The 40,639-nt window shown below is 62.9% G+C and carries 32 protein-coding genes; 16 read left to right on the top strand and 16 right to left on the bottom strand.

Annotated features, from left to right (window positions below; translation table 11 throughout):
- The coding region (locus C493_RS23185; RefSeq protein ID WP_206537605.1) for a hypothetical protein at nucleotides 1–750 on the top strand (750 nt) is incomplete at its 5' end.
- A gap of 623 nt (nucleotides 751–1,373) precedes the next feature.
- On the opposite strand, the gene C493_RS20950 is transcribed toward C493_RS23185, so the two are convergent.
- Nucleotides 1,374–1,619 carry a hypothetical protein gene (locus C493_RS20950; protein ID WP_007261500.1) on the bottom strand — a complete coding sequence of 82 codons (246 nt, stop codon included), beginning with the start codon at nucleotides 1,617–1,619 and terminating at the stop codon, nucleotides 1,374–1,376.
- Between the two features lie 303 nt (nucleotides 1,620–1,922).
- Between C493_RS20950 and C493_RS20945 the strand changes: the two genes are divergently transcribed.
- The 3 genes from C493_RS20945 to C493_RS20935 all read left to right on the top strand — a co-directional run bounded on the left by C493_RS20945 (nucleotide 1,923) and on the right by C493_RS20935 (nucleotide 3,965).
- Nucleotides 1,923–2,249, top strand: coding sequence for a hypothetical protein (locus C493_RS20945; protein WP_007261499.1), 327 nt, complete (start codon nucleotides 1,923–1,925; stop codon nucleotides 2,247–2,249).
- Nucleotides 2,246–2,716 (top strand): hypothetical protein, encoded by a 471-nt coding sequence (locus tag C493_RS23970; protein WP_007261498.1) that lies wholly within the window; start codon nucleotides 2,246–2,248, stop codon nucleotides 2,714–2,716. Before C493_RS20945 ends, C493_RS23970 begins: the two co-directional genes overlap by 4 nt.
- Before the next feature lie 178 nt (nucleotides 2,717–2,894).
- Nucleotides 2,895–3,965, top strand: coding sequence for a hypothetical protein (locus tag C493_RS20935; RefSeq protein WP_007261497.1), 1,071 nt, complete (start codon nucleotides 2,895–2,897; stop codon nucleotides 3,963–3,965).
- 410 nt (nucleotides 3,966–4,375) lie between these two features.
- Here the strand turns inward: C493_RS20935 and C493_RS20930 are convergent, their stop codons facing one another.
- The 3 genes from C493_RS20930 to tnpA all read right to left on the bottom strand — a co-directional run bounded on the left by C493_RS20930 (nucleotide 4,376) and on the right by tnpA (nucleotide 7,813).
- Nucleotides 4,376–5,689: an orc1/cdc6 family replication initiation protein gene (locus C493_RS20930; RefSeq protein WP_007261496.1), complete on the bottom strand. Its 1,314-nt coding sequence runs from the start codon at nucleotides 5,687–5,689 to the stop codon at nucleotides 4,376–4,378.
- Between the two features lie 502 nt (nucleotides 5,690–6,191).
- Nucleotides 6,192–7,427: an RNA-guided endonuclease InsQ/TnpB family protein gene (locus tag C493_RS20925; protein ID WP_007261495.1), complete on the bottom strand. Its 1,236-nt coding sequence runs from the start codon at nucleotides 7,425–7,427 to the stop codon at nucleotides 6,192–6,194.
- The gene (tnpA, locus tag C493_RS20920; protein WP_007261494.1) at nucleotides 7,424–7,813 is read right to left on the bottom strand and encodes an IS200/IS605 family transposase; all 390 of its coding nucleotides are present in this window, start codon (nucleotides 7,811–7,813) and stop codon (nucleotides 7,424–7,426) included. Before tnpA ends, C493_RS20925 begins: the two co-directional genes overlap by 4 nt.
- 665 nt (nucleotides 7,814–8,478) lie before the next feature.
- Here tnpA and C493_RS23550 point away from each other — a divergent pair.
- Nucleotides 8,479–8,655, top strand: a complete 177-nt coding sequence (locus C493_RS23550; protein WP_007261493.1) for a hypothetical protein — start codon at nucleotides 8,479–8,481, stop codon at nucleotides 8,653–8,655.
- A gap of 98 nt (nucleotides 8,656–8,753) precedes the next feature.
- On the opposite strand, the gene C493_RS20915 is transcribed toward C493_RS23550, so the two are convergent.
- On the bottom strand, nucleotides 8,754–9,704 hold the full coding sequence (locus C493_RS20915) for a transcription initiation factor IIB (RefSeq protein WP_007261492.1): 951 nt from the start codon (nucleotides 9,702–9,704) through the stop codon (nucleotides 8,754–8,756).
- Nucleotides 9,705–10,451: 747 nt separating this feature from the next.
- Here C493_RS20915 and C493_RS20910 point away from each other — a divergent pair.
- The 4 genes from C493_RS20910 to C493_RS20895 all read left to right on the top strand — a co-directional run bounded on the left by C493_RS20910 (nucleotide 10,452) and on the right by C493_RS20895 (nucleotide 17,583).
- Nucleotides 10,452–11,048 carry a DUF7344 domain-containing protein gene (locus C493_RS20910; RefSeq protein ID WP_007261491.1) on the top strand — a complete coding sequence of 199 codons (597 nt, stop codon included), beginning with the start codon at nucleotides 10,452–10,454 and terminating at the stop codon, nucleotides 11,046–11,048.
- Nucleotides 11,049–11,458: 410 nt separating this feature from the next.
- Entirely contained in the window at nucleotides 11,459–12,922 is a 1,464-nt protein-coding gene (locus C493_RS20905) for a flippase (RefSeq protein ID WP_007261490.1), read from the top strand.
- 6 nt (nucleotides 12,923–12,928) lie between these two features.
- Complete coding sequence (locus tag C493_RS20900; protein ID WP_007261489.1) at nucleotides 12,929–14,872, top strand: methyltransferase domain-containing protein; 1,944 nt, start codon at nucleotides 12,929–12,931, stop codon at nucleotides 14,870–14,872.
- A 245-nt stretch (nucleotides 14,873–15,117) separates the two neighbouring features.
- Complete coding sequence (locus C493_RS20895; protein ID WP_193787918.1) at nucleotides 15,118–17,583, top strand: hypothetical protein; 2,466 nt, start codon at nucleotides 15,118–15,120, stop codon at nucleotides 17,581–17,583.
- Nucleotides 17,584–17,880: 297 nt separating this feature from the next.
- Here the strand turns inward: C493_RS20895 and C493_RS22395 are convergent, their stop codons facing one another.
- From C493_RS22395 to C493_RS20870, 4 genes are all read right to left on the bottom strand, one after another.
- Nucleotides 17,881–18,483, bottom strand: a complete 603-nt coding sequence (locus C493_RS22395; protein ID WP_241430930.1) for a glycosyltransferase family 4 protein — start codon at nucleotides 18,481–18,483, stop codon at nucleotides 17,881–17,883.
- Between the two features lie 145 nt (nucleotides 18,484–18,628).
- Nucleotides 18,629–20,407, bottom strand: a complete 1,779-nt coding sequence (locus tag C493_RS20880; RefSeq protein WP_007261485.1) for a hypothetical protein — start codon at nucleotides 20,405–20,407, stop codon at nucleotides 18,629–18,631.
- Nucleotides 20,408–21,010: 603 nt separating this feature from the next.
- Nucleotides 21,011–21,952 (bottom strand): hypothetical protein, encoded by a 942-nt coding sequence (locus C493_RS20875; protein WP_049889554.1) that lies wholly within the window; start codon nucleotides 21,950–21,952, stop codon nucleotides 21,011–21,013.
- 699 nt (nucleotides 21,953–22,651) lie between these two features.
- A complete protein-coding gene (locus tag C493_RS20870) occupies nucleotides 22,652–24,442 on the bottom strand; it encodes a hypothetical protein (RefSeq protein WP_007261483.1) in 1,791 nt (596 codons plus the stop codon).
- A gap of 544 nt (nucleotides 24,443–24,986) precedes the next feature.
- Between C493_RS20870 and C493_RS20865 the strand changes: the two genes are divergently transcribed.
- Nucleotides 24,987–26,288, top strand: a complete 1,302-nt coding sequence (locus tag C493_RS20865; protein WP_007261482.1) for a hypothetical protein — start codon at nucleotides 24,987–24,989, stop codon at nucleotides 26,286–26,288.
- A gap of 118 nt (nucleotides 26,289–26,406) precedes the next feature.
- On the opposite strand, the gene C493_RS20860 is transcribed toward C493_RS20865, so the two are convergent.
- The 4 genes from C493_RS20860 to C493_RS20845 all read right to left on the bottom strand — a co-directional run bounded on the left by C493_RS20860 (nucleotide 26,407) and on the right by C493_RS20845 (nucleotide 31,233).
- On the bottom strand, nucleotides 26,407–26,736 hold the full coding sequence (locus C493_RS20860; protein ID WP_007261481.1) for a hypothetical protein: 330 nt from the start codon (nucleotides 26,734–26,736) through the stop codon (nucleotides 26,407–26,409).
- A gap of 149 nt (nucleotides 26,737–26,885) precedes the next feature.
- Nucleotides 26,886–28,091, bottom strand: coding sequence for a carboxylate--amine ligase (locus C493_RS20855; protein ID WP_007261480.1), 1,206 nt, complete (start codon nucleotides 28,089–28,091; stop codon nucleotides 26,886–26,888).
- Between the two features lie 147 nt (nucleotides 28,092–28,238).
- Complete coding sequence (locus C493_RS20850; protein ID WP_007261479.1) at nucleotides 28,239–29,486, bottom strand: GNAT family N-acetyltransferase; 1,248 nt, start codon at nucleotides 29,484–29,486, stop codon at nucleotides 28,239–28,241.
- Between the two features lie 154 nt (nucleotides 29,487–29,640).
- A complete protein-coding gene (locus C493_RS20845) occupies nucleotides 29,641–31,233 on the bottom strand; it encodes an alkaline phosphatase family protein (protein WP_049889553.1) in 1,593 nt (530 codons plus the stop codon).
- Between the two features lie 299 nt (nucleotides 31,234–31,532).
- Here C493_RS20845 and C493_RS20840 point away from each other — a divergent pair, with 299 nt between their 5' ends.
- From C493_RS20840 to C493_RS20825, 4 genes are all read left to right on the top strand, one after another.
- Nucleotides 31,533–32,480 carry a polysaccharide deacetylase family protein gene (locus C493_RS20840; protein WP_049889556.1) on the top strand — a complete coding sequence of 316 codons (948 nt, stop codon included), beginning with the start codon at nucleotides 31,533–31,535 and terminating at the stop codon, nucleotides 32,478–32,480.
- Between the two features lie 187 nt (nucleotides 32,481–32,667).
- Nucleotides 32,668–33,810, top strand: a complete 1,143-nt coding sequence (locus tag C493_RS20835) for a Gfo/Idh/MocA family protein (RefSeq protein WP_007261476.1) — start codon at nucleotides 32,668–32,670, stop codon at nucleotides 33,808–33,810.
- Nucleotides 33,807–34,745: a DUF362 domain-containing protein gene (locus C493_RS20830; RefSeq protein WP_007261475.1), complete on the top strand. Its 939-nt coding sequence runs from the start codon at nucleotides 33,807–33,809 to the stop codon at nucleotides 34,743–34,745. The genes C493_RS20835 and C493_RS20830 overlap by 4 nt, the downstream gene beginning before the upstream one ends.
- The gene (locus tag C493_RS20825; protein WP_007261474.1) at nucleotides 34,742–35,716 is read left to right on the top strand and encodes an NAD-dependent epimerase/dehydratase family protein; all 975 of its coding nucleotides are present in this window, start codon (nucleotides 34,742–34,744) and stop codon (nucleotides 35,714–35,716) included. The genes C493_RS20830 and C493_RS20825 overlap by 4 nt, the downstream gene beginning before the upstream one ends.
- Before the next feature lie 87 nt (nucleotides 35,717–35,803).
- On the opposite strand, the gene C493_RS20820 is transcribed toward C493_RS20825, so the two are convergent.
- The 3 genes from C493_RS20820 to C493_RS20810 form a co-directional block, all read right to left on the bottom strand.
- Nucleotides 35,804–36,253, bottom strand: a complete 450-nt coding sequence (locus C493_RS20820; protein ID WP_007261473.1) for a hypothetical protein — start codon at nucleotides 36,251–36,253, stop codon at nucleotides 35,804–35,806.
- Nucleotides 36,246–36,839, bottom strand: coding sequence for a DUF7342 family protein (locus C493_RS20815; protein ID WP_007261472.1), 594 nt, complete (start codon nucleotides 36,837–36,839; stop codon nucleotides 36,246–36,248). The genes C493_RS20820 and C493_RS20815 overlap by 8 nt, the downstream gene beginning before the upstream one ends.
- A gap of 99 nt (nucleotides 36,840–36,938) precedes the next feature.
- Nucleotides 36,939–37,904, bottom strand: coding sequence for a glycosyltransferase (locus tag C493_RS20810; RefSeq protein WP_007261471.1), 966 nt, complete (start codon nucleotides 37,902–37,904; stop codon nucleotides 36,939–36,941).
- A 443-nt stretch (nucleotides 37,905–38,347) separates the two neighbouring features.
- Here C493_RS20810 and C493_RS20805 point away from each other — a divergent pair, with 443 nt between their 5' ends.
- Nucleotides 38,348–39,454, top strand: coding sequence for a DUF354 domain-containing protein (locus C493_RS20805; protein ID WP_007261470.1), 1,107 nt, complete (start codon nucleotides 38,348–38,350; stop codon nucleotides 39,452–39,454).
- Between the two features lie 170 nt (nucleotides 39,455–39,624).
- Nucleotides 39,625–40,639: DUF354 domain-containing protein (locus tag C493_RS20800; RefSeq protein WP_007261469.1), on the top strand; the 1,015-nt coding region annotated here is incomplete at its 3' end.

Here is a 40,639-nt window from a genome sequence, read left to right as displayed (position 1 = left end):
AAAGTTACTGCGAAAACCAGGGAGAGAAGCGCTCAAACACGCTGTCAAAGCAACGCTGTGAAATCAACAAAGTGCTACACAAGAGCGAAGGAGGAATATCCTGATGTTCAATTTCGACATCTTCAGCATGGTGCACCCAATGAATATGCCATCTGCACAGTAGATGATGACTATGAACCAGATGATGACGAGGATTCAGAGAAAGAATATGTACTCAAATACGAAGATGGAACAATTGAGCACGGGAAACTCCATGGTCCGCTAGTTGATGGTATAGACTACAAAGATTCAAAGAACCGAGATGTCTACTTATCATTGAACGCTCCTCCGATGATTTCACTCCAAGAGACACTAATGTCTCTGTTGACAGAACAACATGGTGAAGTTGATGAACCCCGAGAATTCAACAGGGAGAATTTCGTGGGTCGCTTTAAAGACTTGTGTTTAGTTGGATCCTCGGGAGAAGAGAAGGAGACTGTGTTTGATAAACGGGCTGATGAGTTGCTAGAAATTGCCAAAGACGCTGGAATTCTCAAATATGGCGATTCAGACGATATACATGAAAACCGTGATTTCAGAGCTATGTATAAGCAAGGTAATACTACAGCCGGTTTAAAACAAAGTGTTAAATCAAAGATTTTCAATAATAGGGTGCCGGACAAAAAATCCGAAATGGCTTTTGAAACAGTTGAGAATCAATTTGAGCCACAAGGTGGCTATGGGTCAGAAATGGATGACTTTCCGTCATAGGAATATTTAGCTAAGTGAGTTTGAGAGGGCAATATCTCATTCCTTTTCTTCTCCCTCTGGCGGTTGATCGTCGACAGATCTGCTTTCTCTAATATGCACACGAGACCTCGATACTTGTGTGAACCAACCTATATTCCAAATCAGTAGGCTTAATCATCCTTGTTCAAAAGCGACAGTTAGCGGGGATGGGAGTACTGTCATGCTTGACAGGTTCCGTCGAACTGAGACATTCGTAAACCCCCGCTACTGATCGGGATCATTCCAACGTTGATAGGCGCTTGATCTCCGATCAACCTGTCCGATTGACACACCACCATTGGATGGGAGCTCCGACATCGGTCTACCCGATGTCTTCCGGACAACTGAGTCAGAGGCACGACTATTGTCCCTTCTCCCGCCGGTTGCACGTTGTGAGGAATTATTTCTCGGATATGAACACGAGAGCGGACTTTCTGTGTTCATATCTTTCTTTGCCGTGTACCGCCGACAATTCGACCTCTCTATCTATATTCTGCTCTCAATATTACAGAACTAACGAACAGACCGTTCGGATGGAGCTGGTTCGTGTTCACAAGCGCGCTTTGGAGTGCAGCGACAGTAGCGCAATCACTGTTCGGTAAGTCCTATGAAGTCTCGGAAGTCGCCTTGAGTTCGCTCGCATCTAACTCCTCATCGAGATACGCCTCACCCTCCTCGGTGATCGTATAGAGACCAGTCACGATCTGCTCGAGAAGGCCGTACCGGGCTAACTGCTTGCACCTGCGGCTGGCGTGGCTGCTCGAGGGACCACCGAATTCCTCGACTGCCGCAGGAGTGAGATTTCCGTGCTCGCGGAAGAGTTCGAGGATTCGGTCGTCGACGGGCTGCATCCACTCCGCAGGTTGTCGAACCACGCTCGCAGTATTGCTGACCGTATTCATATTCCCTGCGATGTGTGAGGATTCGATCATTATCTCTTATCTTACAGACAATATAGATGCGCTATCACTCAGAGATAGTGAGTAAAGTATTTACTACCGTGGGTTAATGTATCGTACGGAAGCCGCCCCATCGGGCACTCGTCGAGAACTGCCCGACGTGTTGGCGCACGTCGGACGCGGCTTCCGTTCCCAGCCAGGGATTCAGAAGCCATGCGACAAGATTGCCTACGGACCCATAACTGTAGGGTTCACGTGCCAGACGTAGCGTCGGCCCAGTACCGCGATGGCGAGGCGAACGACGCACAGCAACCGTTGTTCTATTACGGGCGCACGCGCGAGCGCCCGTTCCTCGAGCGACCGCCCAACAGCGACTCGAGTTTCCACGTTCTTCCAGCCGAGAGGAGTCCGCTGCTGGGCGCCGACTCGAGCGACGACCCCGAAGGCCCGTTGTCCAGCGGCCACACCGCCGAGCCGCGGGCCGTGCGGGTTGCGTCCGATTCGCCACGCGGTCGGAAACTCGATCGCGATCGGTCCGACGGTCCGCGTCCCAACCCCATCCCCACCGAGGGATCGCGATGAACGACGAGCCCGCCGATTCCGATTCGGACGCGAGCGAGTCGGATTGCGACCGGGATGCGACTGCGTCGGATCGCGACCGGGACGCGAGCGAGTCGGATTGCGACCGGGATGCGACTGCGTCGGATCGCGACCGGGACGCGAGCGAGTCGGATGCCGTCGCCGACTCGAGTCGAACTGATTCGTCCGCCTCAGACTCGAGTCCACCCAGCTCACCCACCACAGCCGAATCCGACTCGAGCCGGGCCGACCTCGAGATCCTGCTCGCCAGGCAGTACGTCGCCCGACTCGAGGCCATCGACGCCGAAACCGAACGGCTCCTCGAGTCCCTCGCCGAGACCGAGCCCTTCGACGAGCGGACGCGAGCGCTGGCCAGGCGACACCTCCGCGAGGTCCGCGCCCAGCTTCACCCGGTGATGCTCGCGCTGCGCTATCGCGTCATCGCCGACGAGTCCGGGGACTCGAGCTAAGCTACGTCAAGCGGCACCGCTCGAGTTCCTGCGCTCGACCGGGGCTACTCGAGTCCCTGCATCCAACGCGACGACTCGAGTCCCTGCGTCCAACTCACCCACTCGAGTTCCCACACTCGAGCCACCTCGTCACCCCGCCCTCGTCGCACCGTTTTCCGACCACGCCACACCACTACCAATGCCATCCCCACGATCCACCCCGACCGAATCGTCCGCTGACCGCACCCTCGCCGAGCAGTTCCACGACCTTCGCGAGCGCCTCGAGTCCCTCGAGGCCGACCTCGAGCGCAAGGACGAACGCATCGCCGACCTCGAGCGCGACCGCGATCGACTGCGCGAGACCGTCGCCCGGCTCGCCGAGCGCACCGACGACCTCGAGGGCCGCGCCACCGACTGCGAGCGGACGACCGAGCGACTCGAGGGCCTCGCCGACGCCATCTGCAACAAGGCCGGCGCGAACAAGGACCGCGTCGCGGAGCTCCAGTCGCGCGAACTCGAGAAAGGCGCCCACCTCCGGGCCGAGCACGTCGACGAACACGCGGTCGCCGTCGCCGACGGCCGACTCGAGCGCATCACGAAAGACGACGGCCGCGCGTACTACCGCCTCCCGGAGAGTGCGGACCCGCTTGAGCGCGGCGGCGACGTCTCGCTTTCGTTCGGCGATCTGCTCCCGATCCAGCAACTCGCTCGGATGGACGAGGATCGACGCCGCGCCGCGGCGAACTCCCTGCCGACCAGACTCGCCGCGAAGCTCTGGCAGGCCCGCGCCGATCCGAGCGTCGGCGACGATCCCTGGGATCGGGGCTGCAAGGACGTCGCCGAGTACGTGAAAGCGAGCGACCTGCGCCACTGGATCCGCCGCCAGGAACCGGGAGTCAGCGAGAGCTACGCGAAGAAGCTCGTTTCCCGGACGATCGACGCCGCCCTGGACCTCTCGAAGAACCGCCTCGCGGTGCGCCGGAAGACTGAGCGCAAGAACGGCCTCGAGTACACCGAGCGCCGGCTCGTCCTGCCGGCGGACGCCTCGATCCCCGGGGAGACGCCTCGGAACGAGACGACTCAGAACGAGACGACCCGAGGGGAGACGGACCGGTCCGAGACGATGCGGAACGAAACGAACCGATCCGAGACGAGTCGAACCGAGACGAACCAGAACGCGACGACTCGGAACGAGACAACCCGAGGCGAGACGACCGACACGGGCGACCCGGACCCGTCGGATCCGGAGACGGGTGGCGTCCACGGCTAGACCCGTCCACGCAACCGCCGACCCCGCGAGCGGGCGCTGATCACCCACTCACCAACCGACGCCGTCCCCGCTCGCGGCTGTTCGCCTCGGTTCGGTAGTCTCGAGTCCGTCGCTCGAGCGGTCGTCGGCGGTCACCCTCGAGGACGGCCGAGCGAGTGCTGGTCGGGGACGACGGCTGTCCACGGAGGCGGATCTGACCGGGACACGTGAGTCCAGGGACGGTCGACACTTCGATAGAGGGGTGTAGTATATTGCGTTGAGGCGACATAATTTGGACTAGGTTATTTTTTCTGTAACCATCAAAACTATGAATTGGTGGGCAGAAGAGCTGTATTCCGTGAGAACACATCGATAGAGGTGTGTGATCAAAGCGTACTAATTGGCGTGTGAGACACGGCTTCGGTTGACTACTACGTTTTGTGACGAAGTTGTGCTCGCACGACTGACTGTACTTCGTCTGGCGAGACTGAGCCAATCCGGGAATCCTCTCGAAGCGTCTCGAGTATCGTTTCGGGCCGTTCACCGAACTGGAATTCGAGAAACATGCCCGAACTCGGCCCGTGACTTCGGCGTTCGAAGTCGACCAGCGAATACGTCGTTAGCTCTTTCATTTTATTCACGTAGGTTTCTTGATGATACTGATCGGAGCCGATTGCGTCAGTGAGGAATTCGTAGACTCGGTAGCCGATCGGACTGCGAGCCGTTTCAGCGTCGGTTTCGGCGGCTACGGCTGCAGTCGCATAGAGACAGAATTTCTTCTGCGTGCTGATTCCTCGAACGACCTCGAGGACGCGGTTCTTCTCGACTTTGTTCTGTGCCCGCCGGACGTGGTCTTCTCGAATATGGGCGTCACCCTCGCGCTCGGCGAGTTCGCCGGCGACTCGCATTAGATCGATTGCTTTCCGTGCATCACCGTGTGTTTGAGCAGCGAACGCAGCGGCCAGTGGAATAACGTCGTCGTCCAAGACGCCCTCGTAAAATGCGTCCGTTCGTCTCCGGAGGATTGCCTGCAGTTGATTCGCATCGTAATCGTCGAAGTGTACGTCCTCGGGCGTGAGCGAACTCAGTGCACGACTGCCGACGGATTCCATCAGCTTCGTGTCGTTCGAGATCGCGACGACGGAAATATAGGCGGTCAGATCGTTGTTGCTGCCAGCCCGAGAGAGTTGATACAGGAGTCGTGAGAATGCAGGTTCCTTTTTGTCCCGTCGCCCTACGAGCATATCGAGTTCGTCGAGCACGAACACTACAGAGTCGAAGTTCTCGTTGACGATCCGATACAGTTCGTCCCATTTCTCCTTAGTTGCGACACCATGTTTGGGGACCTCGACACTAACGCCGCCTTCGTTCGCAGTACGACTCGCTAATTCATATACAGCAATTCCGAGAGTGTCTAAGTCTTGGCAATTCAGCTCGATTGTGCCGAAGCGAATGTTTCGGGATTCGCAGATTCGACTGAGATTCTTACAGACTGCTTTCGTGATGAGCGACTTTCCAGTTCCGGACGGTCCGTACAGAAAGAGGTTCGGTGGGCGATTATCGCCGAGTGCAACTCGGAGCATCTTCGTTACTTCCTGCAACTGTGAGTCCCGACCGACGATTCGATCCTCCGCAACGATATAGTTCGGATCGAGAAGCGATCGGTCCCGGATGAGGCCTTTTTGATCGTCGAACTCCAACAGCATGTCCTCGATCGATTGTTCTGGCTCGGAATCGTCGCTCATATCGATGAAGGCTCAAGACAGCTATAAAAATATATATGGCCTTTATCGGAGTGAAATAATAGGGAACAGGCGCCAAAGGCAGTTTGTTTCACTGGTTAATTGGGGATGGTACGTCTCTTCCGATAACCTCTAGCGAAGTGTTCCCTCGTCCATTGCGACAGACACCCCTCTATCGAAGTGTTCGATGTGTTCTAGCGCGGTGGTCCAGTGGACGGGTCCGAATCTCGGTCCGATAATTCCGGAACTATGGTGGTTCGTATCTTTGACAGACAGCGTAGAACGTTTACAGACGCTATTGTAGTAACACCGCAACGCTTCGTCTGGTGCACATCGAACACTTCGATAAAGGGGTGTGAGTGTACTTTCTAGAAAGCTAGAAGAAGAGCAGTACTCAAGGAGGATATTACACACAGCTCTCGGTCTTCTATTGACCTCCTCCCGCGCCTCAAGTCGCGGGAATCCCACCATGGGATTTCAGGCCGAGCGATTCGACCCTAAGGTTTCAAGACGCATACGCTCCAAGCGTCAATTGCTGGGCTTCAGCATCGACTTGGCTGTCTTGTGGGCCGGTCAAACGGCCCCCTTCCTCAGCCGAGTCATCGCCATCCGTGTATTCTCTTGAATGACTCTCTCCGCCGAGGTAGCGGTCTGCAATATTGAGCGCGGCGTTGATGTCCGCGTGGTACTCCGAAACCCAACACTCCGAATTGGAACACTTGAACGTTGCTTGATCGGGGCGGTACCCCTGTTCTCCGCAACAGTGGCACGTCTTCGAGGTGTACGCGGGATTCACCGTCTCCACACGAATCCCTTTCTCGGCGGCTTTGTAGCGGAGTTGGGCGTGCATCTTCGCAAAGCCCCATCCGTGCAAGCGCCGGTTCATGAACGCGCCGTAGTCCATGTTCTCGCGGATATGCGTGAGGTCTTCCAGAACCAACACGGGATTCTCGAATTGGTCGGCGTAGGCGACGACCCCCGACGTGACCGTATGGAGAATGTCGTCTATCTGCCGCCAAAGCGAATCCCCGTAGGACTCTGCGATACGTTCACTTCCGCGTTGCTGAAGGCGTCGAGTCGCCGTGAAGTACGTCTCACGGAACCGTCGAACCTGTTTGCCTTCGTCGTTCCAAAGGTTGGGTGTAGCCGGGGAGCCGCGCTCGTCACGGTGACACACCGTTAACAAAGAGGCCTCCCCGATGTCTACCCCAATCGGCGTTTCGTCCGCCGAACTGGGTCGTTCCTCCACGTCCCGCGTTGCGACGATGTGGGAATACCACTCACCGTCCCGATCGAACAGCCGACACTCACCCATTGTCGCGTCCCCCGCGTGCAACGCTTCGAGCCACTCTCGCTGTTCGGGGTTCGGTTGCGCGGGCAACCAGAGGTGGTAGTCGTCGTGGTGGGGGATTTTGACGTACCACTCGATCCCGTTCTGTGGCTTGTGGTCGAGCTTCGGGCCTTCGTTCGTGAACCGAACCGGGTGGTCGTCGTCAATCTCTTTCGCGACGTAGCTCCCTCCGCAGAGTTGCGGGACGTACTTCTTGAGAGCGTTTTTCGCGTAACCGCTCAGGTCGTAGTTGACTACCACGTCGTTCGCTTCGGTCTGAGTGGTGCAGTTTGTGTTGAACGCGGCTTCGAGGGCGTCTTGGTACGCCCGTTTCGTCTCACAGAGTTTGCGGTGCTTGTGGGCGTTTGGCTCCACAAGCTTGAGTTCCAGCGTCTCGGTGAGTTCGGTCACTGTTCGTCCTCCTCGTGACGCTGGATGTAGTCTTGAACCGTTTCGTTTGAGACGTGTCCTGCTGTTCCGGCGTAGTAGCCGCGCGCCCACTTGATTTTCTCGCCGTCGTGGTCGGCGTAGCGGTGGTTGTATTTCCGCGAACTGATGCCTTTGAACCAGTTGGCGAGAAGTGACGGGGCGTGTTTCGGTGGACTACTCACGAACAAGTGAACGTGGTCGGATTGGATGGTGAGGTCGACGATCTCCAATCCCTTTTCGTCGGCGATTTCTTGGAGGATTCGGCGCACACGGTCTTCTACCTCGTTAACCAGCACCGAGTTGCGGTACTTCGGCAACCACACTATGTGGTAGTTGAGGTTGTAGGTCGCGTGCCGTGTGGTCTTCATCCGTACGACACACTATGGTGAGCAACGGTCTTAAAACTACCGAGTGAAGTGGGAAATACGGCCGATTGTAGCAACGTGGGCCGGACGCACTATGCCTACCGCTCGACCCGCGCCTGAAGACGCGGGTATGCGCTCGCACTATGTATCACCGGTATATGTCTTCTAACGGGTTCAATGGTGGAGAAGAACTGTTATAGCTGAGTCTGGTAGTCGGACAGACAGTCTCTCCCTTCCCCCTCCGAAAGAGATTGAACACTTCGATAGAGGGGTGTCTGTCTCATCTCGATTCGCGATCATCCTCTTGAGGGGTGCATATTATAAAACCGTATTTCGTTTGTTTCGTGTGTTTTGACCGATTCCGATAGCACGTCTCTATCGGCTCCCTCGACCTTCAACACGGTATTCGTGAATACGAACACACGAAATGTACTCTCCCCCGGAACACATCGATAGAGGGGTGTCTGGCGACACTGGTTCGCAGGAATCGGCTTTCCGTTCGAGTGAGCGGTGGTCGAAGTCCTCCTCTTCGTCTGTTACTCCACTACGGATATCGATATCACTCGTCTCAGAATTTCCCCGCGGACTCGAGTCTCGAGAACACACGAAATCCACTCTCCCTCGAGTCACCGCCCAGCTATATTTGCCTGGATACCGTCTAGCCGGGTATGTATCGCGCGATCCTTCCCGAAGGTCAGATCCAGTGCGAACGGTACGAGCGAGAAGACGAGGGCCTCGAGCTGTACGACGAAGACGACGAGTTCCTCGCGTTCGTGCCGTACGCAAACCTTCACGCGCTGGCAAACGAGGAACTCTACAGAAGCGACGAGCGGTCGATCATGTAGCCGGGCGGAACGAACGGGGTGCTGTTCCGACGATCCGGTGCAATCGCGACCAGTTGTCGTTGCGATTGCGCCGACACTGACGACGGAGCCCAGTCCGATCAGGCGGGCTGCTGGTCGATCGCGTCCAGTTGCTCGCGGTAGCGATTCCGAACGGTGACGACGGTCGTCTGTGCGGTATCGGCGACGGCTCGCTGCGGAATCGTCTCCTCGCAGAGCAGGCCGGCGGCGTAGATCGCGGCGGCGGCGAAGCCGGTCGGAGACTTCCCGGAGTGAAGCCCCTGGTCGGTCGTCCGGTCGATGATCTCGACGGCCTTGGTTTCCACGTCCTTACTGACGTCGAGTTCCGAACAGAATCGGGGTACGAACTGCCGCGGGTTCGTCGGCTCGAGGTTGATGTCGAGTTCGTCGGCGATGTACCGATAGGTGCGCCCGATCTCTCGCTGATCGACGCGCGAGACGGCGGTTACTTCTTCTAAACTTCGCGGAATGTCTTCCTTACGACAGGCCGTATAGAGCGAACTCGTTGCGACGCCTTCGATCGATCGGCCGCGGATGAGATCCTGCTCGAGTGCGCGGCGGTAGATGACGCTTGCGGTCTCTTTGACCGGCTTCGGAACGCCGAGCGCGCTCACCATGCGATCGATCTCCGAGAGGGCGTACTTCAGGTTGCGTTCGCCGGCGTTTTTCGTCCGGATCCGTTCCTGCCAGACCCGAAGCCGGTGGAGTTGGCCGTGTTTCTCGGACGACATCGAGCGGCCGTTGGCGTCTTTGTTGCGCCAGTCGATGGTCGTCGTCAGCCCGCGATCGTGCATCGACTGGGTGAGCGGCGCGCCGACGCGGGAGAGTTGGTCGTGTTCTTGGGCGTTGAACGCGCGCCACTCGGGGCCGTAGTCGATGGGGTCCTCGGTGAGGACGAGTCCACACTCCTCGCAGACGCGCTCGCCGCGGTCCGGGTCGTGGATGATCGTCGCGGTGTCACAATCCGGACACAGGCCCGCTTCTGTCTCTGCTGACTCGTTCGTGGTCTGATCAATGATGGACCGCGTCATCAGTGTCCCCTACAAATCCTGCAGGCACTGTAAGGGGTTAACATGGTTTCGCGAGAAACACCGACTTACGCAGCGGCCACTCGCGGTAAGAGCCAAACGAGCGGAAGACGACGCGCGCCGTCGTCCCCGACTCGAGGCTGCCGACTGAACCGTGCCGAGACCGTGTCCCATCGGTCCGTGTTGGGCGAAGCGGTGGCGCAGGTCTTCGCCCTACGCCGGTGTATGGGACGTTATCTCATGAAATGCGGCTATTGTTTCGACGCGGCGGCGATGTAAACCGTCTATTCATCGCGTAAATGCAGCTTTCAGCGGCGAACTGTCGCTCGCCTTTATGTCGCTGGGAGCAAACGTTCCGTAGCAGTGTCGTGTCGTAATGCTGTCCTCGGGTTGCGCTCGCCGTCCTGTACGCGTACTAGCCGCCGGTGTACGCGGTCAATACGAACGAACAATCGGTCGATACCGCTGCCGTCTATCGATTTCGATCCTCGGCCGGTGGAATGCCGACGTTACTCGGCGCGAGACGCGCCGAGAAGTCGTTCCATACCCGCTTTGCAGCCGGTGCGAAACGTGGCCGTCCTTAAGACTGTCAGTATTGGTGTACAACTTGGTGTGTCAACCGTGACTGCGACTTGCCGACCGACTGAACGGCGGTACCTGTCGATTCGAGAGTTTGGCAGCCCTTTCGCGTATCGTACTCGGTACCGATCGGGTCGGAACACAACCCCCCTGTCCGGAGGCCAAGCATAAATGTCGTCAATCGATACCTCACTCCCAGACGAAATTGCATCGGTCGCCGACGAGGACGAAGAACAGCGGCTCTCGAAGGACGTCATCTTCGAGCTCCTGAAAAACCGCCGGCGACGAGAAGTACTCGCGTACTTACTCGAGTCGGACGATACGGTAACCCTCGGTGAACTGGCCGAACAGATCGCGGCCTGGGAGAACGACACCGAAGTCAGCGCGCTGAGCTCCGATCAGCGCAAGCGCGTCTACGTCGCGCTCTACCAGACCCATCTGCCGAAGATGGACGACGCCGGAATCGTCGAGTACGATCAGGACCGCGGCCTGATCTCGCTGTCGGACAACGCCGACCTGCTGATGATGTACCTCGATACGGACAGCCATCAGCAGGATCGGTGGGACCGCTGGTACGCCGGGATGAGCGTCGTTGGTGCCGCTGTCGTCGCCGGCGCCTTCCTCGGCGTTCCGGGGCTGGCGGCCGTCCCGACGCTCGGCCTCGCTGGAGTCGTCGTCGTCGCGTTCTTCCTTCTCTCGGTCGCGCATCTCGTTTCGAATCGCCAGCAAGAACAGAACGTCGACGGCAAACTCTCTCGTATCGAGTAACCGTCCGGCGGGCAGGGATTGTCGCTGTGAATTCTCGAGTTCCGTTCGATAGCGCGAGTTAGGGCTGTCAGCGAACCGGAGCCGACGGTCGGCCGTCGCCAGTGAACAGCCGTCCGAATCGAGTTCCGGCGGAACGTCGATGTGATCCGTTGCTACTGTTTTCGCCGTCGAATACGCCGAACGAGTCGCGGGTGTCGTCGCCGTCGACCGCCTCCCGACGACTACGGTTTACTGGTTAGCTCTACTGACTTACGGTTAGGCCTGAAATAACCAACTAGGAAACTGTGAATCGTCTCTGATGGTCAGTGTTTATGTCCCGACGACCCTCCCTCCCGTCGCGTTCTGACAGCCAGTCCGCCGAAGAAACGACCGCTGTTTCGGTCGTCGCGTAAGCGCACGTCTACGTATTCATGGATCTCACACAGCAACTCGCCGATCGATTCAAAGTCGAGTTCCTCGGTCGGATCATCGCGATCGTCTCGAGCGGTCTGTTGATGGTCCTGCTCGCTCGATTGCTCGGACCCGACGAGTACGGTCTGTTGTTTCTCGCCATCTCGGTGTTTTCGACGCTCGGCATCTTCAGCAAGCTCGGCATCGCCAAGTCCGGAGCACGGTACGTCTCCGAGTACAAAGAACAGAATCCGGAACAGTTGCCCCACATCTTCCGGACGGTACTGGCGTTTAACGTCGCCGCGATCCTGGTCGTCGCGGCCGTCGTGACGATCGGCTACGAGCAGATCGCCGCCGTCCTCGACGAACCCGGACTGACGCCGTTTTTGCTGCTCGGGGCGCTGTATCTTGCCTTCGAGGCGCTGGCGACGTACGTTCGATTGATGCTACAGGGCCTCGAGGCGATCAAATTCAGCGCGACGCTACACGCGGTCGACCGGGGGTGTCGGTTCGTTTTCGCGGTCGGCTTCGTCGTCCTCGGATTCGGCGCGGTCGGCGCGCTCGTCGGGTACATTCTGGCGTTCGCGCTCGTCACGGTCGTCGGCCTCGGGACGATTTACGTCCGGTACGTCCGGAACCACGATCGAGCGTCGTCGGTGGAAGAGGGGCTCCCGCGGCGGATCGGCGAGTACTCCGTTCCGCTCACCGCGACGAGTACGGCGAACGTCCTGGACAAGGAGGTCGACACCGTCCTCGTCGGGTTCTTCCTGAACCCGGTCGCGGTCTCGTACTACGTTATCAGCAAGCAGGTCGTCGAGTTCGTCGAGACGCCGGCGTCGGCGCTCGGGTTCACCCTGTCGCCGACCTACGGCTCCCAGAAGGCCGACGGCAACGTCGACCAGGCCGCTCGGATCTACGAGACGGCTCTTTCACACACGCTCTTGCTCTACATCCCCATCGCCGCGGGCCTGGCGCTGGTCGCCGAACCGGCCCTCGAGTTGCTGTTCGGCAACGAGTATCTGAACGCCGTTCCCGTGTTGCAGGTGCTCGCGATCTACGCAATCTTGCGTTCGATTACGAAACTCACCAGCAACGGGCTCGACTTTCTCGGCCGGGCTCGCGAGCGGGCGATCGTGAAGGGGGTGACGGCGCTCATGAACGTCGTTCTCAACATCATCCTGATCCCGACGATCGGCGTCGTCGGGGCCGCGGTCGCGACGGTTATCACGTACTCGCTGTACACGCTCGCGAACGTCTACATCATCCACCAGGAGTTCGACCTTCGGGTCGGCTTCCTCCTGCGACGGATTGCGCTCATCGCGGCCGTTACGAGCGCGATGGCCGCCGTCGTCTTCGTCGCCGTCTCCCACGTCACCGGCTTCCTCTCGCTCGTCTTCGTCATCGCGCTGGGCGTCGCCGTCTGGGGCGTGCTCTCCGTTCTCACCGGACTGCTCGACGTCGACCAATTCGCGAACGCACTGTAACTAAAAATGTCATTACACAAAGATAACGAGACGATCGAACCGTCGCTGCTCGACAGCGTTCGCTCACGCTGTCCGGACTGTGAACAGCCGCTCTCGCTCGAGTCGCTTCACTGTCGACACTGTGGTTTCGACGGCGAGTTCAAACACGGAATCCCGTCGCTGACTCCGGCCGCCGGCACACGGCCGACCGCCGGTGACGAACCGGATGCGACCGGTCTCGAGCCGGACGAACTGCGGCTGCTCGCCGAGCGCGCCGAAACGGGCTCGATTCGCGAAGCGACGACGACCGTCCTCGAGGATCACCCCGCCAGAGGGGACGCCCTGAGCACGATATACGACGTCAACCGCGAGTCGTGGACCGCGCTCGTCGGCGGAACGATTACTGGCCGGTGTCTCGACGTCGACGCCGGGTTCGGCCGCCGGGCGCACGTCTTGAGTGAACTTGCCGACTCGGTCGTCGCTGTCGATTCGAACCTCGAGAAGCTACGCGTCGCGGCGACGCGAACCGACTACGACGGGACCGAGCGCGTGCTTCCGCTCCACACGACGGAGGACCGACTCCCCTTCGGGCCGAACTCGTTCGATACCATCGTCGCGGATTTCACGGGCTCGAGTACGGGTGAGATGCGAACGCGGCTGTCTCGTCTGTCGGAGTATCTCACCGACGACGGGACGCTCGTTTTCACCGCCGACGGCTGGTCGCGTCGGAGCGGGCTGACGGAACTCCTCGATGCCGATACCACCGAAGCAATCCCGAGTGGAGCACTCACGGACGGAACGCCGGGGACCTATCGTTCGATGATAACGGCGGCGGGATTCGACTCGGCGTCGCTGTACTCGCTGTTCCCGACGGCGGACCGCCCGCTGTTCGTCTTCGGCGTCGACAACGAGCGGGCCGTCGACCTGCTCGCCGAGATTTTGCTCTCGGACTACGGCCGATTCGCGCGGATGGGAAAGCCGCTCGTCTCGCTTGCCAACCGAACGGGACTGCTCGATCGGCTCCATCCGAGCGTCCTTGCGGTCTGTGAGAACGGCGACGCCGACGGCGGCTCGCTCGAGCGGTCGACGACGTTCGACGATCCGTTGTTGGTCCCTGGTCGAACCCGATCGGTCGTCCTCGAAACCGACGACGACGGCCTCGAGACGGTCTGGAAGTTCCCGAACCGACGAGCGCACGCGCCGTTCACCGAGCGGGAGAACGCGGTCCTCTCGTCGCTGCAGGTGTCGAACGAGCCGATCGTCGAGACGTTACCCCGTGGGACCGATGTCGAGACGCCGTGTGGGGAGGCCAGAGTGGAGACGCCCGTGGCCGGCGAGCCACTCGCCGACGACCTCTCGCGTAACCTGCGGTCCTACGAGCGGGTGCTCCGGCTCGGCTTCGACTGGCTCATCGAGTTCCAGCAGGCGTTTCGCGGCCCTACGGTCACGCGGTCGCCGGCCGAGGTCCGAGACGACCTCAGCTTCGCGCCGACCGGCATCGAGCCGCCGCCCATCGACGAGTCGGTCACGACCTTCTTTACGCCCGTCCACGGCGACTACCTGGCCGGAAACATCCACGTCGACGGATCGGACGTGACGAGCGTGATCGACTGGGAGTACGGCGCATTCGAGGCTTCGCCGATCATCGACGCCGGCTTTCTGGCGTTGAACACGGCGATGCGTGTTTTCGGGGGGCTCGAAGACGGCTTCCGGACCGTCTTCTGCGGGGACAACGAGTACGCCCGAATCATGCGCTCGATGATCCGCGGCTACTGTCGGGAGGTCGGGATTCCGGTTCGAACGTTCGAACTGTACCTCCCGAGCGTCTACCTGCACCGTCTCGAACTCGACTGGCGATTCGACGCCGTGAGTACGTACACCGAGAAGATGGAGTCACGCTCGGAAATCGTCGAGTACGTCTTCGAGAATCTCTCCGACGTCGACCTCGAGGCCACGCTATCGCCTCGATAACGGACTCGTCGGTTCTCGCTGGTTCCGAGATCGCGCCTCGCGGTCGGACGATATATCGCCCAGCCCAGTCTAGCCCCGTCTCCCACCACTCGTTACTGTCATAGTATTCTAGACGAAATAGTCCAGAAGAATTGAATGTATGTACATATAAGATACAGATACATTCTCGAATACATTACTATCGCACCGTCTTATTCAAGATTTCCAGAAAACTTATGTAGGTAATAGCTTATTGAACTGATCGTATGGCACGCGACAGTTCGGAACTGGATGATGATGTGGAAGGCCACAGCGGCCTCTCAGACGGAAATAGCGCGGGTAATAACGGCTTAATCGACCGGCGATCGTATCTCAAACTCGCCGGTGCGGCGACCGTCGCCGCGACGGCGGCGACCGCAGTCAGCGCGAGCGACGAGGACGTCGAAGTTATCGAAGCGGACAACAGTAACTACAGACTGGACGACGGCGAGGTGTTCGAGAACAAGATTATCGACTTTACGAACGGCAACTGGATGACGATCCTCGCCAGCGGAACGAACTGGACGATCCGCAACGTCGGATTCCGCGGCACGCACACTCACGACAATCACGCGATCGTCGCTCGTGACGAGGGTGGGAACACGTCGACGATCGAGAACGTCTACCTCGGCGACGGCTGCGTTCGACCGAGTTCCTACAGCTCGCACGGACAGTGTGGAATCTTCGTCCACCGCGGTCACTCCGGTCACCTCGACATTCGAAACGTCTACCTCGAGGACTGGCCGAACAACGGGATCTACGCCAGCGCGGCGGCGTACGACACGCCGGGGACGGTCAGGATCGAGAACTGCTTCGGGAAGAACAACTACGTCTCCTCGTTCCGGATCTCCGACGACAGCGAAGTGGTCGACTCCGTCGCGTACAACGACGGAAGCGGTCGATACCGGGGTCGGCCGTTCTGGGGCTGGGGCGACCAGGAGATTTCCGGCTGCGATTTCGACGGCGGTTCCTACGGTAACGGCTCGTCGATTTACGGACGATCCGGCTCACGGACCCACGTCGAAGACACCCGACACAGCGGCTACAGCATGTCCGGCTCCGGCAGCTACTCTGAGGGCCACGGCGTCGAGAACGGGGGCAGCCCCGACCTCTCGGTTCCCGACGGCGTTCCGACGTCAGCGAGCGAGGCCGCCGGCGGCGAGTCGTCGGGAGACAACCCTTCGGGCTCCGACAAACCCGAGGGCGATCACGACGACCTCCAGCACGTCTACGAGTTCGCCGGCCGGGACGAAGACGAGGCGACCGACTACTATTTCGAGGTCGAGGAGGGCCCGATCAAGCCCTCGACGGCCAACGGTGCGACCATCGACGAGGACTTCATGTGGGTCAGCGACGACGGGGCCCGCGCCGCGGGTCGAATCAGCGACGACCACCACGCCTGGGAGTTCGATACCGACATCGTCGACGCCACCGTCGACGGCTCGGCCGACGTGACGATCAACGGCGTCCAGTCTCACCTCGATCGCTACCCGCTCGATGGTGCGACGGGCGACGGTTGGAAGGGTGACATGCCGTGGCACGGCGACCACCCCGAACTCCAGCACACCTACCAGTTCGTCGCCGAGGGCGAAGACGAGCCGACTGACTACTACTTCGAGGTCGAGGAGGGCCCGATCGAGCCTTCGACCTACCGCGACGCCGAAATCGAGGACGAGTACATGTGGGTCAGCGACGACGGCCACCGCGCGGCCGGCCGCGTCGTCGACGGTACCCACGCCTGGGAGTTCGATACGGACCTCATCGACGTCACGATCGAGGGGCCCGCCTACCCCCTCATCAACGATGTCGACTCCTACCCCAGCCGCTACCCCCTCGAGGGGGCGACGGGCGACGACTGGAAGGGCGACATGCCGTGGCACGACGACGGCTACGATCACACGATTCTGATCGACGGCGTCGGCACGTCCGGCGGAAGCCGCTACGAGTTCGCGGTCGGCGGCTCCGTCCGCAAGTCGACCGACGAGGGCGCGACGATCGACGACGAGGACGTCATCGACAGCGGCACCGTCACCGGCTCGGTCGCCGGCTGGCGCGACGCCTTCCGGTTCACCGGCGACCTCGAGGAACTCACCGTCGACGGACCGGCCCACGTCTACCTGGACGGCGAGCGCGTCGATCCGAGCGACTACGGCGAGGACCTGCCCCACACGCTGACGGTCGTCGGCGACGAGTCCCAGGCCAGCTACGAGATCACCGTCGACGGGACGATCGATCGACTCCCCGGCGAGGCGCTCCCCGATGCGGTCGATCTCTCCGATGACATTCTGACCGGTATCGTCGAGGACGACGTCCAGCGTTACCGATTCTCCGGCGGGATCAGCGACATTACGTTCGTCGACGGCTCGGCTGACGTCTACGTCGACGACGAACCGGTCGACCCCGACGAGTACGGCGAGACCGAACTGCTCCCCCACGCCATCGTGATCGACGGCACCGACGCCGACGGCGAGACGACCTACTCGTTCGAGATCGACGGCGACGTGCTCGTCGCGAACTACCGCGACGCCACGGTCGACGAGGGCGACGTCATCGAGGGGACGTCCGTCAGCGGCAGCGTCGACGGCTCCCGCGACGCCTACTGGTTCGACGGCGATATCGCCGACTTCACGTTGGCCGGCGACGCGAACGTCGACGTCGAGTACAACGCTCGAAGCGAGTACAGTAGCCACTGACCGTCACTGCACGCCTGATCGCCGGACGTTGCGCTCAGTGTGTGCCTCGTTTCAGTAGCGCCCCTACCGAACCGACCGGCGGCGCCCATCGAGGGCGATCCGGTACCGCCGACGCCGCCCCGCATCGGTTTTCACTGCAGGTGTCGGGCGGAAGGACTTTTATTCACGGCACTCGAAGGGACGATTGGCTCCCGACGACCGTCATCCAGTACCGGAGCAGTTCGCGTGCCAGCATCTGTTTCCGTTTCAGGCGCGGGAGCCACTTTCACTGCATCCAATCCGAGAGCGACCGCGCTGTCAACCCGTCGTCGAAATCGGCTGTGATTCCCGCGTCGACTTCGGTTCGTCGAGGTCGAACGTCTCGTAACAGAACCGCTCGAGTCGGCGGGCCTGCTCGTCCCAGGTAAACGTCGCCCGAACGTCCTCGCGAGCCTGCTGGCCGAGTTGCCGCCGAAGCTGCGGGTTCTCGAGTACCATCGCGAGTTTGTCCGCGAGATCTCGTGGATCGCCGACCCGCGCGAGCAATCCGTTGTGGCCGTTTGTGAGATACGTCCGAATATCCTCGAGGCTCGTCGTGGCGACCGGCAATCCGGCTGCCATCGCTTCGACGTTGGCCATGCCAAAGCTCTCGTTGTGACTCGGTAGACAGAATACGTCGGCGCTCGCGTAGTAAGTCGGCAGTTCGGGATGAGGGACTGCACCGTGGACGACGACGCGGTCGTCGAGCCCGAGTTCGCTGGCTCGGTTACGGACGCCCGCCTTCTCGGCCCCCGACCGACCACGTGTACTTCCTGTCGGCCGTCGGTTCGCGCTACCGCATCGAGCAGTCCGTTGCTGCTCGGAGTGATTGCCGTCGGACTCGCGATCTGGGGCGTGGTCACGGCCAGTGGGGTTGTCGATCCGCGCGAAACGATCGCGCAGTTGACCTGAACGGCGTCAGCGGAAGTGCGAACGCAGAAAGCGAGGTGATCCGTTTCAGTCCCGGTCGTCGTTCGAAATCGGTGCGACTCTTTTTGGCACCGTCTCGAGTGTGATACTCCGCTCGTTACTGATCGCGGGCGTTGTACTGAATGTCGACGTCCGCGTCCCCGTTGAGCGTGAACTCCTCGAGGTCGCCGTCGAACCAGTAGGCGTCGAGCCAGTCATCGACGACGCCGCGGACCGTCTGGCCCTCGATGACGTCGTCGCTGCTGATCGTCGCGTCCTGATAGGTCGACTTGTGGACCGCGCCGCTGGTTTCGAAGGCGTAGGAGCTCGGCTCGTCGGTCTCGGTGCCGTCGAAGACGATGGCGTGGGGGAGCAGTTCGGTCTCGCCGTACTCGTCGGGATCGATCTCCTCGTCGTCGAGTCGGACCGCCGCGTCGCCGTCGATGATCGTCACGTCGGTCAGCGCGCCCGAGAACTGGAACGGCAACGTCTCGTCGGTGACAGAGCTCTGGACCGTCGAGCCCGAAATCGCGGTCGACTCGTCTTCGTCGTCCGCGAGCTCGATCGTCCCGTCGACGGTGAGTTCGAAGCTCGTCGGCTCGCCCTGGCCCTCGACCTCGAGGACGTGGGGGAGTTCGGCGCCGACCTCGTCGGGATCGATCTCCTCGCCGTCGAGGAGGACGGTCGCCGGTCCGTCGACGGTGAGGTTCTCGAGGTCGCCGTCGAACCGGAAGGCGTCGCGCCAGTCTGCGACGACGCCGTGGACGGTGTCGTCGTCGATTTCAGTCGCCGCGTCGATCGACGCCCCCTCGTCGTTCGAGGGTTCGACGTCGCCGTCGACGACGAACTCGTAACGCGTCACGTCCGCGGCGTCGCCGTCGAAGAGGAGGACGTGGGACTGCTCCTCGTCCTCGCTGTCCTCGCTGTCCGCGCCGCTCGAGGCGCTCGCGCCCTCGCCGGTTGCCGCCTCCTCGGCGGACGTCGGAACGCCCTCGGGGACCGAGAGGTCGGGATCGTCGCCGGCGCTCGAGAGATTGACGCTGCCCTGTGCGCCGCCGGAGACGGCACCGCCGTCGAGACTGACGGAGGAGCCGTTGTGGGTGACGACGGCCGAGCCGTAGCTGCCGGCGTCGAACTGGCAGTTTTCGACGGTGATGCCGCCGGGCGGCCAGACCCACAGCGGCCGGCCGGTGTCTTCGGTGTAGCCGCCCCAGTTGCCGTTTTCGGTCGAGTAATCGGTGTCGTCGTTGTACGCGACGCAGTCGCGCAGCGTGTCGCCCTGGTTCGCGGCGCGGAACGTCGAAACGCCGTTGTTCTTTCCGTAACAGCGCTCCCAGGTGACCGAACCGCTGCCGGCGCTGTTCGAACAGTACCAGCCGTTGTTCGGATAGCCCTGGACGTTGCACTCGCGGAAGACGACGTCGGCGTTCGCTCTCGCGTGATAGAAGAACCCGCCGGGGCCGTGCGTGAAACTCGAGCCGGACTTGTTGGCGCCGTCGCCGACGTAGACGTTTTCGAACTCGACGGTACCGTGTGACGCGGTGACCGTGAAGATGAACCCGTCGCCTCGGTAGAGGCCATGGACGCCGACGTTGCGGACCGTCGCGGTTCCGTCGACGATGATCGAGATGTCGTTTCCGCTGGTGACGTCGATGAGTTTGTTCTCGAACGTCTCGTCGTCGAGCCGGATCACCTGTCCGCGGGCCTCGATGACGTCGTAATCGTCGCTCGAGGCGCTTACGCCGGCCGTCAACGCCGCGGCAGCCGCCGTGGCTGCACCTATCTTCATGTACGAACGCCGGTCGATCAGTCCACTATCGCTATCACCGTCGGACGCCGGCTGCGTTTCGCCGCCGACGTACCGATCGTCATCCGATACCGAAGAGTCGCGTGCCATGCAGTCGAGTAGTCCGGAACTACCACCATAAACTTTCTCCTCTATTATATTTAAAATTTACAGACTTCATCTGCTACGTGGGTTTCTAGAGACAATATTATTAGCAAATTAGATCGATAATTTGTATATCGGTCTTTCTTAGGAATCGTGCCGGTAATAGTATATTACCAGCTCTCGCAGCCCTATTCGACTTTTCTCGAGGCCGTTCGGGAGAATAGATCCGTAGTAATAGCCTCTTACTTCCGACTCGGCGGCTTTCGATCGGGATGCTGTCGGCTTCACACCCGCATCGAAACGGTCGACGACGCGGTCTCGATCCCGACTCGAGGGCGACGAGATTTGGGACAGTGTTCTGTGAAAAACTGTGCGAACGATGTCCAGTGGAGGGGAGAGGCTGCGTCAGCGAGGTGAGGAGGGACCGCGTCAGCGGGGTTGGGAGGGACCGCGTCAGCGAGGTGAGGAGGGACCGCGTCAGCGAGGTGAGGAGGGGCTGCGTCAGCGAGGTGAGGAGGGGTTGCGTCAGCGGGGGAGGGTGGTTGCCGTCGAAATCGCCCGGCGTGGAGGGGTGGAAGACGGTGGCGATCACCGACGGCAGCGAGCGCGTTAGTCGTCGCCGGCGGCGGCCGCTTCGGCGCTGGTCGGCGTGCCGTCGGGGATAATCGCTTCGGGGTCCGTTCCCGTGTCACCCTCGAGTTGCACGTTCGACCCGGCGTGTTCGGCGATGCCGGCCTGCTCGTCGTAGTCGGTGTCGGCGACGACGACCTGGGTGCCCTGACCGTTGGCACCGGCGTCGATCGCGGTGTGGTTGCCGTTCATCTCGATCTGGCAGTTCTCGACCTCGATCGTTCCGGGGGCCCAGGCCCAGATACCGCGGCCCGCGTACCCCTCGTCGTCGACGAGGATGCTCGAGTTCGTCACCTTGCTGCCCTCGGTCGCGAGGCGGAAGTGCGAGACGTAACAGTTCGCGGCGAAACAGCTGTCGATGTGGATCGTTCCACCGCCGCCGTTCCCGGGTGCGGAGCCGTAGACGGCGTTGTCCGCGAAGCCCTGGATGTTGACGTTCTGCATGTCGATGTGTCCGGCGTGATCGGGGTTGACCCAGAACGCGGTCTGGCCGTGTCCGGTTGAACTCCCGTTGCGGTCATCGGAGCCGTCGCCGAGGTAGACGTTCTCGATCGTACTCTCGCCACCGGCGTCGGAAATGGCGAACGTCGCGGTTCCCGCGCCGGATTCGTTGCGACCGTGGAATCCGACGTTGCGGATCGTCCAGTCGCTGCCGGTGGTCGTAATCGAGACGTCCTGTCCGGTGGTCATGTCGATAAGTTTGTTCTCCCAGCTCTCACCGTCGGCGACGGTGATCGACTGGCCGCTGGCTTCGATGACCTCGTAGTCGTCCTGTGCGGACGCCGAGCCGACCAGGCCGAGGGAGGTTGCCGCGGTCGCCACTGCGGCGATCGATTGAACGTAGTTTCGGCGGCTTAATCCGCTGTTACGGCCGGTCGTCGGCGTAGTATCCGTTTCGGACGTACGGGGGTTCTGCGCCATACACTTTCGTAACCTAGGCTTATACTCATAAACTTTTCCGTGCGCAGATGACTTTAATTTACAGAATATATTTCTAACGATGAAGATAACAACACAATATACGCCACATCGTTAAAGAAATAATGAACGAAACTCGGCTGATAACACCCTGTGTAACCAGAACTTTCCGAGTAAATCTCGCGTTATCGCCCGGGAGACGGCTGCTAGATGGTTCGTTCGGTTTCCACCGTGATCTAATCCTCGAGATCGACGCGGCGCTCCGGCCGTCGTGTACGGGCCGGATACCGCTCACTTTCCGGTCGCTTCGCCGTCGTGTTCGAAGCGGGACTCCTGTTGCAACGAACGGAGTACGCACGCATCGCGATGGTGGTTGCTTTCCGTCCGGGTTTCGGCTGCGGGCACGGTGTTGGGCGTCGGACTCGCGGACGTAGCGCCGACTGCTCGTCTATTATTGTTTGTAACGCGTGCGAGGATGAGAGACGACAGGGGCGCTCACGCGCAGCCGACAGCTACCAGACAGGTCTCCGATAGCCGACGACCGAGTTGCTCGGTCCGTCAGCCACGGTCATCGATCGACGGTCGACGGCCGTTGCCCGTCCGGGGGTGACGCGGTTCGCCGAGATGGGCCGTCGCCGCCTCGCCGAGTCCGAACCCGCTATCGGTCCGACGCTCTCCGGGTACCGAGCGCGGTCGTCGACCTCACTCTTCGCCCTGCACGGCGTACATCCGGAACTCCTCGTTCGAGATCACTTTGTCGGCACCCGAGTCCGTCTCGAGGGTGTCGAGCGAGTCCTGACTGTGATGGAGTTCCTGATAGATCTCGATCTCCCGCGTGGTGTCGAAGTCCGTCACCACGAAGTTGTAATCCACCTCGTTGTACGCGGTGCTGTAGCTGCCGTTTTCGAACTCGTCGGCGTCGATCACCCCGCTCGAGGCCGCGCCGGAGCTCAGACTCTCTACTCCCTCGAGGCCGTTGATACCGTGGTCGTACCGGTACGGGTCGTAGCCCATGCCGACGAGGGGTGTTTCCTGGTCGGCGTCGTTCAGCGCGGTTTCGTACCCGCTGAACTTCTGGTCGGTGACGTGCTGGCCGGGGTTGTAGATGATCGGCGAGCCGAAGACCGTCATCAGTCCGAGGACGAGACAGACCCCGAGTACCACCGCGCCGGCGGCGGTGCCTCCCGGACGCGTGATCACGCCCGAGAGTGCGCCGATGGCTCGAGCCAGTGCGACGCCCGCAAGCACCGTCAGGATGACGGCGATGAAGCCGATCTGGCGGAACGCCATCGTCGGCGTCCCGAGGAAGTACACGAGGAACAGCCCGGTCAGCGGGACGAGTGCGAGCGCGAAGTAGTTGACGAACGACTTCGTCTCCGGATCGAGACCGCTCCGACCGAGCCACACGAGCAGGACGAACAGGCCGACGACGAGCGAGATCACCGCGAGGTCGCCGAACATGATCACGAACATCTCGCCGAGGCTGCTGCCGACCGCCTCGAACGAGGCTTCGCGCTGGTCGACCTCCGCACCGCCGCCGACGTCCTCCTGGAAGAGTCCGGCGATCAGCCCGGTCGCGGCGTTCCGGAACCGTTCGTTACTGAGCGCCCAGAGCCCGAAGATCACGCCGAGGACGACCGTGTGGGCGTACATCGTGGGGTGGTCGAGCATCGGGTGATCGTCGAACCGGCGCCGGGCGAGAAACTGCACGCCGGCGATCGCGCCCATGAGCGCGATGACGCCGATCATGTGCTGGGGGTGGACGAGCAACAGCCCGATCGCCGTCAGGTAGATGAGCAGGCTGAACGGCGAGAGTCCGAACGGTAGCCGCTCGATCGTCGCCCGGCGACGCAGATACGCCATGAACGCGAAGATGACGACGGGAACCAGAAACAGGGCGTTCGAGTTCGTGTGCACGCCCATGTGCGTCGCGACGTTGTTGATCGGCAGTATCATCCAGGAGACGATCGCCGCGATGCCGACCGCCATGCCGGGGCCGGTGATCTCTCGCGCGATCAGGGGGACGAAGATCAGAAACGGGACGAAGAGGACGACCATCCCGAACAGGAGCCCGCGCTCGATCGGGATCCCGCCGACGTAGTGAAACGCCGTCGCGATCGTGTGGACGGCGGGATAGAACAGTTCGTGCGGGGCCATCTCGGCGTTGGCGATGTCTCGCGTCCAGCCGAGGTGGCTGAGCGCGTCTCCCATTCCGGAGAATCGATAGTTTCTGATCACCGGGAGGCTGACGATCGCCGTCACTACCGTCCCGCCGAGTGCGATACCCAGCGCCTGTTCGCGGCCGCGACAGGCCAGTGCGATGCTGACGGCGATGGCTAACCCGAGTCCGAGTCCGAGCCACGTGATCGTCGGCGTTCCCGTGTACACCGACGGCTCGTAGTTGGTCGCGGGGTTTGCCCTCGCAACGAGGATCCCGACCGCGACCGCGAGAAAGCCGATAGCCAGCGTGATGTTGAGCGTCGACCGTTTCATACTCCCTCGAAACGGAGCCGCGCTGATCCAGTGGCGATACGCATGTGTCGACCGAACGAACACGGATAACGAGGTTTGTTATAGGCCTCCTATACCCTCGAGTACCACGGCGAGAAACGGTCTGACGTACCATCGCGAATACACATATCCGCTCCCGTCTCACCGCTCACGGACGGTGTGACGGTCGAACGCGCCGGTGATCCTCGAGAACACGTCCAGTTGCGGCGGTCGATCGAGTCGCCGAGAAATTCGTCCCTCGAGCTGATTCCGCGGCGTCGTCGCCGGCGAAGGACGAACTCAACCGCAGTCGACGCACGACCCTCCGTCGGGTAACCAGCTCTTACCCCGGCTGACGGGCCGGATTTCGTCTCGAGCCACGAGCTGACGGTTCCGACATCGGCGACAAACGTTCAGTAATGCGTTCCATTCTTCGATTCCGAACCATCAACGGTTCTGATGGTTTTTGTACCGGTTCGTCGTTGCTCGACTCGACAGCGAACAGCGCGCCCACCGTATCAGCGATCAGTTCGAAGCAGATTCACCTATGTCATCAATCGTCATCGACCGCGTACACGCCGACGGAACGACCCTCGAGGCGGACGTACAGACGTCCGCGGACCTCGAGCGGTTCTTCGGCGACGAACCGTTTCAAACCGAGTACGACGTCTCAATCGAGGACGTCCCCGAGGGGGTGCTCGCGATCCCCGTGCTCGCCCACGTCTGTCCAGTCGCGTGGGCGAACGGCGCCGACGTCTACGTCGACGAAGTCGACGAGACGTTCGCGAACGCTCTCTCGGACGTCGAGGAGTCGCTCTGTGCGATGCACGACTTCCTCGAGGGAGGGACCCTCTACGCGAAGGAGACGGTCGACGTCGAACCCGACGCGAGCGGCGAGAGCGGCTTGCTCTTTACCGGCGGCGTCGACTCGACGTGTTCGTACGTCCGCCACCGCGAGGAGTCGCCGACGCTGATCAGCATCCGCGGCTGGACGATCACGCCGTCGCCGTCGGACGACGAAAACTGGACGCACCTCCGCAATCGCGTCACCTCCTTTGCGGACGACCACGACCTCGAGACGGCGTTCGTCGAGTCGAACATGCTCTCGTTTCTCGACCACCCGATGTTGCTGGCCCACTACAAGCGCTACGTCGACGGCGCCTGGTACAGCTCCGTGGGCCACGGCGTTGGCCTGCTCGGTCTCTGTGCACCGATGGCCTACGCGCGCGGGATGGAGGACCTCTACGTCGCCGCGACCCACTGGGAGGGAATCGACCTCGAGTGGGGGTCGCGACCCGACATCGACGATCACGTCCGGTGGACCGGCACGCAGTGTCACCACGACTCCTACGACCTGACGCGCCAGGAGCGTCTCGACGCGATCGCAGACTACGTCCGCGAGGAGGAACCTGCTCTCCAGCTCCAGACCTGTAACGCCCGGATGGACGGCAACTGCGGCGAGTGCGAGAAGTGTTACCGAACCGCCGTCGGACTGCGCCTTTCCGACCTCGAGCCGACCGACCACGGCTACCCGTTCGCGGAGGAAGACTACCGCGAGATCCGGACGGCCCTCGAGGAGGGTCAGTGGGTCCTCGGTCAGGACGAGAAGTACATGTGGGAAGACATTAGCGAGCGCGCACGCGAGACGGACCCCGAGTCGCCGGCGGAGGCGGCCTTCTTCGAGTGGCTCGAACGGGCCGACCTCGACGACCTCGTCTCCGAGTCCGGACCGCCGCTTTCCCACCGGCTGCTTCGCGCCGGCGCGCGAAATGCGCCGACGAAGGTCTACAACACCGTCTACCCCGCCTGGACGTCGGCGAAGTCGGGGCTGCGACGCGTCGGTCGGTAGCCACTCCGATCAGTTTTCGATCCGGCCGTCGGTGAGCCTCGGTCGCGTCGCTCGCGATGCGCTCGTCCTTGCTCGCCGCAGAAACCGCAAACCGCACCCCCTACCCAGCGTCGGACGGTTATCGCTTCGGGACGCCGTAATCGACGTGGACGTCGGGAACGCTGGCCGATTCGGGAACCGCGTTCCCGTTCCAGTCGACGACCTGGACGTTCGTTACCTGGCCGGCGAATCGGAATCGCTGGACGCCGACGTCGATCGATCCCTCGGCGACGCTTCCCGAGACGACGGTCCCTTCCGCGACGGGGTCGTCGGCCACCATCTCGAGTTCGCCGTCGACGGTGATCTCGAAACTCGAGGGAACGCCTCGTCCGACGATCGTCACGAGGTTCGGCAGCTGTTCTGTGTCGGTCTTGGCAGCGTCGTTCTGTACCGGAGTGTCACGTGCCATATCTCCTTAACCCGACCTTTACGGTATAAGCTTTCTTGTCGAATCAATGGTAGATATTCTGGAAATACAGCCGGTCGTATACTGATTGTCCGCCGAACCGTCGCCGGTGTTTTGATTGAATGCGAACAGAAGCGATCGACGCGAACCTGTCATTCTCGAATTGCGGCGATCGTATTCGCCAGGTCGCGGTAGAACGGCCGCGGATCGTCTCGAGAGAGATAGTCGAATCGGGGCTCCGCGAGGAGCGATCGGGCGACCTCGAGCGTGGCGCTTGCGACCGAGGGCTTCTCGACGAGGTCGATCTCGTCGGTCAGCACCGAGCGGAGATACAGCAGTTCGCCGCGCAGGAGGTGGCCGCCGATTCCCGTCCGGTACTCGCAGTCGATTCGGTCGCTCAGTCCGTTCGCGAGCAACCAGTAGTAGAGCGGAAAGTCCGCGCCGGCTCGGACCGAGAACGGCAGCGACGACCAGAATCGGGGATTGACCTCCATCAACTTGAACTCGTCGCCGTCCGCCTCGCGCAGGAACTCGACCATCGCGAGGCCGTGCCACTCGAGTTCGTCGAGCAGCGCCCGGCCGGCCTCCTCGAGGGCCGGAATATCGACCGATTCGCGGTAGGCGCTCGGCCCGCCGGCGTAGCTGTAGCCGCGGTGCTGGCGGTGCTGGAAGGTCGCCACCGGTTCACCCTCGTCGTAGAGCGCGAAGAAGCCGTACTCCTCGGTCGCGGCCACGTACTCCTGGACGAGCGGAACGTGGCGCATCTCCGTCTGCACCGCGACGGTGTCGGTGCCGCCGTCGGCCTCGAGGTATTTCGTCGAGGGTGGTGCGATACAGGTTTCGGGGGCGTACGCCTCGACGTACTCGTCTCCGAGGATCGTATAGCGCGGTTTGACCACCCACTCGCCGTCCCGGCCTGCGCTTTCGGTGAACAGATCGGTTTCGGGGGCGGCGACGCCCGCTCGTTCGGCCGCGTCGAACAGGCGCACGCGGTCCTGCGTGCGCGCGAGCGTGTCGAACGTCGGCCAGGGCGTCCGCACGTGCTCGGCGAACTCCTCGCGGTGTTTCGAGAGCACGTAGGCGTCGGGTTCGCGGACGGGGATGATCGTCCGCACGTCGGAGCGCGCCGCGAGTGACAGCAACGCGTCCGCGTACGCGACGAGGTCGTCGTGCGGGTCGGGAACGCGAACCGATTCGTCACAGTAGCGAGACCTGCTCGCCGGATCGTCGTCGTCGCTCGCGGCGACGATCGTTCGGATGCCGCGGCGACCGAGCGAGCGGACGCAGGCGACGGCACTCGGCGCGGTGATTCCCGGAACGACGGCGGCGCCGGTGTCCTCCCAGGCAGCACTGTCCATACGCCGCCCCTCGGTATCAGTGAAAATAGGTTATCCGGTGGTCAGTGCCGGGGCGAGATCGGTAAGCGAAGAATACGCGGAGCCCACCGGTTCGTTTTGGACCGTTCGCGACGATTCATTCCGTACGACCCGGGCCGCACGAAACGGTTACGCCGTATCCAGATCCAGCCGCGAGAGCGCCCAGTCGCTCGCGTCCGTCGATTCGATGCCGACACCGCCGTCGAGGTCGCGGGCGAACAGCGTTCGCGCCGTCGGTCGAATCAGCGTCGAGAGCGGGAACCGCGTATCGGGGTAAAACCGGTACCGGATCGGCGAGGGAAGCGTCTCTCCGAACGCGGTGACGTAGTTTCGCTCCGAGCGATCGAGCAGTGTGGCAGCCACCAGGTAGTCGACCGCCGTCGATTCGGCGTCGACGTCTCGCGGAAGCGTCTCGACGATCCGCAGGCGGTCGTCGACCGGCGAACACACCAGCGCGGCGACCGCCTCTCCGTCTCGCGTCGCGACGTAGGCCGCGTACGACCGGGCCGGGTTCGCAAAGCGCCACCGGTAGAATTCGGCGGTTCGCGCGGCGTGGATCCCGTCCGGCATCGCCCGCCGGTGGATCGACTCGAGGACGTCCGCCGGCGGCGTTTCGAACCGCTCGATGGCGAGCGCGTCGGGCGAATCAGTGAGCAGCTGATCGCCGGCCTCCTGGGAACTGGTGATCGCGTTGCCGATCGCGTCGACGACGCCGCCGTCGTCGGCCGCGTCGCCGAAGGGAAGCTCGAGGTCGACGTCGGTGTCGGTTCCGAGGTCCAGCCACGCGTCGTCGGCGCCGGCTTCGACTTCGGTTCCGCCAGCTCCGGTGGTCGCCTCGTTTGCGCCTCGGCCGCCGCCGTCGTCGCCGTCCTCGTCGTCACCCTCGCCCCCGGTCAACTTGGCGGCGCTTCCGATCGGATCCTGTGGCCGGTAGTAGACGGGGAACGTGCCGATCTCTTTCCAGCCGTGCTTTCGATTCCCCGGTTTGGCGTTGTCGTTCGGGAAGTTGAAACAGAACGCCGGGTCGCCGTCGGTGTAGCGATCGACGGCAACCGCGTTCATCCGGCTGAACAGCCCCTGTCCGCGATAGTCGGGGTGGACCATCGTATCGCAGGGCTGGAGCGCGAGTCGGTCGGCGCCGCCGACGCGCACCTCGAGAGGGAAAAACGACCGGCAGCCGACGATCTCGCCGCCGTCGTCGGCGACCACGATCGGGACGTGATCGACGTAGGGGGATTCCTCGAACCGCCACCGGAACCACTCGGCGCTTCGCTCGCGATCGAACACCTGTTCGTACAGCGAGAGAAACGCCCGTCGGTCGCCGGCGTCGAACGGACGGATCGTACACGAGTTCGCAGACGGTGATGAATCACTCATAGCGGGAAACGGAGCGTGTTCGGTCTTTTCGGACGGTCGGGTAGTTGCTGTTCGCCGTGTGCGTCAAAAGTAATTGAGCCTGAACGTGCCGTCTCGAGAGGACTCAGACGCGAGAGAACGACGGACGAGTCGCGTTACTCGGCGTCGGTTACGCTTACTCCATGTAGCCGAGTCCTTTCAGTCGGTCCTCGACGTCGTCGAAGTCGTCGTCGACGTCGCCCTCGCGCTCGGCTTTCGCGACGCCGGTGCGCTCGACTTTGGTCGTCGCCGGGGTCGCCTCCTCGTCGAAGGCGTCGAAGAGGACGCGACCGTCGGCGTTCTCCGGGACGGGTTCGCCGATGCCGTGTAGCAGCGTCGGCGCGACGTCGACGACGCGGGCCCCCCGAAGGGTGGCCCCGTGGTCGATCGACGGGCCGCGACAGAGGATGATGCCGTCCTTGCCGTGGCTCGCGGCGTAGGTGCCCGTGTCGCCGGTCGCCTGGTCGGTGAGTCCGTTTCGCGACTCGTAGACGCCGCGGCCGTTGACGATCAGGTCCGGGGACTCGTTGTCGGTCGGGAACAGCTCGTCGCCGTCGAACACGTTCAACATCGGCTCGCCGTCGTCGTCGGTGACCGACTCGAAGAGATCGGTGAGTTCGGTCTTCAGTTCGGGGATCTGGCTCGGCTCGACGACCCCCTTCTCGAAGCGCTCGGTGTCGTTGATGTACAGACAGCCGGCGCCGTGAACGAAGGCGACGGTTTGGTCGTAGTCGACGTCGTAGAGGGCGTGATCGCCCGGGATCTGCTCGGCGACCCGATCGACGAGCGACCGGGGGAGCGTGTCGACGATCTTCTCCTCGGAGATGCCGACCCTGTCGAGGGCGTCCGTGATCCGGTCGCGGGAGATGCCGAGACTCGAGAGCGCGCCGCGGGTCCCCTCGTTTTCTTCCTGGTAGAGGTAGCCGTCTTGCTCTAAGATGTGGTTGACGTAGACCAGTTCCTCGAGCGGGCCGAAGCCGTGGTCGGAGACGGTGTAGAGGTCGGCGTCGTGTTCGTCGGTGTACTCCATGACCTCGCCGAGGATGTCGTCGAGTTTCTTGTAGTGGTTCAGTAGCCGGTCCATGTCCCAGATGAGGTGCTGGAACCGGTCGGGCGCGGTGAAGACGAAGAAGAACAGCCCCCAGTCGTCGCCGGCCTCCGCCATCTGGAGGCGCATGACTTCGCGACGCTTTTCTAACATGTCGTCGACGGCGCCCTCGAACTCGTCGAGACGGTCCGCGTACTTCGGATAGTCGAGACTGATATCGTAGTTGGGGATCTGCGACTCGATTTCGTCTTTGAGTTCGGGCGGGTGGGTGTACTCCTTCTCTTTCGAGGGCGTCATCATGCCCGTGACCATCGTCCCGTCGATTTCCTGGGGCGGGTAGGTCATCGGAACGTTACCGACGTGGGCGGGCGGAACCTGTTCCCACAGCGTCGGCTGCTCGATGTCGTGGCTCGTGTACATCTCGTGGGTGTAGTCCGACGAGAGGTTCTGGAAGCCGTAGACGCCGTGTTTGTCCGGCCAGACGCCGGTCGCGATCGAGGGCCACGCGAGCGGCGTCGTCGCGGGCTGGGTGCTCTCGAGAACGCCGGACGCACCCTCTTCACGCATGCGGGCGAAGTTCGGCAGCTCGCCCTCGTCGCTCCACTGTTCGATGAGTCGCCACGGTACGCCGTCGAATCCGAGCACGAACGCTCGCTCGGCTGGCGGGGAAGATCTGCTCATGGTTGACTATGTGAGACGTTCGGGGACGTCTGCTGTCCCAGCCATTCCGGGATAACTGCTTTGTTATGGGGCGATTTCACGTTTGTTGGCCGTGATACTCGACGATTCAGTCGATTATCTGTCGAATTACGATAGGTCGCGATCGAGCTGATCGGCTCGCGTGTCGTTTGGGTACGGTTCGCATACACGATCCGTTACGAGCGTCGCCGCGTCAACAGGTGATCCATAACAAAACCTGTCGTTCGTCTCGATCGGTAGTATGAGACGCGCACAACGGGTCGTACGTGGTGGTGAACGCCGTGGGTAGCGTCGTCCTCTCGCTCGACGCCGAGCTCGGGTGGGGGTTCCACGACCTCGAGGATCCCCCCGAAAATCGGGTCGAATCCGGCCGTCGCGGCTGGTCCGTCATGGTCGACCTCCTCGACGAGTTCGACGTCCCCGCGACGTGGGCCGTCGTCGGTCACCTCATGCTCACCGACTGCGACGGCCGTCACGCCGACCACCCCGCGCCGCCGGGCTGGTTCCGCCGCGAACGCGGTTCGTGGGCCGATCGCGAGGAGCTGCGATTCGGTCCCGACCTCGTGACCGACGTCCTCGAAGCCGACACCGACCACGAGTTCGCGAGCCACTCCTTTTCGCACGTCCTCTTCGGCGACGAACGGACGGACCGAGAACTCGCGAGCGCGGAGCTGCGCCGCGCGACCGAGATCGCCGACGACTGGGGACAGACCGTCGACTCGTTTATCTACCCGCGAAACGACGTCGCCCACCGCGAGGTGCTCGCCGAGTACGGCGTCTCGGCCTACCGCGGGAAATCGCCGACCAGAGACGGCGTTCGCGGCGTCTTCGACTCGACGGTCCGCGACCAGTCGATGCTCGTTCAACCCGAACTCGACGAGTACGGCCTCGTCAACGTCCCGGCCTCGCAGTTTCTCTTCGGATTCGAGGGCCCCGCTCGCACCGTCGCCGAGTCGATCTGGACCGATCCGATGCTCGAGGTCGCTCGTCGGGGTATCGACGAAGCCGCCCGATCCGACGGCGTCTTCCACATGTGGCTGCACCCGAACAACCTGACGAGCGAGCGCGACGACCGTCGGATGCGCGCGATCCTCGCCCACCTCGAGCGACGTCGCTCGGCCGGTGATCTCACCGTCGAGACGATGGGCGAGGTCGCCGAACGGGTCCATCGCTCGCGAGGCATCGGCGCCGGCGGCACGGACGAGCGAGCGGCGGCCGGGACGAACTGATTCGACGGATCGACTGGGACGGTCGTCGCCCGGTTCCGGTCCGCCCGGTCGTGTGGCTTGCCCGGTCAATCGGCCTGTCTCGCGGAGTTGTCGGCTCGACACCGCTTCTGGAAGGCACCTTCTACCGCCCGCTACCGCCGGGTATGGCGACGATAACAAAGCCCGCTCCCGGTCCGTTCTCGGCCAGATGGTACGGACAGTTCTCCGTCGGTGGACCGACTCGAGCGCGCTCACGCTCGGCGTGCTCGGCGTCGGCAACATCGGCATGGTACACCTGAAATCGGCGCTTTCGATGCCCGAGGTGACGGTTCCCGCGGCCGCCGATGCGGTCCCCGAGAACCGCGACCGGGCCGAGAGCGCCGGCGTCGCGCGAACGTACGACGACTACGCGACGCTGCTCGAACACGAGGACGACCTCGACGCCGTCGTCGTCGCCCTCCCGCCGTTTCTCCACGCCGACGCGGTCGAGGAGGCCGCGGCCCACGGCGTCGACGTCTTCGTCGAGAAGCCCCTCGCCCGCTCGGTCGAGGAGGCGGAGGAAATGCTCGAGACCGCCGAGGAGGCGGGGATCGCGGTCGGCGTCGACCACACGCTGCGCTACCAGCCCGATATGGCGGGCGTCAAGGAGGCCTATCAGGACGGCAGCGTCGGCCACGTCCCCTACGCCTCGATTACGCGGCTCAACGACCACCCGCTCGGCAAACCGCCGGCCGACGAGGCGCCGCCCGAGTGGCCGATGGACCCCGACGCGGCCGGCGGCGGCTCGCTCGTCGAGCTCGGCGTCCACTGCTTCGACGTCCTCGAGTGGCTCTTCGGCGACCTCGAGGTCGTCGACGCGACGATGGGAAAGAGCCTCGACATCCCCGCCGAGGACGCCGCGACGGTGATGCTCCGGGCGCCCGAGACCGACACCACGATCACGCTCCACTGCGGGACCTACCAGTGGGAACAGCTTCCCGAGGTCAACACGCGACTGCGACTCGAGGGCGTGACTGGAACGATCAGTAACAAAGATCACATGCCCGGAAACTTCTACGCGGGCGCGGCGACGTCCGCGCTGACGAACGTCGTGAACCGATTTACCGGCGGTGAGACGGACGTCTTCGGGCCGACGTTCTACCTGCAGGCCCACTACGACGCGCTGGAAGACTTCTGTGAGGCGATCCGCGAGGGCGAGACGCCGCCGGTCGACGGCCGGGACGGCCTGCGCACGCTCGAACTCACCGAGACCGCCTACGAGCTGGCCGCCGAGAGCGAGAGCGAGGGCGACGGTGAAAGCGAGGACGAGGCGGCAGACGCCACCCTCGAGACGCCGGAGGTGACGACATGAGCGTCCACCTCGCCGGCGTCGAAACGCCGAACCGGCAGGGCGGCTGGGCGCCCGACGTCGACCGTCGACTGGCGACCCTCGAGTCGCCGATTCGGTCGGTCCTCGAGGGCCACGCGAGCTCGCTGACCGCGGGCGACCGGATCACGCTCGTTCCCGACACGCACTACCCGTTTCACCCGTCGTCGGGGATGGTGACCGATCCCGCCGTCGTCGGCTCGATTGCCGACCGCCTCTCGGACTGGACCGACGCCGAGATCGGAATCGCCGGCGCGACCGACGATCGGATCGCCTTCGATCGAACCGCCGAGTACCTCGGCTACCCCGCCATCGCCGACCGCTTCGACGCCGACCTCGTCGACCTCGCCGACGACGACCACCGGGATACGGTCGTCACGGTCGGCGACGAGCGCGTTTCGATCGCGGTTCCCGAGCGCTTGCTCGAGAGCACCGTCGTCCTCGTGCCCACGCTCCGGCCGACGGAGGACGGTCCCGTCTCGGGCGGACTGCGAACGCTCGGTCGACTCGTCGGCAGCGTCGCCGACGCCGACGACGCCGCGGTCGCGGCGGAGCGAGCGGTCAAACCCGACCTCTCCGTGCTCGACGCGACGATCGCCTACGGCGGCGATCCGGTCGCCGCTGACGCGCTGTTTGCCGGCCCGGCCGCACAGATCGACGCGGTCGGCTCGTCGCTGCTCTCCCGGGCCGTCGAGGAGGATCCCGTCCTCCGACGCACCGTCGAGGCGGCCGAGGAGTCGGTGACCGTCGAGAGCGTGACCGACGAGCCGGCCGTCGACCTCGCGTCGCTCCGTCGTCGCATTCCGGAGGGCGGACTCCCGCCGCGCGACGAGGTCAACCCCCTCGTGACGACCGCTTACCGGGTGTACGCCGCCGTGGCCGGCGACGCCGTCCCGCCACAGTTCACCCAGCGACGATGACCGGCGGACGAACAGCCGCCGTCACCGGCGCGACGGGCTTTCTCGGCACCCACCTCTGTCGGCGACTCGTCGCCGACGGCTGGGACGTCCGAGCGATGAGCCGTCCCTCCTCGGATCGGGGCGAACTCGCCGATCTCGAGGAGATCGAGTGGTACGTCGGCGACCTCTTCGAGACCGACACCCTGCGCGAACTGGTCGACGGCGCCGACGTCGTCTTCCACCTCGCCGGAATCGGCCTCTGGTCTGCGGGACCCGACACCGTCTACCGCGTCAACGTCGAGGGCACCGAAAACGTCCTCGAGGCCTGCCGCGACGGCGACGTCGGCCGACTCGTCTTCACGAGCACGTCCGGGACCCGTCGGGTCGACGGCACCGCCGCCGCCGACGAGTCCGACGTCGCCACCCCCGTCGGCGCCTACCAGGCCTCAAAGGCCGACGCCGAGCAACTGGTCGACGAGTACGCCGACACTGACGGCGAGGCCGTCACCGTCCACCCCACGTCGATCTTCGGACCCGGCGACGAGGCGTTCACCGTCCAGTTGCTCTCGATGGGCCTCGAGCGCACGATGCCGGCGTATCTCCCCGGCGGGCTGAGCATCGTCGGCGTCTCGGACGTCGTCGACGGCATCCTCCTGGCCGCTGAGAAGGGTGAAAACGGCGAACACTACATCCTCGGCGGCGAGAACCTGACCTACCGGCAGGCCGTCTCGCGGATCTCCCACGCGCTCGACGGCTCGCCGGCGCGGATTCAGGTGCCAGCCCTCGCAATCCACGCCGCGGGGCCGGTCGCCGAGGCCGCGAGCGCCGTCGCCGGCGTGCGGATGTTCCCCTTCGACCGTCAGATGGCCCAGCTCGCGACCGAGCGGATGTTCTACACCTCGGCGAAGGCCCAGGCCGAACTGGGTTACGAGTATCGACCGATCGAGGACCACCTGCCGGAGACGGTCGAGTGGTACCGCGAGGAAGCCTGATACGGATTCCACTTGCGGTTTTTGCTGTGTCGTTTCGCTCGAACTGGCGGAGACTGACTCTCCGGTCCCACCTGTCTGTGAGATCCGTTAGGGCGGCTCGTCGAGGTCGTTCAGCAGCGACGGATCCTCCGCCTCGAGGGCGGTCCACCAACACTTGATAACCGCGAGTGTGACCAGTTCCGGAACCTCGTGTCGAATGCACGATTCGCGATGTTCTGTCGTATTCGTCGGCGGGTGGAAGTGCTTCTCCGGATACGTCGTTCTCGGTCGAGTTTCCCACCCGAACCGAAACTCGAGATCGCTCTCGCTCTCACTGTAGTGGTATTTGTACCCGTGATTTGTCCACCACTGGATGTCGAATCGGCTTCGACCGTTTTCGAAGCCGACGGCGAGTGTGATGCGTAACTCGACCGGATCGATGGCGTTCGGGTCGTACGTCGTTTCCGCCACCAGTCCGTCAAGGCGATCGCGGAAGATTCGTTCGACCGTTTGTAACGCGTTCCAGTCGACTGGCCCACGCTCCGAGGAGTCAGGCATTCTCCTCGATCGATCGATCTTCCCCCGTACTCATCGCGTCAACGACCCGGGTTTCAGCGAACGAGAGCGCCGTTTTCGCGAACGCGAGATTACGGCGCGTCGTCCGCCATCGAGAAAGGATGTTCCACCCAGCCTCGTCGTCCGGCTCGAGTCGGTCGACGAGCTCGTCGGGGCTCGTGGCGTCGTACTCGTCTTCGAACTCGCGAACCCGCGCCTTCATCTCCCGTACAGCACGCTCCAGTTCCGCACGCGAATGTTCGTCTGCGAGTTGCTGGATGCGCTCGAGCCGCCGTCGATCGGGGTCTCGTTTGAACCGAGTACCGTTGCCGGTATCGCTCATCGCCGCACGTCCGGTCTCAGCGAGTGCCATGAGGTGTTTCCGAGCGGTTGGCTCCGATACTCGGGCCCGCTCGGCGATCTCGCTGGCACTCTGCCAATCGGTCGTCCGACTGAGGACCGATTCGACGCGTTCGAACGCCGTCGTCGCGGCCGTCCACTCCGCTTCAGCGGCTTCCTGTACGGCCGTGTTCGCGTCTGTCTCCGGAAACGGATCGATGTCCGCCGGACGAGGCCCGTTTTCGCTCATACCTCGATCGACGCGCTGTGGAAACATATGTTTTAGCACGCAAAATAGTTTTTTGCGCTTCTCTTCGAACTCGAGCTCGACCCGAGCAAAAGCGACCGCTCACTCGATCGTCGCCGGTTCGCGGGGCGGTTCGACCGTCGTCCCGCTGACTCGCTCGTAGACCTCGAGAATTCGGTCGGTTGTGCGTTCGATGCTGACCTCGCGGGCGGCGTCGCGGCCGTTCGAGCGCTCCTCGCGACGGAGCACGTCGACCAGTCCCTCGACGAGTTCGGCGTCGGTGGCGCCGACGTACGAGGGCTCGACGTCGGCGAGTCGCTCCCGAACGTCGCCGACGTCGGTCGCGACGACGGGGAGGTTACAGGCCATCGCCTCCTTGACCGAGTTCGGCGACCCCTCGCTGCGAGACGTAAGCAAGAGCGCGTCGGCGGCGTTCATGTAGTCGGGAACGGTCTCGTGGTCGACCTCGTGGACGACGCGGAGGTCGATCGGTCGATCGAGCAGTCGCTCGGCGGCGCTGGCGACTCGCTCGGCCCGCGGAAAGTTCTTGACCGTCCGACCGGGCCGGTACGGAAACAGCACCTGGTAGGCGTCGCCGGTGTCGTCCCAGCCGACCCGCTCGCGCGCTCGCTCCTGCGAGTCGGGTTGGAACTGCTCGAGGTCGACGCCGTCGGGGATCACCCGACAGTCGCGGCCGAGTTCCTCGCGCATCTCCTCGGACATGACGATCACGTCGTCACACAGCGGCGCACACGCGCTGCTTACGGGTTTGGTCGGCCCGTGAACGTCGGACCCCCACAGGGACAACACCACAGGCGTTCGAAGCTGCGAGAGCGCAATCGGCGCCGTCAATCCGTAGTGTGCGTGGATCAGGTCGTAGTTGTTCCCCGCCTCGGTGAGCACCTTTGGAAGCGTCCGAAGGTAGTCGACCGGACTGCGAGAGGTGACGTCGCTGGCCTCGCCCGAAATCGGGAGCGTGGTAAAGGAGACCCCGCGTCGCTCGAGTTCGCTCATCTGCTGGTTCATAAACGGTGCGTCGGCGTTGGTCGTAAGAGTGAGGACGTGCATTGCCGACTGACCGAGGCTACCAGTCGACGGTGTTTTGTTATAGAGAGAACAGTCGCACTACAGGGTCGGTCAATCACTGGATACGTACGGTAGGGAGTTCGACACGTTCGCTCACGATCCGGTTATCTTCACGTACTCGTATAGGTTCGTCCGAGATCGAGAGCGTCCACGAACGTCCGACTACGCCGTCTCTACTGGCTGTCCCGTCCCGTTCAGTGACTTGATTCTCGATTCTGCAACTCCATACGCGGCCGGTAAGGACTCGGTAGTCGGTCGCTGCTGAGACGCGGCGACCACGCGACCAACTGCGTTGAGCCGCAACTCGTTCGTGCCGGAGTACGCCATAAAACGGCACGCTCAGGCCATACCTCGCCCAAGCTGTCGTCGATGGTGACGGTATAGTCGTGTTATTACAAAATATCGTTCGACGGAATTGTTCGTCGATGAAGATACTCGTCTTTGCAAACACCCCCGCTCACGTTCACCTGTATCGACACGTCGTCGACCGACTCGAGGCGGCGGGCCACGACGTCCTCGTGCTGACTCGCGAGTACGCCTGTACGACGGACTTACTCGACTTCTTCGAGATGTCGTACCGGGTCTACGGCTCCCATGGAACCGATCGCTACTCGCGGCTTCGGTTCGGTCGCGAACTCGGCGGACAGGTCGTCACGATCGCCCGCGAAGCGCGGCGGTTCGATCCGGACGTCGTCTTCGGCCGTGGACCCTACGCCGCCTACGCGGGGACGCTCACCCGGTCGCCGGTCGTTCTCGTCCTCGACGACGAACCCGGCGATTTCAACCACACCGTCTCCCGACCGTTCGCGGACTGCATCCTCTCGCCGGAAGTGACGCGTCGCGACCTCGGCGACGCCCACTACACGTTCGAGGGGTTCAAGGAGTGTGCCTATCTCCACCCCGACGTCTTCGACCCCGACCCGACCGTTCGCGACCGCCTCGACGTCGATGCCGACGAGCCGTACGCTGTCGTGCGGTTCAACGCTCTCGATGCCCTCCACGATACGGATCTCGAGGGATTCGATCCGGCACAGCGCCGGGACCTGATCGAGCGGGTGAGCGAGCACGCGACGGTGTTCGTCTCCGACGAGAGTGGGCGAATGTCCATAGACGAGTTGCCCGCGCGCGAGTACGACCTCCACCCCGCGCTGATCCACGACGCGATGGCCGAGGCCGATCTGGTGGTCGCGGATACGGGGACGATGATCAACGAGGCCGCCCTCCTCGGCACCCCGGCGGTCCGGTATCGCGGCAGCGACGACTACGAGTACGGCGAGTTTCGGGAACTCGAGCAGGCGGGACTCGCCGAACAGTTCGCTGAGTACGATTCGTTGCGCCGGCGCGTCGTCGACCTCCTCGAGGCCGACGGCGTCACGGACCGGTGGCAACAGCGACGCCGGGCGTACGTCAGCGAACTGGTGAACCTGGCCGATCTGCTGGTCGAGGTCGCCGAATCCCGCGGCTCGGTCGAGCGGTTGAATCCCTCGATACGGGGTGCGTTGCAGCCCCGCCACGAACGGATGCCGTTCTAACGTCGTCCCCGTTTCGGGGATCCGACGCGTGGTACTGACACGTCGACCTGCTGCTGTGTGGATAGGTGGCGCGTCGTCTCGCCGTCAGCGCGGTTTCGGTCGACCGAGGCCCTATTCAACCCAGTATAGTCGCCGGATTACAAAGCATCGACTCGAGACACTGTCTTTCAATGAAGATCCTCGTCTTCGCGAACACACCCGCTCACGTCCACCTGTACCGACACGCCGTCTCCCGACTCGAGTCGGCAGGACACGACGTCCTCGTGTTAACTCGCGAGTACGCCTGTACGACGGACTTGCTCGATTTTTTCGAGATGCCGTACCGAGTCTACGGCGAGCACGGTACGGAGCGCTCCTCGCGGCTCCGGATCGCCCGCGAGTTCGGCGACCAGTTCGTCACGATCGCCCGTGAGGCGCGGCGGTTCGATCCCGACGTCGTCTTCGGCCGCGGACCCTACGCCGCCTACGCGGGGACGCTCACCCGGACGCCGGTGGTCCTCGTCGTCGACGACGAGCCGGCCGACGTCAACTATCTGGTGTCCAAACCGTTCGCCGACTGCATCCTCTCGCCGGCGGCGATGCGCCGCGACCTCGGCGACGCCCACTACACGTTCGAGGGCGTCACCGAGTGTGCCTATCTCCACCCCGATGTCTTCGACCCCGATCCGACCGTTCGCGACCGCCTCGGCGTCGACGCCGACGAGCCGTACGTCCTCGCGCGGTTCAACGCCCTCGACGCGCTCTGTGACGCCGGCCTCGAGGGATTCGGTCCGGAGCAGCGCCGTGATCTGATCGAACGGGTGAGCGAGCACGCGACGGTGTTCGTCTCCGACGAGAGCGGGCGGATGGCCCTCGACGAGTTGCCCGCGCGCGAGTACGACCTCCATCCCGCGCTGATCCACGACGCGATGGCCGAGGCCGACATGCTGGTCGCGGACACGGGAACGATGGTCACCGAGGCTGCCCTCCTCGGCACGCCGTCGTTTCGCTACCGCGGCAGCGACGACCACGAGTACGGCGAGTTCCGGGAACTCGAGCGGGCGGGACTCGCCGAGCAGTTCGACGACTACCTGCCGCTTCGCGAGCGCGTCCTCGAGCTTCTCGCCGCCGATGGCGACGAGGTCGCCGACCGCTGGCAGCGACGGCGCCAGGAGTACGTTGGCGGGCTGGTGAACGTGACCGATC

The sequence above is a fragment of the Natronolimnohabitans innermongolicus JCM 12255 genome, assembly GCF_000337215.1.
GTDB lineage: Archaea > Halobacteriota > Halobacteria > Halobacteriales > Natrialbaceae > Natronolimnohabitans > Natronolimnohabitans innermongolicus.
This window is presented reverse-complemented; position numbering and strand designations above follow the sequence as displayed.

Coding starts and splice junctions, on each gene's coding strand:
- C493_RS20950 (WP_007261500.1), bottom strand. CDS start 1,619: ATGCAGCCCGTCGACGACCGAATCCTCGAACTCTTCCGCGAGCACGGA.
- C493_RS23970 (WP_007261498.1), top strand. CDS start 2,246: ATGAACGACGAGCCCGCCGATTCCGATTCGGACGCGAGCGAGTCGGAT.
- C493_RS20935 (WP_007261497.1), top strand. CDS start 2,895: ATGCCATCCCCACGATCCACCCCGACCGAATCGTCCGCTGACCGCACC.
- C493_RS20930 (WP_007261496.1), bottom strand. CDS start 5,689: ATGAGCGACGATTCCGAGCCAGAACAATCGATCGAGGACATGCTGTTG.
- tnpA (WP_007261494.1), bottom strand. CDS start 7,813: ATGAAGACCACACGGCACGCGACCTACAACCTCAACTACCACATAGTG.
- C493_RS23550 (WP_007261493.1), top strand. CDS start 8,479: ATGTATCGCGCGATCCTTCCCGAAGGTCAGATCCAGTGCGAACGGTAC.
- C493_RS20915 (WP_007261492.1), bottom strand. CDS start 9,704: ATGACGCGGTCCATCATTGATCAGACCACGAACGAGTCAGCAGAGACA.
- C493_RS20910 (WP_007261491.1), top strand. CDS start 10,452: ATGTCGTCAATCGATACCTCACTCCCAGACGAAATTGCATCGGTCGCC.
- C493_RS20905 (WP_007261490.1), top strand. CDS start 11,459: ATGGATCTCACACAGCAACTCGCCGATCGATTCAAAGTCGAGTTCCTC.
- C493_RS20900 (WP_007261489.1), top strand. CDS start 12,929: ATGTCATTACACAAAGATAACGAGACGATCGAACCGTCGCTGCTCGAC.
- C493_RS20895 (WP_193787918.1), top strand. CDS start 15,118: ATGGCACGCGACAGTTCGGAACTGGATGATGATGTGGAAGGCCACAGC.
- C493_RS20880 (WP_007261485.1), bottom strand. CDS start 20,407: ATGGCACGCGACTCTTCGGTATCGGATGACGATCGGTACGTCGGCGGC.
- C493_RS20875 (WP_049889554.1), bottom strand. CDS start 21,952: ATGGCGCAGAACCCCCGTACGTCCGAAACGGATACTACGCCGACGACC.
- C493_RS20870 (WP_007261483.1), bottom strand. CDS start 24,442: ATGAAACGGTCGACGCTCAACATCACGCTGGCTATCGGCTTTCTCGCG.
- C493_RS20865 (WP_007261482.1), top strand. CDS start 24,987: ATGTCATCAATCGTCATCGACCGCGTACACGCCGACGGAACGACCCTC.
- C493_RS20860 (WP_007261481.1), bottom strand. CDS start 26,736: ATGGCACGTGACACTCCGGTACAGAACGACGCTGCCAAGACCGACACA.
- C493_RS20855 (WP_007261480.1), bottom strand. CDS start 28,091: ATGGACAGTGCTGCCTGGGAGGACACCGGCGCCGCCGTCGTTCCGGGA.
- C493_RS20850 (WP_007261479.1), bottom strand. CDS start 29,486: ATGAGTGATTCATCACCGTCTGCGAACTCGTGTACGATCCGTCCGTTC.
- C493_RS20845 (WP_049889553.1), bottom strand. CDS start 31,233: ATGAGCAGATCTTCCCCGCCAGCCGAGCGAGCGTTCGTGCTCGGATTC.
- C493_RS20835 (WP_007261476.1), top strand. CDS start 32,668: ATGGTACGGACAGTTCTCCGTCGGTGGACCGACTCGAGCGCGCTCACG.
- C493_RS20830 (WP_007261475.1), top strand. CDS start 33,807: ATGAGCGTCCACCTCGCCGGCGTCGAAACGCCGAACCGGCAGGGCGGC.
- C493_RS20825 (WP_007261474.1), top strand. CDS start 34,742: ATGACCGGCGGACGAACAGCCGCCGTCACCGGCGCGACGGGCTTTCTC.
- C493_RS20820 (WP_007261473.1), bottom strand. CDS start 36,253: ATGCCTGACTCCTCGGAGCGTGGGCCAGTCGACTGGAACGCGTTACAA.
- C493_RS20815 (WP_007261472.1), bottom strand. CDS start 36,839: ATGAGCGAAAACGGGCCTCGTCCGGCGGACATCGATCCGTTTCCGGAG.
- C493_RS20810 (WP_007261471.1), bottom strand. CDS start 37,904: ATGCACGTCCTCACTCTTACGACCAACGCCGACGCACCGTTTATGAAC.
- C493_RS20805 (WP_007261470.1), top strand. CDS start 38,348: ATGAAGATACTCGTCTTTGCAAACACCCCCGCTCACGTTCACCTGTAT.